Origin of the sequence: Pseudomonas sp. App30 (genome assembly GCF_047947025.1) — a bacterium.
GTDB lineage: Bacteria > Pseudomonadota > Gammaproteobacteria > Pseudomonadales > Pseudomonadaceae > Aquipseudomonas.
The window spans coordinates 2877778-2933820 of sequence record NZ_CP133165.1 but is presented as its reverse complement, the minus strand read 5'-3'; the positions used below and the strand labels follow the sequence as shown (position 1 = coordinate 2933820).

The window sequence follows — 56043 nt, the reverse complement described above, 5'->3', positions numbered from 1 at the left end:
GCGTTGGCCCGTCCAACGCCAAGAACATCACCGACCACCTGGCCGTGCTGCGCCCGCACTGCTGGCTGATGATCGGCCACTGCGGCGGCCTGCGGCAGTCGCAGACCATCGGCGACTACGTGCTGGCCCACGCCTACATGCGCCAGGACGGCATCCTCGACCGCGTGCTGCCGCCGAACATCCCGATCCCGGCCCTGGCCGAGGTGCAGATGGCCTTGCAGGAAGCGGCCGCGCAGATCACCGGCGAGCGTGGCGACGAGCTGAAAAAACGCCTGCGCACCGGCACCGTGCTGACCTACGACGACCGCAACTGGGAGCTGCGCTGGGCCCAGGAACGGCCGCTGATCAACCTGTCGCGCGCCGTGGCCGTGGACATGGAAAGCGGCACCATCGCTGCCCAGGGTTACCGCCTGCGCGTGCCGTACGGCACCTTGCTGTGCGTGTCCGACAAGCCGCTGCACAGTGAGATCAAGCTGCCGGGTTCGGCCAACGCGTTCTACAACCGCGCGGTCAGCCAGCACCTGAAGATCGGCATCGCCGCCCTGGACCTGCTGCGCACCGAGCTGACCTCGCTGCACTCGCGCAAACTGCGCAGCTTCGACGAGCCGCCGTTCCGCTGAGGTTTGCCCAAAGGCGCCGGGCCCACTAGCATAGTCGGCCCAGCTGCCTTGAAACCTTGCCCCCATGCCATTGCCACCCCGCACCAACGCCCGCCGCCCGGGCGCCAAACCCTTTGCCAAACCCGGGCAGCCACGGCGCGTGGCCAAGGCGCCGCCGGCCGAGCCGCGGTTGATCCTGTTCAACAAGCCGTTCGACGTGCTGACCCAGTTCAGCGACGGCGAAGGCCGCGCGACGCTCAAGGATTTCATCGACATCCCCGGTATCTACCCGGCCGGGCGCCTGGACCGTGACAGCGAAGGCTTGCTGCTGCTGACCAACGACGGCCAGTTGCAGGCGCGCATCGCCGACCCCAGGCACAAGCTGGCGAAAACTTATTGGGTTCAAGTGGAAGGCGAACCCACCGAAGAGCACTTGCAGCGCCTGCGCCAGGGCGTCGAACTCAACGATGGCATGACCCTGCCGGCCCAGGCCCGCCTGTTGGAAGAACCAGACCTGTGGCCACGCGACCCACCGGTGCGCTTTCGCAAGAGCGTGCCCACCCACTGGCTGGAACTGATCATCAAGGAAGGTCGCAACCGCCAGGTACGGCGCATGACCGCCGCCGTGGGCCTGCCCACCTTGCGCCTGGTGCGCGTGCGCATCGGCGACTGGGCACTGGATGGCCTGGAGCAAGGCAAATACCGCGAAGTCCCGGCTCCCCGCCCGTAATAGCGGCCACCGGCCGCGTCCCGGCGCGCCGCGATCAATGGGCCTCAATCACCGCAATCACCACGCTCTTGATCACGAACGCGAGGATCCCCAGGCCCAACACCGCAAACAGGATAAGGGTGCCAAACCGCCCGGCCTTGGACTTCTTCGCCAGGTCCCAGACGATAAACCCCATGAACCCGATCAGCACGGTCACCAGTATCGTCATCATCCATTCTTCGAATACCGCCGGGTCCATGGGCAGCCTCCGTCAGGTGCGCAGGTGGGTGAGGGGCAGCTCGGTGCTGGCCAGTACCTGGTTCAGCACAAAGCTGGAACGCACGCTGGTGACACCGTCGATACGGGTCAAGTGGCCCAGCAGCAGTTTCTGGTAGTGGTCCATGTCCGGCACCACCACCTTCAACTGGTAGTCGGCTTCCATCCCGGTCACCAGGCTGCATTCCAGCACCTGGGGCAGGGCGCGCACCGCGGCCTCGAAGTTCTCGAAACGCTCGGGGGTGTGGCGGTCCATGCCGATGTGCACGTAGGCGGTGAGGCTCAGGCCCAGCATCTTGCGGTCCAGCAGGGCGACCTGGCGGGTGATGTAGCCGTCGTCCTCCAACTGCTTGACCCGGCGCGAGCACGGCGAGGGCGACAGGCCGATACGCTCGGCCAGTTCCTGGTTGGAAATACGAGCATCGCGCTGCAATTCAGCCAGAATGCTCAGGTCATATCGGTCCAGCTTGCTCATGGATCTGCCCTTGATCTTTAATATTGCTGCAAATTATCCATCTGAAGGCAAAAATTGCGCAAGTGATGTTTTCGTCAGCAATCTTAGCAATCCTCTGCCGCCGCGTTCGCCGTATTCTTTTACCCAGAATCACTACCCGGACACGAGTCCACTGCAACCAGACCCAAGCAGGCAGGTTGCGGCCACCACCCCCACAGGGGCTGTGCTGGCCCCCGGGTTGCACACTGCCCAGAAGGCGGCGTGAGGTGAGCCGGCGCCACAAGCGTCGAGCAGGACAGAAGACACTCAAGGGAGGCCGACGGGCCTCCCTTCTTTATTTGTGCGCGAAAAACGCCGCGCATGAAAAACATGTCCCCGCCGATACCCTTCGCATACAGGCTGATAAACTTGAAGAACCGAAGGCGGTTTTTCCAGTCTTATCTATACGCCCCAACCATCCCCCCGTGAGGAAAAGCATGAAGTCGCGCATCTGGCACATGGCAGGTGTTGGTCTGCTCTGTGTGAGCGTCAGCGCTCCAACCCTGGCCGAAGGGCCTAACTCGCAGCAGGAGCAGCACGGCCCGCAAGGGCAGCAGCACGGGGGTGGCCAGCAACAGAACCATCCACAACAGCAGCCACAACAACCGCCGCAACAGCAACAGCGTGCCCCGCAACAAAGCGGCCAGTACCAGTTCCATCAGCAGAACTTCAACCGTGAGCAGCCCGGCAACGCCCGGCCGCAGAACGCGCAGCCGCAGTTCCATCAGCAGCAGGACACGCCCACGCAGTTCCACCAGGAACAGCAGCGTGCGCCGCAGCAGAGCGGCCAATACCAGTTCCACCAGGAGCCGCGCCAGCAGCAGGTCGAGCAGCCGCCGATTCGCCCGCACCCGGATGAAGTGCGCCAGACCCAGCCGCCTATCCGTGGCAACTACGCCGACATGCCCAACCGCGACCGCCACGACGACCACCGCTGGCCGGGCCGCCCGGGTGGCTACGGCAACGGCTGGGGCTCGGGCCCGCAGTTCCGGCCGGGGCAGTATGTCGATCGCTTCCCGGGGCAGTCCTACCGCGTGCCGTACCGCGGCGGTGACTACTTCTTCTCCAATGGCTACTGGTACCGCCCGGATGGCCCGCGCTACGTGGTCGTACGGCCGCCCTACGGCATCCGTACCCGCTACCTGCCCGACTACGCCAGCGAAGTCTGGATTGGTGGCGCGCTGTTCTTCATGGCTGCCGGCAGCTATTACCAGTGGGCGGACGACAGCCAGGACTACGTGGTGGTGAGCCCGCCGGTGGCCCAGGAACAGATCCAACCGCCGCCTGAGCCAGAGCCGCAGCCTCAGCCCGCCGCCGACCCTTATGACGTGGCGGTGTACCCGGCCTACGGCCAGAGCCCGGAACAGATCCAGCAGGACAAGTACGAGTGCTATCGCACCGCCGTGCAGCAGACCGGTTTCGACCCCGCCAACGCCACCTACCAGCCTGACCCGGCGGTGGTCTACAGCTACCGCAATGCCATGGCGTCCTGCCTGAGCACCCGGGGCTACAGGGTGAACTGAGGGGTGTGGGCCTTGCCGGCCTGCACCACTTCTTCCGGGTCGGCGTGCACCAACACTTCGGCCTTGGGGTACTGCGCCATGATCGCCGCTTCCGCCTGCTCGCACAGGGCGTGGGCGGCAGTCAGGCTCAAGGTGCCGGGCAGCTCAAGGTGCAATTGCACGAACCAGTGGTTGCCCGACACCCGCGTGCGCAGGTCGTGGGCACCCAGCACGCCGGGCACCGCGCAGGCCAGCGCCAGCATCTGCGCGCTGACGTCGGTGGGCAGTTCCTCGTCCATGAGGATGGCCACGCTTTCGCGGGCGATCTGGTAGGCGCTCCAGAGGATGTACAGGGAAATACCCAGGCCGAAGAAGGCGTCCATCTGCCCGAAGCCGAACTGCGCCAGCAGCAAGGCCACCAGGATGCTGCCGTTGAGCATCATGTCCGAGCGGTAGTGCAGCGAGTCTGCGCGAATGGCCGTGGAGCCGGTTTCGCGAATGACCTTGTACTGGATGGCCAGCAGCCCTGCGGTCAGTACCAACGACAGCACCATCACGGCGATGCCGATGCCGGCCTGCCCCAGCGGCTGTGGGTTCTGCAGCCGTTCCACCGCCTGGTAGGCGATGAGCACCGCACTGAAACCGATGAACAACGCCTGGGCCATGCCCGCCATGGCCTCGGCCTTGCCGTGGCCATAGCGGTGGTCTTCATCGGCCGGGCGCAGCGCATAGTGCACCGCCAGCAGGTTGAGGAACGAGGTGGCGCCGTCCAGCACCGAGTCGGTGAGGCCGGCCAGCAGGCTGACCGAACCGCTCAACCACCAGGCGATGGCCTTGGCGACGATCAGGATGGCCGCCGTGGCCAGGGAAGCACGTGTGGCCAGGCGCAGCAGCTTGATGTGGTGAGCGGATGTGGTCATGGTGGCCTGTGCTTAAGCGGCGGGCTTGAGGCCGTACATGGCCAGTTGTTCCGCGCTGCCACGGCTTTCGATCAGGCGCGGGTCGTTCAAGGGCAGGGTGCGGCCCAGTTCGTTCTGCAGGATAGCCTCCAGTTTCGCGCGGTCCACCTTGCCGTCGGCGCTTACCGCCTCGTGCAGTTTTTCCGGCGCTACCTGGGCGGTCTTGCCATGGGGGAAGTAGATGGCGCCGGTGGCGAAGTCGACACCGAACGCGATCAGGCCCGGGATAATGTAGAACAGCAGCCCGACGGCGTCGGCCACGGCAATGACCGGGTCGATGCGGCCTTCGATCTGGCCGCGACGCTCAGGGTAGAACAGGCTGCCGCAGGCCGTAACCTGGGTGAGCAGGGCGCCCACCAGCACACCGCCAATCAAACGCGAAGGAATACGCATGGGAATCTCCGAAATGGTGAATGCAACCCTACAGGGGTGCTGATACTAAGACCATGATTATAAGGCTCTAGTTCGCCGTTATACTTGCCGGCTTGCCTGGGAGCCACCATGATTTCATTGCCGATTGATGCCGTTCTGCCCGACCTGCGCCAGGCGCTTGCGGCGCGCCACGAAGCTGTCCTCGAAGCCCCGCCCGGCGCCGGTAAAACCACCCGCGTGCCGCTGGCGTTGCTGGGCGAGCCATGGCTGGCCGGGCAGACCATCCTCATGCTCGAACCCCGGCGCCTGGCCGCACGTGCTGCGGCCGAGCGGTTGGCCAGCGAGCTGGGCGAGAAGGTCGGGGAGACCGTGGGCTACCGCATTCGCCTGGACAGCCGGGTCGGGCCGAACACGCGCATCGAGGTGGTCACCGAGGGCATTCTCACCCGCCGCCTGCAGGAGGATCCAGCGCTGGAGGGCGTTGGCCTGGTGATCTTCGACGAATTTCATGAACGCAGCCTCGACGCCGACCTGGCCCTGGCCCTGAGCCTCAACGGCCGCGCGCTGCTGCGCGACGAGCCACCGCTGAAGATTTTGCTGATGTCGGCAACCCTGGAAGGCGAGCGCCTGGCGGCCATGCTCGACGATGCGCCGGTGGTGCGCAGCGAAGGGCGCATGTTCCCGGTGGCCATGCGCTGGGGGCGGCCGTTCCAGCCGGGCGAGTTCATCGAGCCGCGGGTGGTCAACACCGTGCTGGAAGCGCTCAACGACGAGAGCGGCAGCCTGCTGGTGTTCCTGCCCGGCCAGGCCGAGATCCGTCGCGTGCACCAGCAGCTGGCCGACGCCCTGGGTGAAGACGGCAACGTGTTGCTGTGCCCCTTGCACGGCGAGTTGGACCTCAACGCCCAGCGCGCGGCCATCGACCCGGCGCCGGCGGGCAAGCGCAAGGTGGTGCTGGCCACCAACATCGCCGAGACCAGCCTGACCATCAACGGCGTGCGCGTGGTGGTGGATGCCGGCCTGGCGCGGGTGCCGCGCTTCGATCCTGGCAGCGGCATGACCCGCCTGGACACCCAGCGCATCTCCCGCGCCAGCGCCACCCAGCGCGCCGGCCGGGCCGGGCGCCTGGAGCCGGGCGTGTGCTACCGGCTGTGGTCCGAGGCCCAGCATGAACAACTGGCTGCCTATGGCGCGGCCGAGATCCTCCAGGCCGACCTGGCCGGGCTGGCGCTGCAACTGAGCCGCTGGGGCGTGACCCCGGAGCAGCTGAGCTGGCTCGACCTGCCACCGGCGGCGGCCTACGGCCAGGCGCTGGACCTGCTGGTGCGCCTGGGGGCGCTGGCCGAACCGGGCGCCACGGCGCTGACCAGACACGGCGAGGCCATGGCGCAACTGCCGGCCCACCCGCGCATCGCCCATCTGCTGCTGCGTGGGCAGGCCTTGGGCTTGGCTGGCTTGGCGTGTGACGTGGCGGCGCTGCTGGGCGAGCGCGACATCCTGCGTGGCGCCGGCGCCGACCTGCACAGCCGCCTGGGCCTGGTGTCCGGCGAGCAGCGCGGCGCGCGCGGCAGCCAGGGCGGGGTGCAGCGAGTGCGCCAGCTGGCACGGCAATACCGTGGCTACCTGCGCGGCAACGCCAGCGCGCCTGTGGCCGATCCCGATCACCCGCGCTGGCTGGGCGCGCTGTTGGCGCTGGCCTATCCCGACCGCGTGGCGCAACAACGACGTGCCGGTGGTGGCGAATACCGCCTGGCCAACGGCCGCGCCGCGCAGTTCGGCGAGCCGGATGCGCTGATGAAGCACGAGTGGATTGTCATCGCCGACCTGGGCAGCCGCCAGGGCCAGCGCGAAGAGCGCATCTACCTGGCCACCGACTTCGACGCCGGGCTGCTCGACGGCGTGCTCGCCGAGCAGGTGCGCCAGGTCGACCAGCTGGAGTGGGACGAGCGCGAGGGTGTGCTGCGCGCCGAGCGCCAGCGCAAGGTCGGTGAGCTGGTGCTCAGCCGCGAGCCGTTGCCGGGCCTGGACGACGCCGCGCGGGCCAGGGCGCTGGTGGGCCTGGTGCGGCGCAAGGGCCTGGAGCTGTTGCCGTGGACCCCGGAGCTGCGCCAGTGGCAGGCGCGGGTGAACCTGCTGCGCCAGCTGGACCTGGCCGGCAGCGGCAGCAGCGAATGGCCGGACGTCAGCGACGTGGCATTGCTGGCCAACCTCGAAGCCTGGCTGGAACCCTACCTGGGCAAGGTCACGCGCCTGAGCCACTTCGGCAACCTGGACCTGTCCTCGATCCTGCGCAACGCCTTGCCGTGGCCGCTGCCCCAGCGCCTGGACGAGCTGGCGCCGCAGCATCTGACCGTGCCGTCGGGCAGCAACGTGCGCCTGGACTACAGCGAAGTGCCGCCGATCCTGGCGGTGCGCCTGCAGGAACTGTTCGGCCTGGCCGAAACCCCGCGCATCGCCAACGGCCGCCAGCAGGTGCTGCTGCACCTGTTGTCGCCGGCGCGGCGGCCGGTGCAGGTGACCCAGGACCTGGCCAACTTCTGGCGCAGCACCTACGCCGAGGTGAAGAAAGACCTCAAGGGCCGCTACCCCAAGCACTACTGGCCAGACGACCCGCTGATCGCCGAAGCCACCGCCCGCATCAAACCCCGCAAATAACCCCATGTGGGAGCTGGCTTGCCAGCGAGCTGTTGAGGCCCTAAAAGCTCGCTGGCAAGCCAGCTCCCACACGGGTATCGATCGTCAGGGGGCGGGGGGCGGCAATAAAAGCCGCGCCGTCAGCGGCAGGTGATCCGAGATCTCCTCGGTGTCATCCTGCCGCACCCGCGCCTCGATGCGCTTGAGCTTGGGGCTGTGGAACAGGTAGTCCAGGGTGCGGTCGGGCGCCGGTATCGCCGGGTCGATGGGGTAGTGGGTGAACCAGTCGCTGCGGTCCTCGCCGCTGGCTTCGGTGTTGGCCGGGATCATCGGATAGCGGTCCCACAGCAGATGCAGGGGGCTGTCTGCCGGATACGCATTGCGCTGCGCGAGCGGCAGGCGCAACGCCTGGCCCAGGGGCAGGGCGTTGAAGTCGCCGCCCAGCAGCCACGGCGTGCCGTGGCTTTCCATGCGGTCGATGCGCTTGAGAATGGCCTGCATCTGCCGGCCCTGGGTATCCTCGCCCGGTACAGGGCCATCCAGGTTGGTGTTGAGCACCGCCAGCTGGCCGCCGTCCTGGATCGGCAGGTAGCTGGTCAGCAGCGCGCGGCGCGGGGCAAAGGGTGCAGTCAGCCAATGGCCTTCGGCCTGGGGCAGTTGCTGGCGCTCGGCCTGCACGATCTGGAAGCGGCTCAGGGTCGCCAGCTTGCGCCCGACGCTGCCGAGGATATGCGGGTTGGGGATGAAGTCGGCCTTCCAGTCGAAGGCCTCGACGCTGCACGGGTACAGGTCGACGATGCGTGCGCGCAGCAGGGTCAGCTGGTCCTGGTAGTCGCTGGCCTTGGCGCCGTCGTCCAGCTCTTGCAGCAGCACCAGGTCGGGCTGTTCATCGCGAATCACCCGGGCCACCTCATCGAGGTTATAGGCCAGGTCCTCGGCGGTGGCGCGGTCGTCCGGGCCGCTGCCATCGGGCAGGTCGTTCCAGAACACGTACTGCTTGCCCGCCAGGTGCTGCACGTTCCAGGTCATCACCTTCACGGCCTGGCCCGGCACCAGTTGCGGCGCCGGCCCGCGGCACATGTTGGCGAGCTTCTCGCGCTGGGGCGGGTGCCAGGTCAGGGTGTAGGCCAGGATGCCCAGCAGCAGCGCCAGGGCCACCAGTACCAGCAGGGTGTTGCGCAGGAGTCGGGTCATGGGCTCGGCTTTGGCTTCGCGGTATCACCGGAGCATAACCGAGCCAGGCGCCGCGCCCAAGCCTCAGGGCTGGGTCGTGTCGCCCACGCGCAGCATGAACAGGCGGTACAGCACCACGCTGGTGAACAGCTGCAGGAAGCCGTTGACGCTGTCCAGCAGCAGCGCCTGCCAGTTGCTGGGCTCGGGCCACACCGAATTGCTGACCAGGTCGATGGCCCACAACGGTATCAGCGCGCCGAACACGCATAGCAGGATGCGCACGAAGTGCCCCTGGGTCAGTTGGAAGCTGTCGCGCATGGCCGCCATGGGCGTCAGGCCGCGCAACACCAGCAAGTATTCGGCGAACACCAGCCGGATCATGACGTAGACGCCCGGCAGCACGAACAGCGACAGGCCGAGCATGATCAGCACGGTGCTGCTCGCCGCCAGCACGGCGAAGAATGGCCACAGGCGCAGGGTCACGGCCAGCAGGTTGCGCTTGAGCGGCTGCAGGCCCTTGCTGCGGGCGTCGAGGAACAGAATCAGCGCGCCGGTGTACAGCGGGTAGAACAGCAGGCCCACGATGATGTCATACATGGGAGAGGCGTCTTCGCCCACCGTGTGCTGCACCATCTGGGTGGCCAGGGCCTCCAGCACCACCAGTGGCAGGCACAGCTGGGCAATGGCCAGCAGGTTGCGGCGGAAGAAATACAGGGAATCGCGCAGTACGCTCAAGGGGTTCATCAGTCGGTATCGCAGTAGTCAAAGCAGGCCGACACTTTAGCCCATGCGCCAGGTGGCTCCAACCGCGCTGGCGTGTCGCTGCCTGAAGGAAGTTTCATGGGGCGCTACCATTGAAACCGTCATGCACGTGCCCCATTTTGTACGCAGGCCGCCCATACCGGGCCGGGCCGAATTTTTACCGGCAATCTAACGAGGTCGCCATGAACAGCGAAGAGCAAACCCTGATCGATGGTCTGTTTACCCGGCTCAAGCAAGCCGAAACGGGAGCAGCCCCACGCGACGCCCAGGCGTTCGAGCGGATCAAGGAACATGTGGCCGCGCAACCGGCAGTACCTTATTACATGGCCCAGGCCATCCTGGTACAGGAAGCGGCCCTCAAGCGCATGGACGAGCAGGTGAAGAAACTGCAGGCCGACCTGGCGCAAGCCCAGGCCCAGGCCGCTGCCGCCCAGCAACAGCCGCAACAGAGCGGCGGTTTCCTGTCGAGCATTTTCGGTGGCGGTTCCCGTGAACCCGCCCCGGCCCCGCAGTCGTCCGGCGGCTGGCGCGAACCTGGCACCCAGCAGTACCAGCAACCGCCGCAACAGCCGCAGTACGCGCCACCACCGCCGCCACAACAGGCGGCTCCAGCCGCTGGCGGCTTCATGCGTGGCGCCCTGCAGACCGCAGCCGGCGTGGCCGGTGGCGTGATGCTGGCCGAAGGCATCAGCAGCCTGTTCCACCACAACAACCAGCCCCAGGAAATCGTCGAAGTGCTGCAAGAGCCAGTGCCGATGCAGGACCAGGGCGGCTGGGGCAACGAGTCCGAGCGCTTCGCCAACAACGATTCGTGGGGCGGCGACAACGGCGGCGGCTTCGCTGACTCCGACTTCAACGACGACAGCGGCGGCAGCTTCTTCGACGACGACGACACCTTCGTCTGACCCCCTCGGCCGACGGCCCGCCACCCCCTGGCGGGCCGTTTCGCCAGACAATTCCCAGCACCCGCGTTGCAACTGGCATACTGACGGCCTGATCAAGGTCGAGCGCTTTGGCGCCACGAGGATGTGCGGTGAAAAGAATCGCGGTGTTCGCCGATGTACAAAACCTCTACTACACCGTTCGTCAGGCGTATGGTTGCCACTTCAACTATGCCGCCCTGTGGGCTGACATCAGCAAGGGCGGGCAGATCGTCGAGGCCTACGCCTATGCCATCGACCGTGGTGACAGCAAACAGCAGCAGTTCCAGCAGATCCTGCGCAACCTGGGCTTCACGGTAAAACTCAAGCCGTACATCCAGCGCAGCGACGGTTCGGCCAAGGGCGACTGGGACGTGGGCATCACCATCGATATCATGGACGCCGCCGACCGCGTCGACGAAGTGGTGCTGGCCTCCGGCGACGGCGACTTTGACCTGCTGCTCGAACGCATCATCAGCAAGCACGGCGTCACCGCCGTGGCCTACGGCGTGCCGGGGCTCACCGCCAATTCACTGATCCGCGCCGCCAGCCGCTACGTGCCCATCGAAGGCGCGTTGCTGCTCAAGAACTGAACCCCTGGAGTTGTTTTTGGAACGTATTGCCGTCATCGACTTTGAAACCACCGGCATCTCGCCGAACGCCTACTGCCGCGCCACCGAAATCGCCGTGGTAATGCTCGAGGGCGGGCAGATCGTGGACCGTTACCAGAGCCTGATGAACGCCGGCGTCGCGGTGCCGGGCTTCGTCGCCAGCCTGACCGGCATCACCACCGCCATGGTGCGCAGCGCGCCGCCAGTGGCCCAGGTGATGAACGAGGTGGCGGATTTCGTCGGTGACACGCCGCTGTTGGCGCACAACGCCTCATTCGACCAACGGTTCTGGGACTTTGAACTGGGCCTGCTGCGCCGCGAGCGCCGCCAGCGCTTCGCCTGCTCGATGCTGCTGGCCCGCCGCCTGATGCCGGCGGCGCCGAACCACAAGCTCGGCACCCTGACCCAGTGGGCCGGCCTGCCGAACACCGGCACCGCCCACCGGGCCATGGCCGACGCCGAGATGGCCGCCAACCTGATCCAGCACCTGGCCGGCGAGCTTCGCAGCACCCACGGCCTGAGCAACGTCGGTCACGACCTGTTCTGCACCTTGCAGAAGATCCCCGCGGCGAAGATCGGCGAGGCCCTGCGCAAGCAGCGCGGTTGAACGCCGGCGAACCGCAACAGGCGCCGACAAGGTAAACTGCGCACCATTGCAGAACTTGACCTTACGGTACCCCTGATGACATTCGCCACCCTTGGCCTGATCGAACCCCTGCTGCGCGCCCTGGAAACCCTCGGCTACCAGACCCCGACGCCAGTACAGGCCCAGGCCATCCCGGCCGTGCTGGCCGGCCGCGACCTGATGGCCGCAGCCCAGACCGGCACCGGCAAGACCGCCGGCTTCGCCCTGCCGATGCTGCAGCGCCTGACCATGGAAGGCCCGAAAGTGGCCAGCAACTCGGTGCGCGCGCTGGTGCTGGTGCCGACCCGCGAGCTGGCCGAGCAGGTGCACGCCAACATCCAGGAATACGGCCAGCACCTGCCGCTGAGCACCTACGCGGTGTACGGCGGCGTCAGCATCAACCCGCAGATGATGAAGCTGCGCAAAGGCGTCGACCTGCTGGTGGCCACCCCGGGCCGCCTGCTCGACCTGTACCGCCAGAACGCGGTCAAGTTCAGCCAGCTGGAAACCCTGGTGCTGGACGAGGCCGACCGCATGCTCGACCTGGGCTTCGCCGAAGAGCTGCGTGACATCTACGCCGCCCTGCCGAAGAAGCGCCAGACCCTGCTGTTCTCCGCCACCTTCTCCGACGCCATCCGCCTGCTCGCCGGGCAGATGCTCAACAACCCGCTGAGCATCGAAGTCAGCCCGCGCAACGTCGCCGCCGCGTCCGTGAAGCAGTGGGTGGTGACCGTGGACAAGAAGCGCAAGCCCGAGCTGTTCATCCACCTGCTCAAGCGCCTGAAGTGGAAGCAGACCCTGGTGTTCGCCAAGACCCGCAACGGTGTCGACGCGTTGGTGGAGCGCCTGCAGGGCCTGGGCATCAACGCCGACGGCATCCACGGCGACAAGCCCCAGGCCACGCGCCAGCGCGCCCTGGACCGCTTCAAGGCCAATGAAGTGCAGATCCTGGTGGCCACCGACGTCGCTGCCCGCGGCCTGGACATCGATGACCTGCCTACCGTGGTCAACTTCGACCTGCCTATCGTGGCCGAAGACTACGTGCACCGCATCGGCCGCACCGGCCGTGCCGGCCTGACGGGCGAGGCGATCTCGCTGGTGTGCGCCGACGAAGTGCAGCTGCTGTCGGCCATCGAAGTGCTGACCCGCCAGACCCTCAAGCGCACCGAAGAGCAGGGTTTCGAGCCTGATCACCGGGTGCCGGAAACCAACGCCAGCGGCGAAGTGCTGAAGAAGCCGAAAAAGCCGAAGAAACCCAAGGTCACCGGCGGCAAGCGCACCCTGGGCAAATGGCTGGACAGCGGCGACACCCCCACCGAAAACGTCGCCCCGGCGGCCAAGCCGGTGCGCAAGGTGCCCGTGTTCAACACCGGCCCGCGCAAGCGCAAGCCCTGACCTATCGCAGCGCCTTCGGCCTCTCTGCGTAGCAGCTGCCGAAGGCTGCGTCCCGTTTGCTCCTGGACGCGGCCTGGCGGCCGCTGCTACGGGGTGTGTGGGGGCTTCAGCCAGGTAAGGGCGCCCTCGGCGGCGCGCCGGCCGCTGGCGAAGCACGCGGTCAGCAGGTAACCGCCGGTCGGCGCTTCCCAGTCGAGCATTTCCCCCGCGCAGAACACGCCAGGCAGCGCCTGCAGCATCAACCCCGCGTCCAGCGCTTCGAAACGCACGCCACCGGCGGTGCTGATGGCCTCATCCAGCGGCCGTGGCCGCACCAGCACGATCGGCAGCGCCTTGATCGCCTGGGCCAACGCCTGCGGGTCATCAAAGGTGGCCTTGTCGGTCAGCTCGCGCAGCAGGGCCGCCTTCACGCCATCCAGGCCAAGCACGCTGTGCAAATGCTTGGCCATGGAGCGTGAGCCGCGTGGCCGGGCCAGGGCGGCAGCCACTTTATCCACAGCCTTGTTCGGCAGCAGGTCGAGGTACAGCGTCGCCTGGCCATTGGCGTTGATCTGCTCGCGCACCTGCGCCGACAGCGCGTACACCAGGCTGCCCTCGATACCGCCGGCGGTAACGATGGCCTCGCCCAGGCGTGGCGTTGCCCCGGCCAGGAACATCGCGACGTTCTTCAGCGGCGCACCGGCGAATTTCTCGCGCAGCAGCTCACTCCAGCCCGCCACCTCAAAGCCGCAGTTCGCCGCCTGCAACGGCGCGGTCGCAACGCCCCGGGCCTGCAACCACGGCAGCCAGGCGCCATCCGACCCCAGCCGCGCCCAACTGGCGCCCCCCAGCGCCAGCAGCGTGGCGTCGGGGCGCAGGGTCAATTCACCCTCAGGATGGGTTATGCACAGGCTGCCGTCCGCGCGCCAGCCCTGCCAGCGGTGCCGGGTGTGGATAACCACGCCCTGCTCGCGCAGGCGCTTGAGCCAGGCGCGCAGCAACGGCGCGGCCTTCATGTCGGTGGGGAATACGCGGCCAGAGGTGCCGACGAAGGTCTCGATGCCCAGCCCGTGAATCCATTGGCACAGGTGCTCGGCGTTGAAACCTTCCAGCAGCGCGGCCACTTCGTCGCGGCGTTCGGCGTACCGGCCGACAAAGGCCGCATAGGGTTCGGAATGGGTGATGTTCATGCCACCCACGCCGGCCAGCAGGAACTTGCGCCCCACCGACGGCATGGCGTCGAACACCTCGACGCGCACGCCGGCCTGGCTCAGGACTTCCGCTGCCATCAACCCGGCAGGGCCGCCACCGATGATGGCGACGTGGTGGACAGGGGAGGGCAGGGAGTGAGACATGGGCGGCCATCGGGTGCGAAATAAGCCGACCATTGTAGCTCATCACCGGTGGATAAAAAACGTACAGCGGGCTGCAGGCCGCGTGGATACTGGCGTCGCAGAGCTTGCCCGCAGGTTATCCACAGGCGGCTCCACAGCGGATGTGGGTAAGTTACAGCCCCAGGTCCGTCCATACTCGCTGGGCGCTGTGGTGCAGCAGGCCGTGGCGGCGGGCCAGGGCCTGGCGGTCCTTGCTGTAGCCGCCGCCGATCACGCCCATGACTGGAATGTCGCGGCCCAGGCAGTGCCGCAGCACCGCCTCGTCGCGGGCCGACACCCCGGCGTCGGTCAGTTGCAGGTAGCCCAGGGCGTCGTCCTTGTGCACGTCCACGCCGGCGTCGTACAGCACCAGGTCGGGCTGGTACAGCGGCAGCAGGTAATTGAGCGTGTCGTGCACCACTGCCAGGTAATCGGCGTCGCCCATGCCCATGGGCAGCGGAATGTCCCAGTCGCTGTCAGCCTTGCGTGCGGGAAAGTTCTTCTCGCAGTGCAGGGAAACAGTGATGGCGTCCGGGGTGTCGGCGAGAATTCGCGCGGTGCCGTCGCCCTGGTGCACATCGCAGTCGAAGATCAGCACCCGGCTCACCCGGCCGCTGCCCAGCAGGGCATGGCTGATGATGGCCAGGTCGTTGAAAATGCAGAACCCGGCAGGGTGGTCATAATGAGCATGGTGGGTGCCGCCGGCCAGGTGGCAGGCCAGGCCGTGCTGCAACGCCTGCTCGGCGGCGAGCAGCGAGCCGCCCACGGCGCGCACGGTGCGCCGCGCAAGGGCCTCGCTCCAGGGCAGGCCCAGGCGGCGCTGGTCTTCGCGGGCCAGCTCGCCGCTCATGAAGCGCTCGATGTAGTCGCGGTCATGGGCCAGCGCCAGCACGTCGTTGGGGCACAATTCCGGGCGCAGCAAGTCCGCGTCCTGCACCAGGCCGCTGGTCACCAGGTGGTCACGCAGCAGGCGGAACTTGTCCATGGGGAACCGGTGTTCGGGCGGGAAGGGCGGGCTGTAGTCGTCGTGATAAATCAGTGGCAGCGGCATGAGCAATTCGCGGCAGGTGGATGTCCGATTCTTGCCACGCTCACGATAAACTTCAAGGACTGCACGGGGGAATGCACCGATGAAGCCGATTTTGCAGCTGGAAAGCGCGCGCCTGGTGCTGCGCCAGTGGCGCGACGAGGACCTGCCGGAGTTCGCCGCCATGTCGGCCGACCCGCAGGTGATGCGCTACTTCCCGGCCTTGCTCACACGCCTGGAAAGCGCCGCCCTGATTGGCCGCGTGCGCGGCCATTTCAATGAGTACGGCTTCGGCCTGTGGGCGCTGGAGCGCAAGGACACCGGGGCCTTCATCGGCTTCACCGGCCTCAGCCACGTCAACTTCGAGGCGCCGTTCACCCCGGCGGTGGAAATCGGCTGGCGCCTGGCACGCCGCCACTGGGGCCTGGGGTTCGCCAGCGAGGCGGCCTGGACCAGCCTGCGCGTGGCGTTCGGGCAGCTGGGCCTGGAGGAAGTGGTGTCGTTCACCGCCCAGTGCAACCTGCCCTCGGAGAAGGTGATGCAGGCCATCGGCATGCAGCGCGACCCCAGGGGCGATTTCGATCACCCGCGCCTGCCTGCCGGCCATGAGCTGCAGCGCCACGTGCTGTACCGCATCGACCGCGACGAGTGGCGCCACACCCTGCACGGCTAGACCAACGTCGCGACGGTGGGGTTTGCCCCTGTAAAGCCTGTATCATTTCCCCGGTTGGCTCGTTTCACGGGCACTGTCAGCGTTTTTTGGAGAGTTCGTATGAGCCATGTGTTGGACGACCTGGTCGACCTGTTGACCCTGGAACCCATCGAGGAAAACCTGTTTCGCGGGCGCAGCCAGGACCTGGGTTTCCGCCAGCTGTTCGGCGGCCAGGTACTGGGCCAGTCGCTGTCGGCGGCCAGCCAGACCGTGGAAGACGCCCGCCACGTGCACTCGCTGCATGGCTATTTCCTGCGCCCGGGCGACGCCCAGCTGCCGGTGGTGTACATGGTCGACAAGGTGCGCGACGGCGGCAGCTTCAGCACCCGCCGGGTGACCGCGGTGCAGAAGGGCCAGCAGATCTTCACCTGCAGCGCCTCCTTCCAGTACGACGAGGAAGGCTACGAGCACCAGGCCTCGATGCCCAACGTGGTGGGCCCGGAAAACCTGCCCACCGAGCTTGAGCTGACGCAGAAGAACGCGCACCTGCTGCCCGAGCACATCCGCGACAAGCTGCTGTGCCCCAAGCCCATCGAAGTGCGCCCGGTGACCGAGCGCGATCCCTACAACCCGGTGCCTGGCGACCCGGTGAAGTACGTGTGGTTCCGCGCCGATGGCACCCTGCCGGACATCCCGGCGCTGCACAAATACATCATGGCCTACGCCTCGGACTTCGGCCTGCTGACCACCTCGCTGCTGCCCCACGGCAAGTCGGTGTGGCACAAGGACATGCAACTGGCCAGCCTCGACCACGCCCTGTGGTTCCACGGCGACCTTCGCGCCGATGACTGGCTGCTGTACGCCATGGACAGCCCCTGGGCCGCCAACGCCCGCGGTTTCTGCCGTGGCAGCGTGTACAACCGCGCCGGCCAGCTGGTGGCGTCCGCGGCCCAGGAAGGCCTGATCCGCCAGCGCAAGGACTGGGCATGAGCCTGCGGGATATCCGCCACTGGGTGTTCGACATGGACGGCACCCTGACCGTGGCGGTGCATGACTTCGCGGCCATTCGCGTGGCCCTGGAGATTCCGCCCGAGGACGACATCCTCACCTACCTGGCCGCCTTGCCGGCCGAGGTGGCGGCGGCCAAGCACGCCTGGCTGCTGGAACACGAGCGCGAGCTGGCGGTGGCCTCCCGCGCCGCCGATGGCGCCGTGGCGCTGGTGCGCAGCCTGGCAGCACGCGGGCATACCCTGGGCATCCTGACGCGCAACGCGCGGGAGTTGGCGCACATCACCCTGGAAGCCATCGGCATCGCCGACTGTTTTGCCGTTGCAGACGTGCTGGGCCGTGACGACGCGCTGCCCAAGCCCAACCCCGACGGCCTGCTCAAGCTGGCCCGGGCCTGGGGCGTGGCGCCGGCGCAGATGGTGATGGTCGGCGATTACCGCTTCGACCTCGACTGTGGCCGCGCAGCGGGCACCCACACCGTATTGGTCAACCTGCCCGACAACCCCTGGCCCGAACTGGCCGACTGGCACGCCCCCACCTGCACCGACCTGCTCAACCTCGCCTGAACCCTCCCGGCCATTCGCGCACTTCTTTCTTGTGGGAGCTGGCTTGCCAGCGAGCTTTTAAGGCCCCAACAGCTCGCTGGCAAGCCAGCTCCCACAGGATGTAGCAGCAACTGGGGGTAGGGTTGCCCCCGGCGGACCTTCGCACACCAGCAGATGAAACTAAACTAACTATTCCGATCATTTTCTTAAATTTTGAAATAGTTTTTTGCTACCATTGGTCTTAATCCTTGCAGGGTGCGTCATTATGATGCACCCCTCGCACTAGGCTAGAACTGCATTGCCTGCCGATACACCCCAGAACCAATTCAAATCGTAGAGAATCATGCTGATCAAATCCTCGCGTTGCATTAAGACTTCGGGCCTGGTGGCCGGCCTGTCGCTGGGCTCCCTGGTGGTTGCGGCCCCGGGCATGGCCCTGGCTGACGACTCGACCATGACCGGTAACTGGGGTGGCGAGCGTACCCGCCTCGAGAACGAAGGCATCAAGATCACCAGCGACTACGTTTCCGAAACGTTCGGCACCGTGCACGGCGGCGAGAGCCACGGCGCTCGCTACGCCCAGCAGCTGCGTATCGGCGCGCGTTTCGACCTGAGCAAGATCCTGGGTATCGACAACGGCGGCGTCGTGCAGGTCATGGTCACCGACCGTCGCGGCAACAGCGCCTCGGCCGACCTGGTGGGCAACCGCCTGCCGGTGCAGGAAATCTACGGCGGCCAGTACACCCGCATCAGCGAGGTCAGCTACGAGCGCACCATCTTCACCCCGAACCTGGACATGAAAGTGGGCTTCATGCCCATGGGTAACGACTTCGGCGGCATGAGCATCCTCACCAACTTCGTCAACGCCGGCTTCTGCGCCCACCCGTTGTCGATGTCCGGTGGCAGCGGCTGGACCAACGCCCCGACCGGCCACTGGGGCGGCATGCTGAAGTACAAGATCAACGACGAGTGGGCTATCCAGACCGCCGCGTTCGAGGTCAACCCGATCACCAACAGCGAGTCCAAGTACGCGCTGCGCATGAGCCCGGACCACTACACCGGCACCATCATGCCGATCGAAGCCATCTACACCCGTGGCGGCACCTACGACGGCCAGTACAAGTTCGGCTGGTACTACGACACCTCCGACACCGCGCGCATCGCCGGCAACGGCACCGCTGCCGGGCGTTCGGGCTCCTACGTACTGGCTGACCAGGCCGTGTGGCGCTCCGCCACCGACCCCAAGCGCAACCTGCACGTGTTCGGCCAGGCCACCCAGACCGACGCCGCCACCTCGCCGTTCCGTCACTGGTACTCGGCTGGCGTAGTGCTGCACAAACCGTTCGACAGCCGTCCTGACGACGCCATCGGCCTGGCCTATGGCCGCGCCGTGCTGAACGAGCGCACCCGCGACAACCAGATCGCCGCTGCCACCACTGCTGCCGCAGCTGATGACATCGACAACCTGGACAGCGGCGAGCAGCTGATCGAGCTGAGCTACACCGCGCAAGTCACCAAGTGGCTGACCGTGCGTCCTGACGTGCAGTACATCAAGGAACCAGGCGCCTTCTACGGCGTGAACACCCAGAACGCGCTGATGGCTGGCGTACAGGTCAAGGCCGCGTTCTGATCACAGGTTCTTCGTCCCAAAGGTATCGCACTGGTTGATCTGACCCTGGGCGAAACCGGTCTTGAACCAGCGCACGCGCTGGGCTGAAGTACCATGGGTGAACGAGTCGGGGACCACGCGTCCCTGGCTCTGCTGCTGCAAGCGATCGTCGCCAATGGCATTGGCGGCGTTCAGCGCCGACTCGACGTCGCCGGGCTCCAACCAGTGCAGCCGCTGTTGCGCATGGAACGCCCATACCCCCGCCAGGCAATCGGCCTGCAATTCCTGCCTTACCGACAAGCCATTGGCGCCTTCCATCTGTTCGCCACGCTGGCGCGCGGCCTGCACCTTCGCCGGTATGCCCAGCAGGTTCTGCACGTGGTGGCCCACTTCATGGGCGATCACGTAGGCGTCGGCAAACTCGCCGGCGGCGTGGAAGCGCTGGTCCATTTCCTTGAAGAAATCCATGTCCAGGTACACCTGGCGGTCGCCCGGGCAATAGAACGGGCCGGTGGCCGAGGTGGCAAAGCCGCAGGCCGAATTGACCTGGCCGCGGAACAGAATCAGCTTGGGATCCTGGTACTGGCGGCCGGCCTTCTGGAAGATCTGCCCCCAGGTGTCCTCGGTGTCGCCCAGTATTGCCCGGACGAAATCGGCCTGCTGGTCGTTGGCAGGTGGGGCAGGGCGGCTGCGGGTGTCCACCGGGGCAGTCTGCGGCTGGCTCAGTTGCCCGGTCAGTTGTCCAAGAATCTGCATGGGGTCCTGGCCGGTCAGCAGGCCGAAGCCGACGATCAACACCACCGCGGTCAGGCTCAGTCCCTTGCCGCCAATGCGCAGCCCGCCGCCTCCGCCGCCTGCGCCAGGGTCGTCATCGCGGGCGTCCACCACGTTGTCACTGCGCCGGCCTTTTTTCCACAGCATGGTGAGTACCCTCCACGACCGCTATTCAGATAACCATTTGGATATGTATCCGACTGGTATATTCAATTTTCGTTGTGGGAATTTTCATTGAGACTAGTCCGAAGCCTGTCCGCAGGACCCAATAAATCAAATAATAGGAGAACGGCATGTCTTCCCAAGACACCAGTCGCTTCGTTATCCGTGATCGCAATTGGCACCCCAAGGCCCTGACCCCCGACTACAAGACCTCCGTGGCCCGTTCCCCGCGCCAGGCGCTGGTGAGCATCCCGCAGTCGGCCAGCGAGTCTACCGGCCCTGATTTTTCCCACCTGAAATTCGGCAAGTACGACAACGACCTGCTGCTGAACTTCAACAATGGTGGCCTGCCCATCGGCGAGCGCATCATCGTCGCCGGCCGTGTGTGCGACCAGTACGGCAAGCCGATCCCCCACACCCTGGTGGAAATCTGGCAAGCGAACGCCGGCGGCCGCTACCGTCACAAGAACGACCGCTACCTGGCGCCGCTGGACCCCAACTTCGGTGGTGTCGGCCGCATGGTCACCGACAGCGAAGGCTACTTCAACTTCCGCACCATCAAGCCGGGCCCGTACCCATGGCGCAACGGCCCGAACGACTGGCGCCCGGCGCACATCCACGTGTCGGTCAGCGGCCCGTCGATCTCCACGCGCCTGATCACCCAGCTGTACTTCGAAGGCGACCCGCTGATCCCGATGTGCCCGATCGTCAAGTCGATCGCCGACCCTGAAGCCGTGCAGAGCCTGATCGCCAAGCTCGACATGAACCACGCAAACCCGATGGATTGCCTGGCTTACCGCTTCGACATCGTGCTGCGCGGCCAGCGCAAGACCCACTTCGAGAACTGCTGAGGAGAGCGCCACCATGCCTATTACCTTGCTCAAGGAAACACCTTCGCAGACCGCTGGCCCGTACGTGCACATCGGCCTGGCCCTGTCCGCTGCCGGCAACCCGCCGCGCGACGAGGAAATCTGGAACCAGATGGCCAAGCCCGGTGCGCCCGGCGAGCACATCATCCTGCTGGGCGACGTCTACGACGGCAACGGCCACAAGGTGCGCGACTCGTTCCTGGAGTTCTGGCAGGCTGACGCCAACGGCCACTACGACACGGACTACAACCTGGAGAAGCCGTTCAACAGCTTCGGCCGCACCGCCACCACCTTCGACGGCGGCGAGTGGGACCTGCACACCATCAAGCCGGGCGTGGTCAACAACGCCGCCGGCGTGCCGATGGCGCCGCACATCAACGTCAGCCTGTTTGCCCGTGGCATCAACATCCACCTGCAAACCCGCCTGTACTTCAGCGACGAAGCCGAGGCCAACGCCAAGGACCCGGTGCTGAACCTGATCGAGCAGCCGGCCCGTCGCGAAACCCTGATCGCCACCCGTTGCGAAGTGAACGGCAAGACCGCCTACCGCTTCGACATCCGCATCCAGGGTGAGGGCGAGACGGTGTTCTTCGACTTCTAAGCCTGTTTGCAGCCAAAAAAAACCGCCCTTCAAGGCGGTTTTTTTATTTCATCCCCCGTAGCAGCGGCCGCAGGCCGCGTCAGGGCCTATGACGCGGCCTGCGGCCGCTGCTACGGGGGAACGGGGGCAGTTCAATCCCACTGCGGGGCGAACGGCGGGCTTACCAGGCGCTGGTCTTTCGGCAGCGCGGCAATGATCCGGCGGTCCTCGTCATCCAGCGGCACCTGCAGCGACGCCAGGTTGCTCAGCTGGTTGGCCTTGCTCGCGGCCTTCGGGATGGCGGCCACGCCGTCCTGGTCCAGCAGCCATTTCAGCGCCACCTGGGTCGGCAGCACGCCGTGTTTCTCGGCGATGGCCTGCAGCTGGGGAATGTCCGAGACGCGGTTGCGCACGATCGGGCTGTAGGCGGTCAGGGCCATGTCGTGCTTGCGCGCCAGTTGCAGCAGCGGCGTCTGGTCCAGGGTCACGTGGTATTCCACCTGCAGTACCGACAACGGTGCGCCCAGTTCTTCCAGCACCCGGGTCAGCAGCGGCAGCGGGAAGTTGGCCACGCCGATGTTGCGCGCGCGGCCGTCTTCCTTGAACGACACCAGGGTCTCGATGGTGCGTTCCAGGTCCCAGTCCTTGGTCGGCCAGTGAATCATGAACAGGTCGACGTAGTCGCTTTGCAGCGCCTTCAGGGTGTTGTCGAAGGATTGGCGCATGTCGGCCGGGGCCAGCTTGTCCCACCACACCTTGCTGGTGACGTGGATCTGCTCGCGGGGCACCGAAGACTGCACCAGGGCCTTGCCCACCGCGTCTTCGTTGTTGTAACCGGCGGCGGTGTCGATGTGCCGGTAGCCCACCTCCAGCGCCTGCACCACGGCGGCGGTACATTCCTCGCCGACCATGGGCCAGGTGCCCAGGCCCAGCTTGGGCATGTTCAGCCCGTGACGGTTGGTGATGCTCTGCATGCGCAATCTCCCTGCATTCGTTTTTGCTGACGGGTTATGTAATATTCTGGAATCAAGTTCCACATTCTATGGCCGGGTTTCCCGCCAGGCCAAGGGGTGCGGCGCCGAAGTTGGGCGAAGATCGGACAATGGTTGCGCTTCGTCCGCCCGTGGCTAGAATCGCCACACTTTCACCAGGACCCACGACCATGGCCGGCAGTCAGATCGAACGCGCTTTCAGCCTTCTCGAAAGCCTCACCAGCGACCCTCGCGGCTTGCCCATGCAAACCCTGGCCGAGCAACTGGACATCCCCAAGAGCGCCACCCACCGCATGCTCGGCGAGCTGATCCGCCTGGGCTACGTGCGCCAGAACCCGGACAACAGCCGCTATCACCTGTCCACCAAGCTGGTGGCCATGGGCTTCCGCTACCTGGCCAGCAGCGGCGCCGACATCGTCCAGCCCATTCTCGACCGGCTGGCGCAGCACACCGGCGAGCTGGTGCGCCTGGGGGTGATCGACGGTGACCGCCAGACCTGGATCGCCAAGTCCCAGGGCGCGCGGTCCGGCCTGCGCTACGACCCGGAAATGGGCCGCGACGCGCCGCTGTTTTACACCGCCTCCGGCCATGCCTGGCTGGCCAGCATGAGCGACGCCCAGGCGTTGGCGCTGGTGGAGCAGCAGGGCATCGCCGACCCGGCGGACTTCGGGCCGAACGCGCCGAAATCCAACACTGAGTTGCTGCAACATTTGGAGCAGGCGCGTTCGCGGGGGTATGCGCTGGTGATGGAGAGCTCGGCGGTGGGCACCTCGGCCATTGCCGCCGTGGTGCGCCGGCCGGTGGATGGCCAGGTGGTGGGGGTGTTGAGCGTGGCCGGGCCGACGGCGCGGTTGAGCGAGGGGCGCTTGCAGGAGCTGTCGGTTGCCTTGTTGGCGGCGGCTGAAGAGCTGTCTGGCGCCAGCCCTGCTTCGGAGTTGTTCAGTTAATCAGCGAGGGCCTTGTGGGAGCTGGCTTGCCAGCGAGTTTTTGGGCCTCAACAGCTCGCTGGCAAGCCAGCTCCCACGGGGCGCAACAACGCTGCGTCTTAATCGACCACCGGCACCTTGCGCGGGGCCATCAGGTACAGCCAGGCCAAGGCGATGAAATACATGCCCGGGATGATCATGAACAACACGTGGTAGTTGTTGTTGGTCACGGTCAGGATGTAGCCCACGATCTGGGTCATGAACATGCCGCCCACCGCGGCGCACATGCCACCGAAGCCGAACACCGTGCTCATCATGTGCTTGGGCGTGTAGTCCATCACCACCGCCCAGATGTTCGCGGTCCAGGCCTGGTGCGCGGCGATCGCCAGGGAAATTGCCAGCACCGCCACCCACAGGTTGCTGGTGCCTGCGGCCCCCACCACGGCGATGATGCACAGGGCGAACATCAGCATCGAGGTCAGCCGCGCCTTCACCGGCGACACGCCACGGCCGATCAGGAACGACGACAGGATGCCGCCGCCGACGCTGCCGAAGTCAGCGCTCAGGTAGATGATGATCAGCGGGATGCCCATCTGGGTCACGTTGATGCCCAGCTGGTATTGCTGGTTCAGGAACGGTGGCAGCCAGTACAGGTAGAACCAGAACACCGGCGCGGTGATCGAGTAGGCCAGGGCGAAGGCCCAGGTGCCGCGCATGCGCAGGATGCGGTGGAACGGCACGCCCTGCTGCGCAGGCTCCGGCTCGCCCTGCACGTACTCAAGCTCGCTCTGCTTCACCCGCGGGTGGTCTTCGGGGTTGTAGTATTTCAGGCCCCAGAACACCACCCAGGTCAGGCCCAGGCAGGCCATGCAGATGAACGCCGCCTGCCAGCCCCACACGGTGAGGATCAACGGCAGCATCACCGGGGTGATCATCGCGCCGACGTTGGTGCCGGCGTTGAAGATGCCGGTGGCCACGGCGCGCTCGCCGGCCGGGAACCACAGGCGCGTGGTCTTCACGCAGGCCGGGTAGTTGGCGGCCTCGGTCAGGCCGAGGATGAAGCGGCACACCATGAAGCCGGCGGCGGAGGTCGCCAGGCCGTGCAGGCCGGTTGCCAGGCTCCACAGCAGCACCGCGCAGAAGAACACGCGCTTGACCCCGACCTTGTCGATCAGCCGGCCCTGCAGCACGAAGCCGATGGCGTAGCCCACCTGGAACCAGAAGTTGATGTTGGCGTAGTCCATCGCCGTCCAGCTCATTTCCTTGGCCAGGATAGGCTGCATCACGCCCAGGGCGGCGCGGTCGATGTAGTTCAGGGTGGTGGCGAAGAACACCAGGGCGAGCATGCCCCAGCGGGTCTTGCCCACGGCAAGGGCACCGCGGATTTTCTCGCCCATGCTGGCATGGCGAGGCACGAGAGCATTTACAGCGTGCATGTGAGTTACCCGATTCTTGAAATTTTTATGGAGTAGCGCTGCGCTGAAGGTCTGTGGGTATAAGACATTCAGTTTCACTTGTCGGTTGGCTTTTGGCCGCGTGACGGACTTCAATGGGGGTTGGGATGTTGGCGATCAGCCGAAAAATCGTCAATTGAAGAGGCCGCTTTCCGGTCGATAATCGCACACAAAACTAACTGGTTCGTACGCGTCAAATTTGCGGTATAAATTAGCTTCCAAGAATTCTTTCAACCCGTTGCAGGCGCGCCTGACGCTCGCGACGGACACCGGTCAGCTGCCCAGATGCGCACCCGTGAAGTGCCCTGTCGGCGGCCCCATGGAGCTGAACCATGCATCGTTCGATTGCCACCGTCTCCCTGAGCGGTACCCTGCCGGAAAAACTCGAAGCCATCGCCGCGGCGGGTTTCGACGGCGTCGAGATCTTCGAAAACGACCTCCTGTACTACGACGGCAGCCCCCGTGAGATCCGCCAGATGTGCGCCGATCTGGGCATCGCCATCACCCTGTTCCAACCCTTCCGTGATTTCGAAGGCTGCCGCCGCGACCGCCTGGCCCGCAACCTCGACCGCGCCGAGCGCAAGTTCGACCTGATGCAGGAACTGGGCACCGACCTGGTGCTGGTGTGCAGCAACGCCTCGGCCGACTCGGTGGGCGACCGCCAGATCCTGATTGACGACCTGCACCTGCTGGCCGAGCACGCCGGCAAGCGCGACCTGCGCATCGGCTACGAAGCCCTGGCCTGGGGCAAGCACGTCAACACCTACCAGCAGGTGTGGGACATCGTCAAAACCGCCGACCACCCCAACCTGGGCGTGCTGCTGGACAGCTTCCACACCCTGTCGCTGAAGGGCGACCCGGCGGCCATCGCCGACATCCCGGGCGACAAGATCTTCTTCGTGCAGATGGCCGACGCGCCGATCCTGAACATGGACGTGCTGGAGTGGAGCCGCCACTTCCGCTGCTTCCCGGGCCAGGGCGAGTTCGACCTGCCGGGCTTCCTGGCACCCATCATCAAGTCGGGCTACACCGGCCCGCTGTCGCTGGAAATCTTCAACGACGGGTTCCGCGCCGCGCCGCCGCGTGCCAACGCCGCCGACGGCCTGCGGTCGCTGCTGTACCTTGAAGAGAAGACCCGCAAGCTGCTGGAAAAGGAAAGCACCCCGGTGCCGAACCTGGACATCCTGTTCTCGCCGCCCGAGGCCGATCAGTACGATGGCGTCGAGTTCCTGGAGTTCGCGGTGGACGAAGCCCAGGGCGCCAAGCTGGGCACCTGGCTGGAGCAACTGGGCTTCGCCAAGGCCGGCCAGCACAAGTCCAAGGCCGTGAGCCTGATGCGCCAGGGCGACATCAACCTGATCCTCAACTCCGAGCCGTACTCGTTCGCCCACAACTTCTTCGAGTCCCACGGCCCGTCGCTGTGCGCCACCGCCATCCGCGTGAAGGACAGCGCCAAGGCGCTGGAGCGCGCCGTGGCCTACAAGGGCCAGCCGTTCCGTGGCCTGGTAGGCCCCAACGAGCGTGAACTGGCCGCCGTGCGTGCCCCCGATGGCAGCCTGATCTACCTGGTGGACCAGGACGACCAGGGCCGCACCATCTACGACACCGACTTCAGCATCCAGGAAGTCAAGCCAAGCCCGCTGGGCCTCAAGCGCATCGACCACATGGCCATGGCGCTGCCGCCGGACAACCTCGACAACTGGACGCTGTTCTACAAGAGCCTGCTGGACTTCACCGCCGACGACGAAGTGGTGCTGCCCGACCCTTACGGCCTGGTGAAAAGCCGCGCCATCCGCAGCCGCGACAGCTCCATCCGCCTGCCGCTGAACATCTCGGAAAACCGCAACACGGCCATTTCCCACGCGCTGTCCACCTACCGTGGCTCGGGCGTGCACCACATCGCCTTCGACTGCGACGACATTTTCGCCGCCGTCACCAAGGCCAAGGAAGCCGGGCTGGCGCTGCTGGACATCCCGCTGAACTACTACGACGACCTGGCCGCGCGCTTCGACTTCGATGACGAATTCCTCAGCGAGCTGGCCTACTACAACGTGCTCTACGACCGTGACGCCAACGGCGGCGAGCTGTTCCACGTGTACACCGAACCCTTCGAAGACCGCTTCTTCTTCGAAATCATCCAGCGTCGCAATGGTTATGCCGGCTATGGCGCGGCTAACGTAGCGGTGCGCCTGGCGGCCATGGCCAAGGCGCGCAACAAGGGTGTCCGCCACGCCAAACTGTAACCATTTGTAGATAACTGCAAGCCTTTGGTTGTATACCAAGGCTTGCAGGCTTCCTTCGCCGCGCTGGCCGCTCCATAATTGCCGCTGTTTAACGATGGCCGTGAGCCCAGAATGACAACAATGACAGAACGCTCCGTGGACACCGCCGAAGCGCAACCACGCAAGAGCCGCAAGAACAACCCTGAGAAAACCCGCGAGAACATTCTCCAGGCGGCAATCGCCGAGTTCGTCCAGCAGGGCCTGGCGGGTGCACGGGTAGACGCCATTGCCGAGCGCACGCAAACCTCCAAGCGCATGATCTACTACTACTTCGGCAGCAAGGAGCAGTTGTACGTCGAGGTGCTGGAAAAACTCTACGGCGACATCCGCAGCACCGAGGTGGACCTGCACCTGGGTGAGTTGGAGCCAAAGGAAGGTATCCGCCGCCTGGTGGAATTCACCTTCGACCACCACGACCGCAACGTCGATTTCGTCCGCATCGTTTGTAACGAAAACATGCACAAAGGCGAGTACATCAAGCAATCCTCGGCGATTCGCGCGATGAACAAGACCGTGCTGCATGCCCTCGACGAAGTGCTGGAACGCGGTGCCAAGGCCGGGCTGTTCCGCCAGGGGCTGGCCGCGCTGGACGTGCACCTGCTGATCAGCTCGTTCTGCTTCTACCGCGTGTCCAACAAGCACACCTTCGGCGAGATCTTCCAGATCGACTTCAGCGAGGAAGCGCACAAGGTGCGTCATCGCGAGATGATCGTGGAGACGGTGCTGCGTTACCTGCAACCCTGACCTCCGGCCGGGCCAGGTCCAGGCCGGCGATGTGGCCGAAGGTCAGCGCCGGCCCCAGGGTGATGCCGCCACTGGGGTAATGGCCGCCCATGATGCTGGACATGTCGTTGCCCACCGCATAGAGCCCTTCGATGACCTGCCCTTGTGCACCCAGCACGCGGGCACGGGCGTCGGTGGCCAGGCCCGTGAACGTGCCCAGGCTGCCGGGTTCCAGCTTTACCGCATAAAACGGCCCACGGGCCAGCTCGCCCAGCGACGGGTTGGGGCCGTGCAGCGCTTCGCCCTGGGCGCGGTTGTAGGCCGACGCGCCGCGCCCGAAGGCAGGGTCGCGGCCGTCCCGGGCGCCGGCGTTGAAGTTATCCACAGTGCGCTGCAGTTGCTGCGCGTCGATGCCACAGCGCCCGGCCAGTTCGGCCAGGGTGCGGCCCTTGAGCAGGTACCCTTCGCGTCGTAGCCGAAGATTGAGGAACGGGAACGGCCGCGCCGCGCCCAGGCCGTAGCGGCGCTGGGCCTTGTGGTCGCAGATCAGCCAGCAGTGTGGCGCGCGCGGGTGGGGCGCGTGAGCGAACAGCGCCTGCATGAAGTCGTGGTAGGAATCGGCCTCGTTGGTGAAGCGCTGGCCGTTGTCGAGCACTGCGATGAAGCCGGGCTTGGCGCGGTCCAGTAGGTGTGGAAAGGCGCCGTTGGCGGTTTTCGACACCGGTGCCCAGGCCGCCGCGTGGGCCAGCGGCGGGGCTGCGCCGCCCGCCTGTTCGCCCAGGCGCAGACCGTCGCCGGTGTTTGCCACAGGCGCGGCCGACAGGTGGTTGGCGTGCCCGAACGTCGCCGCGATGCGCCCGGCGTCATGGGCGAAGCCGCCCGCCGCCAGCACCACGCCACGCCGCGCGCGCAACTGGCCGTTGGGCAACTGCGCACCCACTACCCGCGCACCGTCGTATAGCAGGCTGAGCGCGGGCGCTTCGGTGCGCAGCTCCACCCCCAGGTCCAGGGCACTGCGCAGCAGCCGCGCCACCAGCGCGTTGCCGTTTACCAGGTGCAGGCCGCGGCCATGCAGCAGGCGGTCGCGCCAATGCCGCAGCAAGCGGCCCGCTACGTAGACGGCCGAGCGCAGCGAGCGCGTGGCGTTGAAGAAATGCGCCAGGTCAGCGCCACCGGCGATGCCCATGCCGCCCAGGCTGATCAGCCCCAGCGGCGGCCGCAGCCTGGGCAAGCAATCGCCCAGCAGCCGGCCATCGAAGGGCTGCGCGCACAGCGAGCGCCCGCCACTGGCAGCGCCGGGGCCGGCGTGCATGTCGGGCATGCGGCTGCCGGAATAGAACTGCACCTGGGTGTGGCGCTGAAAGAAGTCGACCATCGCCGGCCCATGGCGCAGGTAGGCTTGAAGACGCTCGTCCAGCACCTCGGTATGCAATTGCTGGCGCAGGTAGGTTTCCACCGCGCCGGGCGCTTCCACCTGGCCGTCGGCCACGGCCAGCGGGTTGCCCGGTATCCACAACCAGCCGCCGGACCAGGCGCTGGTACCGCCCAGTTGATGGTGCTTCTCGGCGACGATCACCTTGAGCCCGGCATGGGCGGCGGTCACGGCAGCGGCAAGGCCCGCGGCCCCCGAGCCGATGACCAGTACGTCGCAGTCAAAATTGTCGGAGGCGTTCATGGCAGGCCCTTTATTTAAGCGGCGAGAACGCGGTCGGCCGCATCATCCGCGACTCCAGCTTCACCACCGCGTCCAGCTCCTTGTTCTTGCGGCTGAACTCCATCCAGCGGCTGTCGGCGGCCATGGCGGTGCGGCGGGCCATGCGGTCGTCCAGGCTTTCCCAGGCCCAGATGTGCACCACCTGGTTTACGTCGCCGATTTCGGTGGTGAAGAACCCCACCAATTGGCCCAGGTGCTCGGTCTGCACCGCCAGCGCATCGCTCTGGTACAGCGCCAGCCAGTCGGTCAGCTTGGTGGGTTTGAGGGTGTAGGTGCGCAGTTCGTAGAACATGATCAAGCCTCGAGTGGGGTAGTGTGGCCGGCGCGCAGGCGCGCGGCGGCGTGGGTAGCGGCGATGTAGCCGAAGGTCAGGCCCGGGCCGATGGTGATGCCGGGGCCGGGGTAGGTGCCGTCCATGATCGAGTTCATGTCATTGCCGGCGGCGTACAGCCCGGCGATGGGCTGGCCCTGGCGGTCGAGGACGTTGGCGTTGGCGTCAGTGACCAGCCCGCGCGCCGAGCCCAGGTCGCCGGTCTCCACGCGGATGGCGTACCAGGGCGCGCGGGTCAGCGGTGCCAGGCACGGGTTGGGCCCGTGGTGCGGGTCGCCCAGGGAACGGTTGTAACTGTTGCCGCCCTTGGCGAACGCAGTGTCTGTGCCGGTCACGGCGTCGGCGTTGTGCTGGCGCAGGGTGGCGGCGAGCCCGGCGGGGTCGATGCCGATCTGCCGTGCCAGCTGTTCGGCACTGTCGGCGCGGTGCAGGTAGCCGGCGTCGATCAAGGCGCTGTTATCCACAGGCCGCGGCCGTGCCAGGCCCATGCCGTAGGCGTTCAGGGCCTGGGCATCGGCGATCAGCCAGCACGGCGCGTTGCCGTCCTGCTGCATGGCCTGGACGAAGCTGTGGTACGAATTCGCCTCGTTGACGAAGCGCAGCCCGTGGCGGTTCACGGCGATGATGCCGGGCTTGGCACGGTCGGTGACCAGGTGCGGGAAGCGCTCGGTCTCGCCATTGGCGCGGCGCAGCTGCGACACCGGCGCCCAGAAGAAGTCCGCCGCCAGGCCTTCGCCCAGGCGGGCGCCCACGGCAGTGGCCAGGGCCTGGCTGTCGCCGCTGTTGCCAGCGGGCGACATGGTCAGGTGCCCGGGGCCGGTGGCAGGGCGGCGCTGGCCGGCGTCGGCGGCCGCGGCAAAGCCACCCGCCGCGCACACCACGCCGGCACGGGCCTGCACCCGCAGGTCCTGGCCGTTGTGGCGAATCACCAGGCCAGTCACCGCGCCATCGTTGGTCACCAGCTGGGTGGCCTGGGCCTTGAGCCACAGTTGCACGCCCTTGTCGAAGGCCGTGGTGGCCAGCCGCGCGATCAGCGCGTTGCCCACGGTAAGCCGGGTGCCACGGTCATGGCTGAGGCGGTCGCGGCCGTAGCGCGCCATCAGTTTCAAGCAATGCCACAGCGAGCGCGGCGAGCGGCGGAAACTCAGGAAGTGCTGGATGTCCACGCGGTTGACCATCATGCCGCCGAACAGCAGCATGCCTGGCGTGGGCTTGCGCAGGTGCTTGAACGCCGGGCCTAGGCGGCGGCCATCGTATTCCACCATCTCCAGGGCCCGGCCGGTGTCGGTGGCGCCCGGCTCGTCGGGGTAGTAATCGGGCGAGAACGGTCGCAGGGCGTATTGCAGTTCGCTGTGCTGTTCCAGATAGCGCAGGGCTTCGGCGCCGCGTTCGATGTAGGCCTCGATCAGTTCGGCGCGGTAGCCGGGGCCGATGGTGCGTTTGAGGTAGGTGCGCACTGCCTCGGCGTTGTCCTGCACGCCGGCGGCGCGGGCCTGGTCGGTGCCGTGCACCCACACCGCGCCGCCGGAGATCGCCGAGGTGCCGCCGAAGGTCTCGGCCTTTTCCACCAGCAGCACGCTCAGGCCACGGCAGGCGGCAGTGGTGGCGGCGGCGAAACCGGCGGCACCACTGCCCAGCACCACCAGGTCGAAGGCGTGGGTCCAGGGTTGTACAGCTGCGTTCATGGCGGGTTCCTCAGGCGTCTTCGGGCGTCACGCCCATGAAGGCGCCGAGGTTGCCCATCTGCGCGCGGGCCATTTCCGGGCCGGTCTGGATGCGGCAGCCCTGGGCGCGGGCCTGGGCCAGCAGCGGGGTGATCTGCGGCGATGTCACCACGTCGGCCACCAGCGCGGCGCTGGGCAAGGTGGCCAGCTGTTCGGCGGGGAGCGCCATCTGCCCGGTGTCGCCCATGCCGACCGGGGTGGCGTTGACCACCAGGTCGAAGGCGCTCAGGTCAGTGTAGGTGGCTTGCACGTCCAGGCGCGGAAAGGCCTTGAGCAGGATCCCGCGCAGTACGTCAACTTGGGCGGCACGCACGTCGGCGATCACCAGCTGCGCCAGGCCGGCTTCGGCCAGTGCATAGGCAATGGCCGCACCGACGCCACCGGCGCCCACCACCAGCGCGCGCTTGCCGGCGGCCTGGAAGCCGTGGGCGGCGGCGGCCTTGAGGAAACCGGTGCCGTCCAGGTGGTCGCCCACCAGCCGGCCATCGGCTTCACGGCGGATCACATTGGCCATGCCCAGCGCGGCGGCGCGTTCGGTCAGGGCGTCCAGCAGCGGTGCCACGGCCTGCTTGTACGGCACCGTCACCACGCAACCGCGCAGGTTGTGCCAGCCGCGCAGGGTGTGGATGAACGCTGGCAGCGCGTCGGCGCCCATGTCCACCGGCAGCATGGCGATGTCGCGGTCGTTGTCGGCGAACCAGCGGTTGAAGTTTTCCGGGGATTTAACCTGGGCGATGGGCGTGCCGAGAATGGCCACCAGCTGCGTCGAGCCGCGAATCATGTCGATCTCCTGGACCGTTGCCTGTTGTTGTCAGGCCATGGTGCGGCGGGCGGCAGAGGGCGACAACGCGGCAGAACGCGGTTTCAGTTGTTAATCGCGGGGGTACTGCGATAATCGCACTATCGATCGATAATTCCTGCCGGGGCCGTGATGAAGCAACCGACCATTCATGACCGTGACCTGATCGCCGGGCTGCAGAAGGGCCTGGCCTTGATGCAGCTGTTCAGCGAAGACCATCCGCGCCTGACCGTGCCGCTGGCGGCCAGCCTGTCGGGGCTGACCCAGAGTGCAACGCGGCGCTTCCTGCTGACGTTGGTGCACGAGCGCTTCGTCGAAACCGATGGCCGTCACTACTGGCTGACTGCCAAGGCCTTGCGCATCGGCCAGGCCTACGTCGATTCGGCGCAGCTGCCACGCATGCTGCGGCCCATCGTCGAGCAGGTCGCGCGTACTACCCAGGAACACGTGTCGGTGGGCGTGCGCGACGGTGATGACATCATCCACGTGGTGCGCAGCCGCTACAGCCATGTGTCGTCGCTGTCGATCCGGCCGGGCTCGCGCCTGCCGCTGTATTGCACGGCCAGTGGCCGGGTGTGGCTGGCGACACTGGAGCCCGACGAGCTGCAAGCCTACCTGGACAGCGTGGAATTGCGCGCGCTGACGCCCTACACCCGGACCAGTGTCGCGGCCTTGCAGGAAGAGTTGGCGCGGGTGCGCGAGCAGGGTTTCTGCTGCGTGGACCAGGAGTACGAGGTGGGGATGGCGGTGCTGAGCGTGCCGCTGCGCGACCGCAAGGGGGAGCTGAAGGCGAGCCTGTCGATCACTACCCAGGTGGCCCGGCTGAGCACCCAGGCCATGCAGCAGCGCTACCTGCCGGCGCTGTACGAGGCCCAGGCGCTGCTGCGGCCGGTGTTGTGAGGCTGGACGCGGCCTACGGCCGCTGCTACGGGATTTCGTAGCAGCGGCCGCAGGCCGCGTCAGGGGCTTACATGCTGTTGAAATGCGCCGTCATGCGATCGGCATCCGGCACGATGCCGCTGAACAGCTCGAACGCCTTCACCGCCTGGAACACCGCCATGGTGCCGCCGTCCAGGGTGCGCGCGCCCAGGGCACGGGCGGTGCGCAGCAGCTCGGTTTCCAGCGGGAAGTAGACGATCTCGGCTACCCACAGGTCCTTGCGCAGCAGCTCGGCCGGCACCGGCATGCCCGGCAGCTTGGCCATGCCCATGGGCGTGGTGTTGACCATGCCGTCGGCCTCGTTCATGGCGGCGGCCAGGTCGCTGCCGGCACGGGCGCGGTTGCCCGGGAAGTGCTGGTTGAGGTTGTCGGCCAGGTCCTGGGCGCGGCTGGCGTCCACGTCGAAGATGGTCAGCTGCTGCACGCCCTCGATCAGCAGCGCGTGGGCCACGGCCGCACCGGCGCCACCGGCACCCATCTGCACCACGCGTTCGCGTGCGGCGCCGTCCATGCCACGGCGGAAGCCTTCGGCGAAGCCCAGGCAGTCGGTGTTGTGGCCGACGCGCTTGCCGTCCTTGAGCACCACGGTGTTCACCGCGCCGATGCCACGGGCCTCGGGCGACAGGTCATCGAGCAGCGGAATGATCGCCTGCTTGCACGGGAAGGTGATGTTCAGGCCGGTGTAGGCCATGCGCTGGGCGGCGGTCAGCAGTTCTTCCAGGTGGCTGGTGTCGAGCTTCAGTTGGTCCAGGTCGATCAGGCGGTACAGGTAGCCGATGTCCTGGGCGGCGCCTTCGCGCTCGTGCAGGGCAGGGGTGCGCGAGGCCTGGATGCCAGCGCCAATCAGGCCGGCCAGTACGCTGGTTTTCTTGTTCTGGGACATGCGAGTTAACCCTTGTTGTTCAACAGGTGGCCGACGTGTTCAAGCGCCAACCGATAGCCATGGGTGCCAAAGCCACACAGCACCGCCACGGCCATGCCGGAGATGTAGCTGTGGTGGCGGAACGATTCGCGTGCGTGCACGTTGCTGATGTGCACTTCGATCACCGGCAGCTCGCTGGCGGTCAGGGCATCGCGAATGGCAATGGAGGTGTGGGTCCAGGCACCCGGGTTGATCACGATCGCTGCGCAGCGGCCGCGGGCCTGGTGAATCCAGTCGATGGCTTCGCCTTCATGGTTGCTCTGGCGGAATTCGACCACAAGGTCGCGCTCCTGGGCAGTGCGGGCACACAGGGCAGAGACGTCGGCCAGGGTTTCGCGGCCATAGGTGGCGGGCTCGCGGGTGCCGAGCATATTGAGGTTAGGGCCGTTGAGCACCAGTACGGTACGGCTCATGGGGGACTCTCCCTTGTTATTTTTGGTGTGAGACGGTGAAGCAGGGTGCCTATAAATTGTACTAACCAGTTAATTTGGTCAAATTAATTTGTGCCCGAGAATGTCTCGTCAGACAAACCGACACAATTCAACATGGCGTTACGTTTGATCCTCATTTGCGATACGCCCTAAGATGCCGCCCTCATGCGTCACTTTCCAGGGAATCGGTTGTTGTCGGATACGGAACTCTCGGGCCTCTATCTCGGCCATGCCCGGGCCCTGCGCGGCTACCTCACCCAGCGCCTGGGCGACCCGCAATTGGCGGCCGACCTGGTGCAGGACGCCTACCTGCGCCTGGTGGAGCAACACTGCCAGGGCAAGCCGTGCCCAGCGCCGGCCTACCTGTACCGCACCGCCCGCAACCTGCTGGTGGACCACCTGCGCCAGCAGCAACGGCGCAACACCCAGCCGCTGACGCCCGAGCTGATCGCCACCCTGGAGGCGCCCGACGCCTGCGTGGAAATCCGCGCCATGTTCGAGCAGCAGCGCCAGGCCCTGCGCGACGCCATTGAAGCCCTGCCGCCGCGCACCCGCGAGGTGCTGCAACTGAACCGCCTGGAAGGCCTGACCCACACCGAGGTTGCCTGCAGGATGGAAATTTCCGACAGCTGCGTGCAGAAGCATCTGGCAAAAGGACTCGCCATGATCATGCAGCGTTTGCAGTAGGACTGTGGGAAATGCCCTACGACAAATGTAGGGCGACAGTGGCATAGTCAGGGCTTCGCCTACCACCGAGCCTTGCCGTGAACCCAGCGCCTCTGCCCCCGCACCTGATTGAAACCGCCGCCCGCTGGCTGGTCCGCCAGCAGGCCGGTGAACTCAGCCCGGTCGAGCAGGCCGAACTCGCCCAATGGCTGGCCCAGGACCTGCGGCACGCCCAAGCCTTGGCGTTCGCGCGGCAGACCTGGGCGGCATTAGGTGCGTTGGATTAACGCCCGCCAGGGCTGATACAAATTAATTTACTGAGTTTTCCCCGCTGCAGCGTCTTGCTACCGAGATTCATTCTCATCACAAGCAACTGCCAACAAGGGAAACTCAATGTCTGTCACCCACCGCAAGGCAACCCCGGCGACCTGCCGGCTCGCACTTGCCATCCACATGGGCTTGTTCACGCTGCTGGCCGGGGAAGGGCTGGCGTACGCGGACGAGCGCCGAGGCACCAGCGCCCAGTCGCGTACCCAGGCCTTCGACATCCCCGAACAGCCGCTGAAGCAGGCAGTCGAGCAATTCGTCCAGCTTACTGGCGTCACGCTGCTGTATGACAACCGCCTGCTGGCCGGCCTGCGCAGCACCGCACTCAAGGGCAGCTACACCGCGCAAGCGGCGCTGGGGCAGATCATCAGCGGCCACCCGCTGATACTGCGCCACGGCGAAAACGGCCACCTCAGCCTGGTGCCGCGCCCCGGCGCCGTCGACGGTGGCGCGCTGGAACTGGACATGATCGACATCAGCGCCGACGCCGACACCCCCGCCAAGGCTGGCGACTGGGTGTACCACGAGCCGCGCGGCGTCTCGCACATCAGCCGCCGCATGATCGACAACCGCCCGCCGCGCCACAGCGCCGACATGCTCGAGGAAAGCACCGGCGTCTACACCGCCGTCAACCAGCGCGACCCCGGCTTGTCGGTGAACATCCGCGGCGTCCAGGACTACGGCCGCGTGAACATGAACATCGATGGCATGCGCCAGAATTTCAACGTCAGCGGCCACCAGCAGCGCAACGGCGTGATCCTGGTGGACCCGGAGATGGTGGCCGGCGTCGATATCGAAAAAGGCACCCAGGCCGGCCAGGGCGGCGCGGGCGTGCTGGGCGGCATCGCGACGTTTCGCACGTTCCAGGCCAGCGATTTCCTGCAGGACGGCAAGGACGTCGGCGGCCGCGTGCGGGTGGGGCACGGGATTGGCAAGTTGGGCAACGGCACGCACTTCAATGGCAGCGGGGTGTTGGCGATTGGTGATGAGCGTGGGGATATCTTGCTGGGGGTGAGTGAGCGGCGGTTCGGGGATTATCGGGCGGGGAATAATAATGATCGGCGGTTGGGGGAGCAGTTGGGTAGTCGAAACTTATCCGAAGAGACATTTCGCAAGTGGTTGGCGTCGGACGTGGATTTTATGGATGGGGCCAATCGTTCGCAGATGCTCAAGTTTGGTTTGAATCTACCTAATGATCAGCGGATTCAAGCGAGTTACCTGCGTATCAGTGCGGATGGTGCAACTGCCGGGCCGTTGTTGGGGCAGCCATTCGCAGGATATATCCGTATTAACCGCGATAGGATGAATGTCCAGAACTATGCACTGGACTACAGCTACCAACCAGAAAACCCGCTGGTGGACGTTCAGGCCAAGGCCTACTTCGTTGACACTCGGCTTGCGCGTTGGAACAAGGGGCATGAAGCATCGAAAGATTCGGGTAACGCCATTGCGCCGTTTGATTCGCTATACCGTACATCGACGTGGGGCATGCAGCTGCAGAACGTGGCGCGATTCGATCATGGCAACCACGGGCAATCGCGATGGACGGTGGGTGGAGAGGTTTTTCATGACAACTTCAGTCCCCAAAGCGACTTCAAGCCCGCAAAGAATCAGGACACTACGCCATTGATTATTGGCGCCACTCCCGAGGGGAATCGCGCCATGGCCAGCGTTTTCAACCGCTGGCAGTACGAATACGGTGGTTGGCTGACCGCTGATGCAGGATTTCGCTACGACCAATTTCGGGCTTACGGCGAGTCGCATTCCACACGATATGAGTATCCACCGGTTGGATTTCATTACTACCGAAAACGTCCGGTCGAGCATCGTGACAATGTCGATGTAAGCGGCGGGCGTTGGTCGCCGAATTTTGGGCTGGGCATCAAGCCTGGTGTCGAATGGGCGCAGCTTTATGCCAGTTGGGGGCGGGGGTGGCGGCCACCTAGCGTAACCGAAATGTTCATGTCCGGAAGCCCTCACTCGCGTGGTGGGAGCGCCCTGTTATTCCCAAATCCTACGCTTGAGCCGGAGTCTTCGACGAATTGGGAGCTGGGTTTAAATATATTCAAGCGATCAATGTTGGTAGCAGGTGATCGCTTTGCAATGAAGGTGAATTATTTTGATACTCGCATTGATAATATGATGTTTTTGATGCTTGAGGTGATTCCTCCAAGAACTGATCCGTATGGTCGATTTGCAAATCTCGCTAACGTAAACAATCAGAAACAAGTGCGCTATCGTGGGGTTGAGTATCAGCTTGATTACGATCTTGAACGGGTTTATGCTAATTTTACTTACACAAGATTGATTGGGCAAAACACTTTCTGTGGTCCCTCGCATTTCATGGGCGGTGCGACGAAGGCGATCAGTGCGCCTCATAGTGAAAAATACCTATTCTTAAATGACGCTGAAGCAAATAAGGAAGTTAGGTGTAACTTTATCGTTGGTAATGCAACGTATACACCGGCAGATAAGGGCTCAGTGACGCTGGGTGCCCGGTTCTTTGAAAAAAAGCTTGATGTCGGGCTCCGTGCAAGATACAGCGCAGGTTACGGCAAAGACCTGGATAAAGGCGCGAATCGCCAGCGTTGGGATTTGGCAGCTTGGCCTTCCTACATTGCCTATGATCTATACGGAAGTTACGCCGTGACAAAAAAGCTCAGCGCTTTTCTTGCGTTGGAAAATGCAACGGATGAGGCTTACTTTGTGCCAAAAGCTGATTTCGAGAATCTTGCAATCGCGCGTGGGCGAACCCTGACTGGAACTTTACAGTACAGCTTCTAAAGAATTTGATGAGGTAAAAGGTTTGCCCGCTTCAGGGCAGAAAGTGGCGGCTGTATCCGTCGATATTGAGAGGTGTGTTTATGAGCGTTTCTGTTAGCTATAAGGCTGAGTTGGGTGCTACCAAAATCAGCGATTACCTGCAAACCTGGGAAACTGGGTTTGTGACAGCAGGGCACGGTGCTGGGGCTACCGGTGGCTTCAACACCGCAGGTATGCTCCCTTCGTTCACCGGGGAGCAATATGCGACGCCAAGTAAAGTCTCTGACTATGCAGTTATTGCCGAAAGTGATACCGCCAGCGGGTTGAACTATGTGTTCAAGTTGTTCGGCGTATCTGATCCCAACCTGAATCACTACCTGTGGGGCAAGTTGGACAACGTCGAACTGGGTCGGGATCTCACCGGTGGCAAAGGTACCGATTTTTCCCTCGCTAAAAACAACGTCTCCTTCAACGGCCTCGACCTCTCCGCCCCGGAAGGCGCAGGTCGCGCCGGCAACCCCGTCCACGAAGTCGTCTACGGCCTCATGAACGGCAACGCCGACCCGCTGGAGGCAACCCTCAACAAACTGCTCTCGGAGTACAACCTGTCCACCGCCGCCACCTTTGACCAGGTAGCTGCCGCGGCACCGGTAGCTGCACCTGTCGCCCTGCCGAACCTGGTCGTGGCGAACGCCGAGCAATCCTGGTGGGACTGGGCCTTCGCCGCCTAAACCGCAGGCGTAAAAAAGCGAGTGGAAGATTGCTCTCCCACCCGCTCCGCTGACACAGCGCTGTGACCCGAGTTCTCTAGGCCAGGGTCATGGCGCTCTTGAATTGTGGGGAACGCCGGGCGTGCCGTCAACGCCGCTCGGCGGGCTTCTGTGGATATCTTGCAAGGAACCCTCTGAATGCACCGCTCTGGCAATGAATTGCGCAGTGCGCTGGCGGCTGCCCGGCGTTCGCTGGTGGACATTGGCGTGTTTTCCGCGGCGATCAACCTGCTGATGCTGGCCCCGGCCTTGTACATGCTGCAGGTGTATGACCGGGTGCTGGCCTCGGGCAACGAAATGACCCTGCTGATGCTGACCCTGATGGTGCTGGGGCTGCTGGCGCTGATGTGCACGCTGGACTGGCTGCGCGGGGTGCTGGTGATTCGCCTGGGCGCGCAGCTGGAGCAGGGCTTGCAGGCGCGGGTGCACGATGCCGCCCACGCCGCGCAGTTGCGCAGCGGCCATGGCGCGGCGGGGCAGGCGTTGGCGGATTTGGCGTGCCTGCGGCAGTTCGCCAGCGGTACGGCGCTGTTCGCGCTGTTCGATGCGCCGTGGTTTCCGCTGTTCCTGTGGGTGCTGTTCGTGTTTCACCCGGCGTTGGGTGGGCTGGCGCTGGGCGGCGCGGTGGTGCTGGTGCTGCTGGCGTGGCTTAACGAGCGCCTGTGCGGTGGCCTCCAGGCGCGTGCAGGGCTGTTGGCCCAGGCGGCTACGCAGCAGGCCACGGCGCACCTGGTTAATGCCGAGGCGGTGCAGGCCATGGGCATGCTTGATGCCCTGCGTGGCCGTTGGCAGGTGCAGCAACAGGGTTTCCTGACCTTGTATGGGCTGGCCAGCGAGCGCTCGGCGGCGGTGGGCGCCTGGGCCAAGGGCATCCGCCTGGCGCTGCAATCGCTGGTGCTGGGGCTGGGGGCGTGGCTGGCGGTGCAGCAGCAGATCAGCCCGGGGATGATGATTGCCGGGTCGATCCTGATGGGGCGGGTGCTGGGCCCCATCGACCAGTTGATCGGCGCCTGGAAGCAATGGGGGCCGGCCCGGGATGCCTGCCAGCGCCTGGTGCAGTTGCTCCGGGAGCACCCGCCGGCAGCCGACCCGCAGCGCTTGCCGGCGCCCAAGGGCGCGCTGGCGTTGCAAGGCGTTGACGCCGGCCCACCCGGTTGCAGCGCGCCGACGTTGCACGGGCTGGCGCTTAGCCTGCCGGCGGGTAGCGTGCTGGGGGTGATCGGGCCGTCGGGCAGCGGCAAGTCGACCCTGGCGCGGGTGTTGGTGGGGGTATGGCAGCCCATGGCCGGCCAGGTGCGGCTGGACAGCGCCGAGCTGGGCCACTGGCCGCTGCGGCAACTGGGGCCGCAGATTGGCTACCTGCCGCAGGACATCCAGCTGTTTGCCGGCACCGTGGCGCAAAACATCGCCCGCTTCGGCCCGGCCAACGCCGACAAGGTGCTGGCCGCCGCCGCCCTGGCCGGCGTGCACGAGCTGGTGTTGCAATGGCCCCAAGGCTACGACACCCGCCTGGGCGAGGGCGGCGCCGGCTTGTCCGGTGGGCAGAAGCAACGCATCGCCCTGGCGCGGGCGCTGTACGGGCTGCCGGCGCTGATCGTGCTGGACGAGCCCAACGCCAACCTCGACGAGGCGGGCGAGCGGGCATTGCTGGCGGCCATCGACCGCCTGAAGGCGCTGCAGCGCACGGTGATCCTGATGACTCATCGTGCCAACGTGCTCAGGCGCGTCGACCACCTGCTGATCCTGCGCGAGGGCCACCTGCACCGCTTCGGCCCTGCCGCCACGGTGCTGGCCGAGCAGGGAGTGGCGGCATGAGCAGCCTCAAGGATGATCGCGCAGCGGCGCGCCTGGGCTGGACGGTGTTGCTGCTGGGCGTGGGCGGCTTTTTCGCCTGGGCCATGTGGGCGCCGCTGGACCAGGGCGTGGCAGTGGCCGGGCACCTCACCGTGGTGGGCCAGCGCCAGACCGTGCAACATGCCAGCGGCGGGGTGCTGGAAAGTATCCTGGTCAGCGACGGCGAGTCTGTGGCCGCGGGGCAGCCGTTGCTGCGCCTGCGCCAGCCGCTGCTGCACAGCCAGGTGCGCAGCCTGCGCAGTCAATGGCAGGCCGCCGAGGCGCAAGCCGCGCGCCTGGTGGCCGAACAGCAGGAAACAATGCCAGTGTTCCCACAGGCTTCAGGCCCGGACGCCATAGCGCTACAGGGCCAGATTCACGCCAGCCGCGCCGCCAGCCTGAACAGCGAGCGCGCGGCCATGCAGGCCGCCATCCAGGGCAGTGAGGCACAGTTGCACGGCCTCAAGGCGTCCTTGCACAGCCTGCGTGCCCAGCAAGCCAGCCTGCAAACCCAACTCGCCAGCCTGCGCCGCCTGGGCGCCGAAGGGCTCGTCAGCCGCCACCGGGTGCTGGCCGACGAGCGCCAGTTGGCGCAGCTGACCGCTGTCATCAGCGTCGACGAGGGCCGGGCGGGGCTGTTGCAGCGGCAGGTCGACGAGCAGCGCCTGCGCCTGCAGCACCTGACCCAGGCGTTTCGCCGTGATGCCGGCAGCCAGCTGGCCGACACCCGCCAACAGGCTGAAGAGCTGCGCCATCGCCTGGCCGTGGCCGAGCAGGAACTGGCCGCCAGCACTTTGAAAGCGCCGGTGGCCGGGCGCGTCAGCGGTTTGCAGGTGAGCACCCTGGGCGAAGTGGTGGCGCCCGGGCAGGTGCTGCTGGAGATCGTACCGGCCGGCAAGCCGTTGCAGGTGGAGGCGCGGCTGCCGGTGGACATGGTCGACAAGGTACGCCCGGGCCTGCCGGTGGAGCTGCTGTTCCCGGCGTTCAACCAAAGCACTACGCCGCGGGTGGCCGGGCGGGTGACCCTGGTGGGCGCCGACCGCCAGCAGGATGAGCGCAACGGCGAGCCTTACTACCTGCTGCGCGCCGAAGTCACCGGCGCCCAGCAGTTGGCCGGGCTGACCCTGCAACCGGGCATGCCGGTGCAGGCCTTCGTCCGCACCGGCGAGCGCTCGCTGCTCAATTACCTGCTCAAGCCGCTGCGCGACCGCAGCCACCTCGCGTTGGTGGAGGAGTGATGAAACCTGTACTGCTGCTTCTCGCTTCGCTGACCTTCGCCGGCAACGCCCAGGCCCTGGGCCTGCTGGACGCCTACGAACTGGCCCGGCGCAACGACCCGGCCTGGCAGGCGGCAGGCGCGGCGCGGGAGGCCGGGCTCGAACAGCGGGCCATCGGCCGCGCCGCGCTGTTGCCGACGTTGAGCTGGGGCTACAGCCACTCGCGCAACCAGTCGCAGGTCAGCCAGGGCAGCCAACGCCAGGACCGTGACTACCGCAGCCACGCCGCCACCCTCAGCCTGCAACAGCCACTGCTGGATTTCGACGCCCTTGCGCGCTGGCGCCAAGGCGATGCCCAGGCGCATCAGGCCCAGGCCCAGTGGCAGGGCCAGCAGCAGGCGCTGCGGGTGCGGGTGGTGCGCCTGTACAGCAACGCGCTGCTGGCGGCGCGGCGCACGCAGCTGAGCCGCGAGCGCAAGCACGCCCTGGGTGAGCGGCTGGCGCTGAACCGCAGCCTGTTCGAGGACGGCGCGGGCACCCGCACCGACGTGCTGGAGACCGAGGCGCGGTTGAACCTGGCCGTGGCCGAGGAGCTTGAGGCGCTGGATGCCCAGGACGTTGCCGCGCGCGAATTGCAGGCGCTGCTGGGGCAGGCGCCGACGCAGTTGCAGCCGTTGGCGGAGCACATCCAGCTGCCCGCGTTGCAGCCAGCGGCGTTCGAGGCCTGGCGGCAGCTGGCGAGCAGCCGCAACCCCGAACTGCTGGCGCGCCGGCGCGGCCTGGACGTTGCCGAGCAGGAGGTGCAACGCCAGCGCGCCGGCCACCTGCCCAAGCTGAGCCTGTTTGCCAGCAACCGCCAGTCGCAGTCGGATTCGGAAAGCAGTTATCAACAGGCGTTCGACACCAACACCGTTGGCCTGCAACTGAACGTGCCGCTGTTCGCCGGCGGCGGGGTGAGCGCCGCCACGCGCCAGGCCGCCAGCCGCCTGGCCCAGGCCCAGCACGAACTGGACGGCCAGGCCCTGGCCACCTTCAACAACCTGCGCCGCCACTACAACGCCACCCGCAGCGGCGCCGCGCGGGTGCGTGCCTACCGCCTGGCCGCCGCCAGCGCCGAGGCCCAGTTGCATGCCACGTGGCGCAGCCAGCAGGGCGGCGAGCGCATCAACCTCGACGTGCTGGACGCCGAGCAGCAGCTGTACCGCGCCCGCCTGGAACTGCACGAGGCGCAGCACGGCTGGTTGCTGGCATCGGTAGAGCTGAAGGCTGCCGCCGGGGTGCTGGGCGAAGACGACATGCGCCAGGTGGCCAGCCATTTTCGCGAGTAAGCCCGGGTTCTTGTGGGAGCTGGCTTGCCAGCGAGCTGTTGGGGCCATAAAAGCTCGCTGGCAAGCCAGCTCCCACAAGACAGTTGCTGCTACGGGGTTGTGGGGGCCAGGTGCGCCACCATGAACTCGATGAATGCGCGGGTCTTCTGCGGCACGCGCCGCGCCGTGGGGTACACGGCGTTGATGCTGATGGCTGGCGCCTGCCACTCGCACATCACGGCCACCAGGCGGCCTGCCGCCAGCGCTTCCTCGACGATGAACGAAGGCAGCAGGGCAATGCCCATACCGCCCTCGGCAGCGGTGGCCAGCAGGTCGCCGTTGTTGGCGTGCAGCGGGCCGGTGACGTGCACGCGCTGGGTCTCGCGGCCGTTGCTCAACTGCAGGCTGACGCCGCTTTGCAGGTAGCCATAGTTCAGGCACTGGTGGTTGGTGAGGTCGCGTGGTTCCTGCGGCGTGCCGTGGCGCTCCAGGTAGGCGGGTGAGGCCACCAGCACCCGCGGCGCCGGCGCCAGTTGCTTGGCCACCATGCTCGAATCGCCCAGGCTGGCGATACGGATGGTCACGTCGAAGCCACCGCGCACCGGGTCCACCTGCTGGTCGCTGAGCACCAACTGCAGCTCGATCTGCGGGTGCTGCTCATGGAACAGCGGAATCAGCGGCCCCAGCTTGCGCAGGCCGAACGACATGGGCGCGTTCACCCGCAGCACCCCGCGGGCCTCGCCCAGGCCGCTGCGCGCGCGCTGCTCGGCTTCATCCACCGATGCCAGCACCTCGCGCACCGCCTCGTAGTACTCGGCGCCGGCCTCGGTCATGTGCAGGCTGCGGGTGGTGCGCTGCAGCAATTGCACGCCCAGGTCTTCCTCCAGGGCTTGGATCTGCTTGCTGATTTTCGAGCGCGGCACGTCCATCGCGCGGGCGGCTGCAGCGAAGCCGTTCTCGTTGACGGTGGTGACAAACGCGCGCATGGCGTCGATACGGTCCATCGGTGTCCCCAAAATGGAATCAATGATTCTCGATTTTAGGGAATTGTCTCGGATATTGCACGCGCCTACATTAGCACCAAGCCAGACGCACACAGCGCCCAACGAAGGGAACAGCGTCAGCCAACTCAAACCCGATTATCGACATCAGAAAAGGAATACACCATGTCCATCCGCGAACTGCTGAACCCAACCAACGCCGCCCTGATCCTGATCGACCACCAGCCGCAAATGGCCTTCGGCGTGCAGTCCATCGACCGCCAGACCCTGAAGAACAACACCGTGGGCCTGGCCAAGGCGGCCAAGATCTTCAACGTGCCGACCATCTACACCTCGGTTGAAACTGAAAGCTTCAGCGGCTTCATCTGGCCGGAACTGCTGGGTGTGAACCCTGGCCAGAAGCCAATCGAGCGCACGTCGATGAACAGCTGGGAAGACGCCAAGTTCGTGGAAGCGGTCAAGGCCACAGGCCGCAAGAAGCTGATCATTGCCGCGCTGTGGACCGAAGTGTGCCTGACCTTCCCGGCGCTGGAAGCCATGGCCGAAGGCTATGAGGTGTACATCGTCACCGACGCCAGCGGCGGCACCACCCAGGAAGCCCACGACATGTCGGTGCAGCGCATGATCCAGGCTGGCGCGGTACCGGTGACCTGGCAGCAAGTGCTGCTCGAGTTCCAGCGCGACTGGGCGCACAAGGACACCTACGACGCGGTCATGGGCCTGGTGCGCGAGCACAGCGGCGCCTACGGCATGGGCGTGGATTACGCCTACACCATGGTGCACAAGGCCCCACAACGCCAGGTCAACTAAGCTCAGCGCCCGGGGCCGCAAGGTCCCGGTTCGCTTTCCCGCATTTGTGTGAAAGGAGTCAGGCATGAACATCGAAATGGCCGATGGCGTCGTCACCCTGCTGGTTCGCCACCGCATCAGCAAAGGCCAGGAATCGCGTTACGAAGAATGGCTGCGCCGCATCATCGGCATCGCCCGCAGCTACCCCGGCCACCTGGGCATCGATGTCATGCGCGGCCACAGCAACGGCCTGCAACTGTTCACCAGCGTGCTGCGCTTCGCCAGCACCGAGCAACTGCAGAGTTGGCTGGACTCCGCCGACCGCCAGCGCCTGGTGGCAGAAGCCAAGCCCATGCTGGCCGACGGCGACCAACTGGAGATCAACAACGACCGCGAATTCTGGTTCACCCCGGTGGACGCCGGCGCGCCCCAGCCGCCGCGCTGGAAGCAGGCCTGCGTGACCTTCATGGTCATCCTGCCGCTGAGCTTCATCGTGCCGCTGTTGTGGGCACCGGTTTTCAAACTGTTTCCCTGGCTGGGCGGCTATGCCCCGGCCAACACCGTCATCACCCTGAGCGTCGTGCTGCTGGTGGTCTACGTGTTCATGCCGCGGGCCACCCGCTGGCTGAGCAACTGGTTGCAAGCCCGCTAAGCCCCACGCCCGTTGACCCCAGACAACAAGGAACCCTGTCATGAACACCACCGTCATCGCTGATCTGATCCTGCACAACGGCCGCCTGCACACCGTCGACCGCGCCAAGCCCACTGCCAGCGCCGTGGCCATCAAGGACGGCAAGTTCGTCGCCGTGGGCACCGACGCCGAGGCCATGGCCCTGCGCGGCAGCGCCACCCAGGTCATCGACTTGCGCGGCCGCACGGTCATCCCCGGGCTCAATGACTCGCACCTGCACCTGATCCGCGGTGGCCTCAACTACAACCTGGAACTGCGCTGGGAAGGCGTGCCGTCGCTGGTCGATGCCCTGGCCATGCTCAAGGAGCAGGCCCTGCGCACCCCGGCGCCGCAGTGGGTGCGGGTGGTGGGCGGCTGGAACGAATTCCAGTTCGCCGAAAAGCGCATGCCCACCCTGGACGAGTTGAACAAGGCCGCACCCGACACCCCGGTGTTCGTGCTGCACCTGTACGACCGCGCGCTGCTCAACCGCGCCGCCTTGCGCGTGGTGGGCTATGACCGCAACACCCCGAACCCACCCGGCGGCGAGATCCAGCGCGACGCCCAGGGCAACCCCACCGGCATGCTGGTGGCCCGCCCCAACGCCATGATCCTGTATTCCACCCTGAGCAAAGGGCCGAAGCTGCCGCTGGCGTACCAGGTGAACTCCACCCGCCAGTTCATGCGCGAGCTCAACCGCCTGGGCGTCACCAGTGCCATCGATGCCGGCGGCGGCTTCCAGAACTTCCCCGATGACTACGAGGTGATCAACGAACTGGCGGCCAAGGACCAACTGACCGTGCGCATCGCCTACAACCTGTTCACCCAGAAACCCAAGGAAGAGCTGGCCGACTTCCAGCACTGGACCGCCAGCACCCGCTACGGCCAGGGCAACGACTTTTTGCGCAACAACGGCGCCGGCGAGATGCTGGTGTTCTCCGCCGCCGACTTCGAGGACTTCCTGGAGCCGCGCCCGGACCTGCCCGCCACCATGGAGCAGGACCTGGAACCGGTGGTGCGCCACCTGGTGGAGCAGCGCTGGCCGTTCCGCCTGCACGCCACCTATGACGAGTCGATTTCGCGGATGCTGGACGTGTTCGAGAAGGTCAACCGCGACATTCCCTTCAACGGCCTGCCGTGGTTCTTCGACCACGCCGAGACCATCACGCCGAAAAACATCGAGCGGGTGAAGGCGCTGGGCGGCGGCATCGCCATCCAGGACCGCATGGCCTTCCAGGGCGAATACTTCGTCGACCGCTACGGCAAGAAGGCCGGCGAACAGACTCCGCCGATCCAGCGCATGCTCGCCGAGGGCGTGCCGGTAGGCGCGGGCACCGACGCCACGCGGGTGTCGAGCTACAACCCGTGGACCTCGCTGTACTGGATGGTCAGCGGCAAGACCGTGGGCGGCCTGGAGCTTTATCCACAAGGCCTGGAGCGCGACACCGCGCTGGAGCTGTACACCCATGGCAGCGCCTGGTTCTCATCGGAGCAGGGCAAGAAAGGCCAGATCAAGGTCGGGCAATTGGCGGACCTGGTGGCCTTGTCGGCGGATTATTTCAGCGTTGAGGAAGAGGCGATCAAGTGGATCGAGTCGCTGCTGACCGTGGTGGACGGCAAGGTGGTGCACGCGGCGGGCGAATTCGACAAGCTGGCGCCGCCAACCCTGCCGGTGACGCCGGACTGGTCGCCAGTGGCCATCGTCCCGGGCCATTGGCGGCCGCAGTCGCCGGTGCTGCAGCAGGTGCACCAGTGCAGCGGGCCATGCGGGGTGCATGCGCACAGCCACGACAGGGCGCGGCAGTCGAGCGTGCCGGTCAGTGATTTCCAGGGGTTCTGGGGGGCGTTTGGCTGTTCGTGTTTCGCGTTCTGAGTGCGCGGCGCTTTCATCGCGACCAAGGTCGGCTCCTACACCCGTAGGAGCCGACCTTGGTCGCGATGGGGGCGATGCGATCAACGACGAACCAGCAACACACCCGATTCCATGTGGTGGGTATACGGGAACTGGTCGAACAGCGCGCAACGCTCGATACGGTGGGTATCGTGCAACTGGGCGATGTTGGCGGCCAGGGTCTCCGGGTTGCAGGAGATGTACAGGATGTTGTCGAAACGACGGGTCAGCTCGCAGGTGTCCGGGTCCATGCCGGCACGCGGCGGGTCGACGAACACACTGCCGAACTGGTAGCTCTTCAGGTCCACGCCCTGCAGGCGACGGAACGGCCGCACCTCGTTCAGCGCCTCGGTCAGCTCCTCGGCGCTCAGGCGCACCAGGGTGACGTTGTCCACGGCGTTGTCGGCCAGGTTGTTCAGCGCGGCGTTCACCGAGGTCTTGCTGATCTCGGTGGCCAGCACCTTGCGCACCCGCGTGGCCAGGGGCAGGGTGAAGTTGCCGTTGCCGCAGTACAGCTCCAGCAGGTCGTCGTCGCGCTGGCCCAGGGCCTCATAGGCCCAGGTCAGCATCTTCTGGTTCACCGTGCCGTTGGGCTGGGTGAACGCGCCTTCAGGCTGCTGGTAGCTGAACACGCGGCCAGCCACGTCCAGTTTTTCCACGGCGAAGTCGCGGCCAATGACCACGCGCTTGCCCTTGGAACGGCCGATCAGGCTGATGCCCAGGTCGGCGGCCAGTTGCTCGGCGGCCACCTGCCAGTGCTCGTCCAGCGGGCGGTGGTAGCACAGGGTAACCATGGCGTCGCCGGCCAGGGTGGTGAGGAACTCCACCTGGAACAGCTTGTTGCTCAGGGCGTCGTTGGCCTGCCAGGCAGCTTTGAGCTTGGGCATCAGTTCGTTGATGCGCAGGCTGGCGATCGGGAATTCCTCGATGAGGATGGCCGTGTGCTTCTCACCCGGGGCGAACATGGCGTAGTGGCGCTGGCCGTCCTGGCGCCACAGGCGGAACTCGGCGCGCAGGCGGTAATGCTCGCGCGGCGAGTCGAATACCGCAGGTTCCGGGGCATCGAACGGCGCCAGCAGCTCGCGCAGGCGCGCGGTTTTCTCGTCCAGTTGGCGGCTGTAGTCCGCCGGGTTCACTACCGTGCTCATGCGTTGAACCAGCCCAGCTTGATGACGAACAGGATCGACAGAATGATCAGCGCCGGGTTCAGGTCACGGGTGCGGCCCGACAGCAGCTTGATCAGTGTCCACGAAATGAAGCCGAAGGCAATGCCGTTGGCGATCGAGTAGGTGAACGGCATGGCCAGGGCGGTGACTACCACCGGGGCGGCTTCGGTGATGTCGTCCCAGTTGATTTCCGCCAGGCCCGACATCATCAGCACGGCCACGAACAGCAGGGCAGGGGCGGTGGCGAAGGCGGGCACGCTGCCGGCTAGCGGCGCGAAGAACAGCGCCAGGATGAACAGCAGGGCCACGACGATGGCGGTCAGGCCAGTACGGCCGCCGGCGCTCACGCCGGCCGCCGACTCGATGTAGCTGGTGGTGGTGGAGGTGCCCAGCAGGGAACCGGCCATGGCTGCGGTGCTGTCGGCGATCAGCGCACGGCCCATTTTCGGCATGTGGCCGTCCTTGCCCATCAGGCCGGCGCGCTTGGCCACGCCGATCAGGGTGCCGGAGTTGTCGAACAGGTCAACGAACAGGAAGGCGAAGATCACGCTCACCAGGCCCACGTTCAGCGCGCCCTTGATGTCCAGCTGCAGGAAGGTCGGGGCCAGCGATGGCGGCATGGAGGTGACGCCGCCGAACGGGCTGAAGCCCATCAGGATCGAGACGATGGTCACTGCCAGGATGCCGATCAGCACGGCGCCGCGCACTTTCAGGGCTTCCAGGGCCACGATCAGCACGAAGCCCAGGGTGGCCAGGATCGGTGCAGGCTGCTTCAGGTCGCCCAGGCCCACCAGGGTGGCCGGGTTGCCGACCACGATGCCGGCGTTGTGCAGGGCGATCAGCGCCAGGAACAGGCCGATACCCGCGGCAATGGCCGAGCGCAGCGGCAGCGGGATGCTGTTGACGATCCATTCGCGGATGCGAAAGATCGACAGCAGGAAGAACAGCACGGCCGAGATGAACACCGAGCCCAGCGCGGTCTGCCAGGTGTAACCCATGTGCAGCACCACGGTGTAGGTGAAGAAGGCGTTCAGGCCCATGCCCGGTGCCAGGGCGATCGGGTAGTTGGCGATCAGGCCCATCACGGTCGAGCCGATGGCGGCGGCCAGGCAGGTGGCGACGAACACCGCGCCCTTGTCCATGCCCGTCTCGCCGAGGATGCTCGGGTTGACGAACAGGATGTAGGCCATGGCCAGGAACGTGGTGATGCCCGCCAGTATCTCGGTACGCACGTTGGTGTTGTGTGCTTTTAGTTGAAACAGCCTTTCCAGCATGCCTGATCCCCGTGGCGCGCCCCGGCGCCGTGAATGAATTGACCCCTCAAGCAAAGCACAAGCTCGCCGAGGGGCCGAAAAAAGCCGCGCATCATACCAGCATGGCTGGCTGGCGGTGAATGCGTGTGTCGCTTTAACCCCGCGTGATGTGGGAGCTGGCTTGCCAGCGAGCTTTTCGGGCCTCCACAGCTCGCTGGCAAGCCAGCTCCCACAGTAAGCGAGATGGTTACAGGGGTTTCTCGCGGTTCAGCATGTGATCGCGCTTGGCCAGGGTCGGGAACAGCTTGATCCAGGTGCCGGTCACCACCAGCGTGCTCACGCCGCCCAGCACTACCGCCGGCACCGTGCCGAACCAGTGCGCCGTCAGGCCCGATTCAAACTCGCCCAGCTGGTTCGAGGCGCCGATGAACAGGCCGTTCACGGCGCTGACCCGGCCGCGCATCTCGTCCGGCGTCTCCAATTGCACGAATGCGCCGCGGATCACCATGCTGATCATGTCTGCCGCGCCCAGCACTGCCAGGGTCGCCAGGCTGAACCAGAACGAGGTGGACAAGCCGAAGGCGATGGTTGCCACGCCAAATACCCCGACGCCGGCGAACATGGTGCGGCCCACCTTGCGCTCGATGGGGAAGCGCGACAGCCAGAACGACATCAGCAGCGCCCCCACCGCTGGCGCCGAGCGCAGCAGGCCCAGGCCCCAGGGGCCGGTCAGCAGGATGTCGCGGGCGAACACCGGCAGCAGCGCGGTGGCGCCGCCCAGCAGCACGGCGAACAGGTCCAGGGAAATGGCGCCGAGAATGTCCGGGCGGCTGCGAATGAAGTTGATCCCGGCCAGCAGCGACTGCAGCGTGGCCTTGCCCTTGTTCAGCGGGGTCTGGCGCGCCGGCAGGCTGAGCATCAGCGACAGCGCCAGCACATAGAGCACCACGGTGGGGCCGTACACCCACACGCTGCCGAACGCATATAGAAAGCCGCCCAGCGCCGGCGCGACGATGGTGGCGGTCTGCATGGCCGAGGCCGAGGCCGCTACCGCGCGGGGGAACAACTCGGTGGGCACGATATTGGGCAGCAGCGCCTGGGTGGTGGGCATCTCGAACGCCCGGGCGCTGCCCAGCAGGAAGGCCAGCACGAAGATCATGTCGCGGCTGACGCTGTCGGTGCTGCTGCCGATCACCAGGGCCAGGGCCACCAGCGCCTGCCCCGTCTGGCAGATGGCAGCTACCTTGCGTCGGTCATAGCGGTCGGCCACATGCCCGGTGTGCAGCATGAACAGCACCCGCGGGGTGAATTCCACCAGCCCCACCAGGCCCAGGTCGAGCACGCTGCCGGTCAGCTGGTAGAGGTGCCAGCCAATGGCCACTGTGAGCATCTGGAAGCCACTGGCGGTGCACACCCGCGCCAGCCAGAAAGCCATGAAAGGACGGTGATGACGCAGCAGCAGTACAGCGGAACTGGACATGGGGCAGGGCAACCTCGCGGGCGGGAGGCGCGAGATTATCACTAGTTTGTAACTGCAGGTTACGTAAATGGCATTCGTTGCCATTCGCCGCAATCCTCTCGCGCGATCCCCGAAATTGGCCGAACCCCCTGCTTTAGAAGGGTGAGGCAACGTGCCGCGTGACAATAGACCACGCAGTTAACTGCGCGGATTGGGTCTACTCTTTTAGGGATCATTGATCCTGGTCAATACACGTTGCAGCCGCGTTGTGTTGAGGCCATTGGTCACTGCCACACTTGAATACTCAGAACACATTTCGCGCGCCGCACTCATTAACCGTGAGGGCTGTCGGTGCGAGTTGACGGGGGCGTCCCCCGACGCACGCAGATGATTCATCTGATAGAGGAAACCATATGTTCGGCTTAGAGGCTCTAGATCTCGCCCGAATGCAGTTCGCGTTTACGGTCTCGTTCCACATCCTGTTCCCCGCCATCACCATCGGCCTGGCCAGTTTCCTGGCCGTGCTCGAAGGCCTGTGGCTCAAGACCAAGGATGACACCTACCGCGATCTGTACCATTTCTGGTCGAAAATTTTCGCCGTCAACTTCGGCATGGGCGTGGTCTCGGGCCTGGTCATGGCCTACGAGTTCGGCACCAACTGGAGTCGCTTCTCGGACTTCGCCGGCGCCGTCAACGGGCCGCTGCTGACCTATGAAGTGCTGACCGCGTTCTTCCTGGAAGCCGGTTTCCTCGGCGTCATGCTGTTCGGCTGGAACCGTGTGGGCCGTGGCCTGCACTACTTCTCCACCGTCATGGTGGCCGTGGGCACGCTGATCTCCACCTTCTGGATCCTGGCTTCCAACAGCTGGATGCAGACCCCGCAGGGCTACGAGATCGTCGACGGTCGCGTGATTCCGGTGGACTGGCTGGCGGTGATCTTCAACCCCTCGTTCCCGTTCCGCCTGGCGCACATGGCTATCGCCGCGTTCGTCGCCACAGCGTTCTTCGTCGGCGCCTCGGCGGCCTGGCACCTGCTGCGTGGCCGCGACAACCCGGCCATCCGCAAGATGTTCTCCATGGCCATGTGGATGGCGCTGATCGTCGCGCCTATCCAGGCCTTCGTCGGTGACGCCCACGGCCTGAACACCCTGGAGCACCAGCCGGCCAAGATCGCCGCCATCGAGGGCCACTGGGAAAACGTCGGCAACGAGCCGACCCCGCTGATCCTGTTCGGCATCCCGGACATGAAGGAAGAGAAGACCAAGTACGCCATCGAAGTGCCGTACCTGGGCAGCCTGATCCTGACCCACAGCCTGGACAAGCAGATCCCGGCGCTGAAGTCGTTCCCGCCTGAAGACCGCCCGAACTCGCTGATCGTGTTCTGGTCGTTCCGCATCATGGCCGGCCTGGGGATGCTGATGATCGCCGTGGGCCTGTGGAGTGCCTGGCTGCGCTGGCGCGGTGGCCTGTACACCAACCGCCTGTTCCTGACCCTGGCCATGTGCATGGGCCCATCGGGCCTGATCGCCCTGCTGGCGGGCTGGTTCACCACTGAAATCGGCCGTCAGCCGTGGGTCGTGTATGGCCTGCTGCGCACCGCCGATGCAGTGTCCAACCACAGCGTGACGCAGATGAGCATCACCCTGGTGCTGTTCGTGGTGGTGTACTTCTCGCTGTTCGGCACCGGCTTCGGCTACATGATGCGCCTGGTGCGCAAGGGGCCGAAAACCCACGAAGGCGCAGAAGCTACCCATGGTGGCCCTGGTCAAACGCGTACGCCTGCACGTCCTCTCTCCGCCGCCCACGAAGGCAGCGAAGAAGGCCACGCCGACAGCCTGAACAAGGGGAACTGAGTCATGGGTATCGATCTTCCACTGATCTGGGCCGTGATCATTATCTTCGGCGTCATGATGTACGTGATCATGGACGGTTTCGACCTGGGTATCGGGATTCTCTTCCCGTTCCTCAAGGGCGAGTCCGACCGTGACGTAATGATGAACACCGTCGCCCCCGTGTGGGACGGCAACGAAACCTGGCTGGTATTGGGCGGCGCGGCACTGTTCGGCGCCTTCCCGCTGGCCTACTCGGTGGTGCTGGAAGCGCTGTACATGCCGCTGATCCTGATGCTCATCGGCCTGATCTTCCGTGGCGTGGCGTTCGAGTTCCGCTTCAAGGCCCGCGCCAACAAGCGTCACATCTGGGACAAGGCGTTCATCGGCGGTTCGCTGCTGGCCACCTTTGCCCAGGGCGTGGCCCTGGGTGCCTACATCGATGGCATCCCGGTGGTCAACCGTGCCTACGCCGGCGGCGGCCTGGACTGGCTGACGCCGTTCACCGTGTTCTGCGGCCTGGCGCTGATCGTGGCCTACGCCCTGCTGGGTTGCACCTGGCTGATCATGAAGACCGAAGGCAGCCTGCAGGAGGCCATGCACAAGCTGGCCAAGCCGCTGACCCTGGGCTTGCTGGTGGTGACTGGTATCGTCAGCATCTGGACGCCGCTGACCCATGCCGACATCGCCACCCGCTGGTTCAGCATGCCTAACCTGCTGTGGTTCATGCCGGTGCCGCTGCTGGTGCTGCTGTCGGTGTACGCGCTGCTGAAGTCGGTGTCGCAACGCGCCCACTACATGCCGTTCATCATGACCCTGATCCTGATCTTCCTCGGCTACAGCGGCCTGGGTATCAGCCTGTGGCCGAACATCATCCCGCCGGCCGTGTCGATCTGGGACGCAGCGTCGCCGCCGCAAAGCCAGGGCTTCATCCTGGTGGGCACGCTGTTCATCATCCCGTTCATCCTGGTTTACACCTTCTGGAGCTACTACGTGTTCCGCGGCAAGGTGAAACCTGAAGATGGCTACCACTGACAGAACCCTGTAGCAGCGGCCCCAGGCCGCGTCCAACGCCCCCAACGCGGGGAACCGGACGCAGCCTGCGGCAGCTGCTACGGACGTACACAGGAGAGCATGCGATGAACAGCAAGGAACATGAACCCGACCCGGCTGCCAACAGCCCCTGGTGGAAACGCGTGGGCTGGCTGCTGGTGATCTGGGCGGGAAGTATCGTGGCCCTGGGCATCGTCGCTGAACTGCTGCGCATGTTCATGACTGCGGCGGGCATGAAGTCCCACTGAAATACCGTCTCATCCCACCGCTGTTTTGCACAGGCAGCGGTTTTCAAACCCTCTTCGGAGGGTTTTTTTTGTGTACGTGGAAGCTGGCAAGCCAGCTCCCACACCTTTACTTGCGGGCTTTCAGAATCACGAACTTGGGCGTGGCTGTCACCTGCTCGACACCGCGGAACAGCCGCGCCAGCTTGCTGTGGTAGCCCAGGTGGCGGTTGCCGACGATGTACAGCGCGCCGCCCACCACCAACGCCTCGCGCGCCTGCTGGAACATGCGCCAGGCCAGGAAATCGCCCACCACCTGGGCCTGGTGGAACGGCGGGTTGCACAGCACCACGTCCAGGGACTGCGGCGCCTGGCCGGCCAGGCCGTCGCCGGCGCGCACGGTCACTTCGCGCTCACCCAGGGCGGCCTGCCAGTTCTCGGCGGCCGACTGCACGGCCATGTACGACTCATCCACCAGGGTGTAGTGCGCCTGCGGGTTCTGCAGGGCGCTGACGATGCCCAGCACGCCATTGCCGCAGCCCAGGTCGGCGACCTGGGCGCTGCCCAGCCCGGTAGGCAGGTGGGGCAGGAAGGCGCGGGTGCCGATGTCCAGGCCCTCGCGGCAGAACACGTTGGCGTGGTTCAGCAGCTCCAGCGCCGGCTGGTCCAGGCGGTAGCGGCTCGGGTAGGGCGAGGTGAACGGGCCGCGTGCCTCGGCGGTGGCGATCAGCAGTCGCGCCTTTTTCACTGCCAGCGATGCGCTGACCGGACCGATGTACTGGTCCAGCAGGTCGCCGGCCGCCCGCGGCAGGTGCTTGACCATGGCGGCGGCCACCACCTGGGCGCCGGGCGCCAGGTGGCCCTGCAGGCGAATCAACTGCTCTTCCAGCAGCGCCAGGGTCTTGGGCACGCGAATCAGCACGCGGTCGAACAGGCCGTCCCAGCGCTGGCTGGCCGGCAGCACGCCGATGGCGTCGAAG

At 65.7% G+C, this 56043-nt stretch carries 53 protein-coding genes (2 of these 53 cut by a window edge); 31 read left to right on the top strand and 22 right to left on the bottom strand.

Annotation, left to right across the window (positions count from 1 at the left end; all coding sequences use genetic code 11):
* Positions 1–620, top strand: the 3' end of a protein-coding gene (gene amn / locus RAM80_RS13575; protein ID WP_416427043.1) for an AMP nucleosidase. It extends 853 nt beyond the left edge of the window; the window shows 620 of its 1473 coding nt (coding positions 854–1473); its start codon lies beyond the left edge, outside the window; it ends in the stop codon at positions 618–620.
* Positions 621–759: 139 nt separating this feature from the next.
* The gene (locus RAM80_RS13570; RefSeq protein WP_416427473.1) at positions 760–1329 is read left to right on the top strand and encodes a pseudouridine synthase; all 570 of its coding nucleotides are present in this window, start codon (positions 760–762) and stop codon (positions 1327–1329) included.
* Positions 1330–1363: 34 nt separating this feature from the next.
* On the opposite strand, the gene RAM80_RS13565 is transcribed toward RAM80_RS13570, so the two are convergent.
* Together RAM80_RS13565 and RAM80_RS13560 are read right to left on the bottom strand one after the other, a co-directional pair.
* Positions 1364–1567, bottom strand: coding sequence for a DUF2788 domain-containing protein (locus RAM80_RS13565; RefSeq protein WP_416427042.1), 204 nt, complete (start codon positions 1565–1567; stop codon positions 1364–1366).
* Between the two features lie 12 nt (positions 1568–1579).
* Complete coding sequence (locus RAM80_RS13560; protein ID WP_416427041.1) at positions 1580–2059, bottom strand: Lrp/AsnC family transcriptional regulator; 480 nt, start codon at positions 2057–2059, stop codon at positions 1580–1582.
* A gap of 455 nt (positions 2060–2514) precedes the next feature.
* Here RAM80_RS13560 and RAM80_RS13555 point away from each other — a divergent pair, with 455 nt between their 5' ends.
* Entirely contained in the window at positions 2515–3600 is a 1086-nt protein-coding gene (locus RAM80_RS13555) for a DUF6515 family protein (protein ID WP_416427040.1), read from the top strand.
* Here RAM80_RS13555 and RAM80_RS13550 read toward each other — a convergent pair.
* Positions 3585–4499 (bottom strand): cation diffusion facilitator family transporter, encoded by a 915-nt coding sequence (locus RAM80_RS13550; RefSeq protein ID WP_416427039.1) that lies wholly within the window; start codon positions 4497–4499, stop codon positions 3585–3587. The genes RAM80_RS13555 and RAM80_RS13550 overlap by 16 nt on opposite strands.
* Before the next feature lie 12 nt (positions 4500–4511).
* Positions 4512–4931 carry a polyribonucleotide nucleotidyltransferase gene (locus RAM80_RS13545; protein WP_416427038.1) on the bottom strand — a complete coding sequence of 140 codons (420 nt, stop codon included), beginning with the start codon at positions 4929–4931 and terminating at the stop codon, positions 4512–4514.
* A gap of 108 nt (positions 4932–5039) precedes the next feature.
* Here RAM80_RS13545 and hrpB point away from each other — a divergent pair, with 108 nt between their 5' ends.
* Positions 5040–7565, top strand: coding sequence for an ATP-dependent helicase HrpB (hrpB, locus tag RAM80_RS13540; RefSeq protein WP_416427037.1), 2526 nt, complete (start codon positions 5040–5042; stop codon positions 7563–7565).
* Positions 7566–7649: 84 nt separating this feature from the next.
* Here hrpB and RAM80_RS13535 read toward each other — a convergent pair whose 3' ends face one another.
* Entirely contained in the window at positions 7650–8738 is a 1089-nt protein-coding gene (locus tag RAM80_RS13535) for an endonuclease/exonuclease/phosphatase family protein (RefSeq protein WP_416427036.1), read from the bottom strand.
* Positions 8739–8801: 63 nt separating this feature from the next.
* Positions 8802–9461: a hypothetical protein gene (locus tag RAM80_RS13530; RefSeq protein ID WP_416427035.1), complete on the bottom strand. Its 660-nt coding sequence runs from the start codon at positions 9459–9461 to the stop codon at positions 8802–8804.
* A gap of 200 nt (positions 9462–9661) precedes the next feature.
* Here RAM80_RS13530 and RAM80_RS13525 point away from each other — a divergent pair, with 200 nt between their 5' ends.
* From RAM80_RS13525 to RAM80_RS13510, 4 genes are all read left to right on the top strand, one after another.
* Positions 9662–10384, top strand: coding sequence for a DUF2076 domain-containing protein (locus RAM80_RS13525; protein ID WP_416427034.1), 723 nt, complete (start codon positions 9662–9664; stop codon positions 10382–10384).
* A gap of 128 nt (positions 10385–10512) precedes the next feature.
* The gene (locus RAM80_RS13520; protein WP_416427033.1) at positions 10513–10992 is read left to right on the top strand and encodes an NYN domain-containing protein; all 480 of its coding nucleotides are present in this window, start codon (positions 10513–10515) and stop codon (positions 10990–10992) included.
* 16 nt (positions 10993–11008) lie between these two features.
* Positions 11009–11617 carry a PolC-type DNA polymerase III gene (locus tag RAM80_RS13515; RefSeq protein WP_416427032.1) on the top strand — a complete coding sequence of 203 codons (609 nt, stop codon included), beginning with the start codon at positions 11009–11011 and terminating at the stop codon, positions 11615–11617.
* Positions 11618–11692: 75 nt separating this feature from the next.
* On the top strand, positions 11693–13030 hold the full coding sequence (locus RAM80_RS13510) for a DEAD/DEAH box helicase (RefSeq protein ID WP_416427031.1): 1338 nt from the start codon (positions 11693–11695) through the stop codon (positions 13028–13030).
* Between the two features lie 86 nt (positions 13031–13116).
* On the opposite strand, the gene RAM80_RS13505 is transcribed toward RAM80_RS13510, so the two are convergent.
* The gene (locus RAM80_RS13505; protein ID WP_416427030.1) at positions 13117–14364 is read right to left on the bottom strand and encodes a TIGR03862 family flavoprotein; all 1248 of its coding nucleotides are present in this window, start codon (positions 14362–14364) and stop codon (positions 13117–13119) included.
* A gap of 151 nt (positions 14365–14515) precedes the next feature.
* Positions 14516–15433, bottom strand: coding sequence for a histone deacetylase (locus tag RAM80_RS13500; RefSeq protein WP_416427029.1), 918 nt, complete (start codon positions 15431–15433; stop codon positions 14516–14518).
* A 79-nt stretch (positions 15434–15512) separates the two neighbouring features.
* On the opposite strand from RAM80_RS13500, the gene RAM80_RS13495 reads away from it, so the two are divergent.
* The 4 genes from RAM80_RS13495 (at position 15513) to RAM80_RS13480 (ending at position 19244) form a co-directional block, all read left to right on the top strand.
* Entirely contained in the window at positions 15513–16082 is a 570-nt protein-coding gene (locus RAM80_RS13495) for a GNAT family N-acetyltransferase (RefSeq protein WP_416427028.1), read from the top strand.
* Positions 16083–16181: 99 nt separating this feature from the next.
* Positions 16182–17051: an acyl-CoA thioesterase II gene (gene tesB, locus RAM80_RS13490; RefSeq protein ID WP_416427027.1), complete on the top strand. Its 870-nt coding sequence runs from the start codon at positions 16182–16184 to the stop codon at positions 17049–17051.
* The gene (locus tag RAM80_RS13485) at positions 17048–17635 is read left to right on the top strand and encodes an HAD family hydrolase (protein ID WP_416427026.1); all 588 of its coding nucleotides are present in this window, start codon (positions 17048–17050) and stop codon (positions 17633–17635) included. Before tesB ends, RAM80_RS13485 begins: the two co-directional genes overlap by 4 nt.
* Before the next feature lie 322 nt (positions 17636–17957).
* Entirely contained in the window at positions 17958–19244 is a 1287-nt protein-coding gene (locus RAM80_RS13480; RefSeq protein ID WP_416427025.1) for a carbohydrate porin, read from the top strand.
* Here RAM80_RS13480 and RAM80_RS13475 read toward each other — a convergent pair whose 3' ends face one another.
* A complete protein-coding gene (locus tag RAM80_RS13475; protein ID WP_416427024.1) occupies positions 19245–20144 on the bottom strand; it encodes a neutral zinc metallopeptidase in 900 nt (299 codons plus the stop codon).
* 146 nt (positions 20145–20290) lie between these two features.
* On the opposite strand from RAM80_RS13475, the gene pcaH reads away from it, so the two are divergent.
* Positions 20291–21010, top strand: a complete 720-nt coding sequence (gene pcaH, locus RAM80_RS13470; RefSeq protein ID WP_027981145.1) for a protocatechuate 3,4-dioxygenase subunit beta — start codon at positions 20291–20293, stop codon at positions 21008–21010.
* A gap of 13 nt (positions 21011–21023) precedes the next feature.
* Positions 21024–21629: a protocatechuate 3,4-dioxygenase subunit alpha gene (gene pcaG, locus RAM80_RS13465; protein ID WP_416427023.1), complete on the top strand. Its 606-nt coding sequence runs from the start codon at positions 21024–21026 to the stop codon at positions 21627–21629.
* 131 nt (positions 21630–21760) lie between these two features.
* On the opposite strand, the gene RAM80_RS13460 is transcribed toward pcaG, so the two are convergent.
* Positions 21761–22582: an aldo/keto reductase gene (locus RAM80_RS13460; RefSeq protein ID WP_416427022.1), complete on the bottom strand. Its 822-nt coding sequence runs from the start codon at positions 22580–22582 to the stop codon at positions 21761–21763.
* Positions 22583–22770: 188 nt separating this feature from the next.
* Between RAM80_RS13460 and RAM80_RS13455 the strand changes: the two genes are divergently transcribed.
* The gene (locus RAM80_RS13455; RefSeq protein WP_416427021.1) at positions 22771–23547 is read left to right on the top strand and encodes an IclR family transcriptional regulator; all 777 of its coding nucleotides are present in this window, start codon (positions 22771–22773) and stop codon (positions 23545–23547) included.
* A gap of 98 nt (positions 23548–23645) precedes the next feature.
* On the opposite strand, the gene RAM80_RS13450 is transcribed toward RAM80_RS13455, so the two are convergent.
* A complete protein-coding gene (locus tag RAM80_RS13450) occupies positions 23646–24962 on the bottom strand; it encodes an MFS transporter (RefSeq protein WP_416427020.1) in 1317 nt (438 codons plus the stop codon).
* A gap of 350 nt (positions 24963–25312) precedes the next feature.
* On the opposite strand from RAM80_RS13450, the gene quiC reads away from it, so the two are divergent.
* The gene (gene quiC / locus RAM80_RS13445) at positions 25313–27223 is read left to right on the top strand and encodes a 3-dehydroshikimate dehydratase QuiC (RefSeq protein WP_416427019.1); all 1911 of its coding nucleotides are present in this window, start codon (positions 25313–25315) and stop codon (positions 27221–27223) included.
* A gap of 111 nt (positions 27224–27334) precedes the next feature.
* The gene (locus RAM80_RS13440) at positions 27335–28006 is read left to right on the top strand and encodes a TetR/AcrR family transcriptional regulator (protein WP_416427018.1); all 672 of its coding nucleotides are present in this window, start codon (positions 27335–27337) and stop codon (positions 28004–28006) included.
* Here the strand turns inward: RAM80_RS13440 and RAM80_RS13435 are convergent.
* The 4 genes from RAM80_RS13435 to RAM80_RS13420 are packed head-to-tail and all read right to left on the bottom strand — an operon-like array spanning position 27933 to position 32535.
* Positions 27933–29660 carry an FAD-dependent oxidoreductase gene (locus RAM80_RS13435; protein ID WP_416427017.1) on the bottom strand — a complete coding sequence of 576 codons (1728 nt, stop codon included), beginning with the start codon at positions 29658–29660 and terminating at the stop codon, positions 27933–27935. The two genes, RAM80_RS13440 and RAM80_RS13435, sit on opposite strands and share 74 nt — an antisense overlap.
* A gap of 10 nt (positions 29661–29670) precedes the next feature.
* Entirely contained in the window at positions 29671–29991 is a 321-nt protein-coding gene (locus RAM80_RS13430; RefSeq protein ID WP_416427016.1) for an NIPSNAP family protein, read from the bottom strand.
* Positions 29992–29993: 2 nt separating this feature from the next.
* On the bottom strand, positions 29994–31715 hold the full coding sequence (locus RAM80_RS13425; RefSeq protein WP_416427015.1) for an FAD-dependent oxidoreductase: 1722 nt from the start codon (positions 31713–31715) through the stop codon (positions 29994–29996).
* A 10-nt stretch (positions 31716–31725) separates the two neighbouring features.
* On the bottom strand, positions 31726–32535 hold the full coding sequence (locus RAM80_RS13420) for a shikimate dehydrogenase family protein (protein WP_416427014.1): 810 nt from the start codon (positions 32533–32535) through the stop codon (positions 31726–31728).
* 150 nt (positions 32536–32685) lie between these two features.
* On the opposite strand from RAM80_RS13420, the gene RAM80_RS13415 reads away from it, so the two are divergent.
* Positions 32686–33453: an IclR family transcriptional regulator domain-containing protein gene (locus tag RAM80_RS13415; RefSeq protein WP_416427013.1), complete on the top strand. Its 768-nt coding sequence runs from the start codon at positions 32686–32688 to the stop codon at positions 33451–33453.
* Between the two features lie 67 nt (positions 33454–33520).
* On the opposite strand, the gene RAM80_RS13410 is transcribed toward RAM80_RS13415, so the two are convergent.
* On the bottom strand, positions 33521–34375 hold the full coding sequence (locus tag RAM80_RS13410) for a shikimate dehydrogenase (protein ID WP_416427012.1): 855 nt from the start codon (positions 34373–34375) through the stop codon (positions 33521–33523).
* Between the two features lie 5 nt (positions 34376–34380).
* Positions 34381–34827: a type II 3-dehydroquinate dehydratase gene (gene aroQ, locus RAM80_RS13405; RefSeq protein WP_416427011.1), complete on the bottom strand. Its 447-nt coding sequence runs from the start codon at positions 34825–34827 to the stop codon at positions 34381–34383.
* 210 nt (positions 34828–35037) lie between these two features.
* Between aroQ and RAM80_RS13400 the strand changes: the two genes are divergently transcribed.
* From RAM80_RS13400 to RAM80_RS13370, 7 genes are all read left to right on the top strand, one after another.
* Positions 35038–35532, top strand: a complete 495-nt coding sequence (locus RAM80_RS13400; RefSeq protein WP_416427010.1) for an RNA polymerase sigma factor — start codon at positions 35038–35040, stop codon at positions 35530–35532.
* A 77-nt stretch (positions 35533–35609) separates the two neighbouring features.
* Positions 35610–35798: a FecR/PupR family sigma factor regulator gene (locus RAM80_RS13395; protein ID WP_416427009.1), complete on the top strand. Its 189-nt coding sequence runs from the start codon at positions 35610–35612 to the stop codon at positions 35796–35798.
* 106 nt (positions 35799–35904) lie between these two features.
* Positions 35905–38622: a TonB-dependent hemoglobin/transferrin/lactoferrin family receptor gene (locus RAM80_RS13390; protein ID WP_416427008.1), complete on the top strand. Its 2718-nt coding sequence runs from the start codon at positions 35905–35907 to the stop codon at positions 38620–38622.
* Between the two features lie 80 nt (positions 38623–38702).
* Entirely contained in the window at positions 38703–39332 is a 630-nt protein-coding gene (locus RAM80_RS13385; RefSeq protein WP_416427007.1) for a heme acquisition protein HasA, read from the top strand.
* 177 nt (positions 39333–39509) lie between these two features.
* Positions 39510–41186: a type I secretion system permease/ATPase gene (locus tag RAM80_RS13380; RefSeq protein ID WP_416427006.1), complete on the top strand. Its 1677-nt coding sequence runs from the start codon at positions 39510–39512 to the stop codon at positions 41184–41186.
* Entirely contained in the window at positions 41183–42442 is a 1260-nt protein-coding gene (locus tag RAM80_RS13375; protein ID WP_416427005.1) for an HlyD family type I secretion periplasmic adaptor subunit, read from the top strand. The genes RAM80_RS13380 and RAM80_RS13375 overlap by 4 nt, the downstream gene beginning before the upstream one ends.
* Positions 42442–43749 carry a TolC family outer membrane protein gene (locus RAM80_RS13370; RefSeq protein WP_416427004.1) on the top strand — a complete coding sequence of 436 codons (1308 nt, stop codon included), beginning with the start codon at positions 42442–42444 and terminating at the stop codon, positions 43747–43749. The genes RAM80_RS13375 and RAM80_RS13370 overlap by 1 nt, the downstream gene beginning before the upstream one ends.
* Before the next feature lie 89 nt (positions 43750–43838).
* Here the strand turns inward: RAM80_RS13370 and RAM80_RS13365 are convergent, their stop codons facing one another.
* On the bottom strand, positions 43839–44732 hold the full coding sequence (locus RAM80_RS13365) for a LysR family transcriptional regulator (RefSeq protein WP_416427003.1): 894 nt from the start codon (positions 44730–44732) through the stop codon (positions 43839–43841).
* Positions 44733–44894: 162 nt separating this feature from the next.
* Here RAM80_RS13365 and RAM80_RS13360 point away from each other — a divergent pair, with 162 nt between their 5' ends.
* The 3 genes from RAM80_RS13360 (at position 44895) to RAM80_RS13350 (ending at position 48061) form a co-directional block, all read left to right on the top strand.
* A complete protein-coding gene (locus RAM80_RS13360) occupies positions 44895–45539 on the top strand; it encodes a hydrolase (protein WP_416427002.1) in 645 nt (214 codons plus the stop codon).
* A 64-nt stretch (positions 45540–45603) separates the two neighbouring features.
* Positions 45604–46170, top strand: a complete 567-nt coding sequence (locus RAM80_RS13355; protein WP_416427001.1) for an antibiotic biosynthesis monooxygenase — start codon at positions 45604–45606, stop codon at positions 46168–46170.
* A gap of 40 nt (positions 46171–46210) precedes the next feature.
* Entirely contained in the window at positions 46211–48061 is a 1851-nt protein-coding gene (locus RAM80_RS13350) for an amidohydrolase (protein ID WP_416427000.1), read from the top strand.
* A gap of 80 nt (positions 48062–48141) precedes the next feature.
* On the opposite strand, the gene trmA is transcribed toward RAM80_RS13350, so the two are convergent.
* The 3 genes from trmA to RAM80_RS13335 form a co-directional block, all read right to left on the bottom strand.
* Positions 48142–49227 carry a tRNA (uridine(54)-C5)-methyltransferase TrmA gene (trmA, locus tag RAM80_RS13345; protein ID WP_416426999.1) on the bottom strand — a complete coding sequence of 362 codons (1086 nt, stop codon included), beginning with the start codon at positions 49225–49227 and terminating at the stop codon, positions 48142–48144.
* The gene (locus RAM80_RS13340; protein WP_416426998.1) at positions 49224–50519 is read right to left on the bottom strand and encodes an NCS2 family permease; all 1296 of its coding nucleotides are present in this window, start codon (positions 50517–50519) and stop codon (positions 49224–49226) included. Before RAM80_RS13340 ends, trmA begins: the two co-directional genes overlap by 4 nt.
* 226 nt (positions 50520–50745) lie before the next feature.
* Entirely contained in the window at positions 50746–51978 is a 1233-nt protein-coding gene (locus tag RAM80_RS13335; protein ID WP_416426997.1) for an MFS transporter, read from the bottom strand.
* Positions 51979–52370: 392 nt separating this feature from the next.
* On the opposite strand from RAM80_RS13335, the gene RAM80_RS13330 reads away from it, so the two are divergent.
* The 3 genes from RAM80_RS13330 to RAM80_RS13320 all read left to right on the top strand — a co-directional run bounded on the left by RAM80_RS13330 (position 52371) and on the right by RAM80_RS13320 (position 55087).
* A complete protein-coding gene (locus RAM80_RS13330; RefSeq protein ID WP_416426996.1) occupies positions 52371–53810 on the top strand; it encodes a cytochrome ubiquinol oxidase subunit I in 1440 nt (479 codons plus the stop codon).
* Between the two features lie 3 nt (positions 53811–53813).
* Positions 53814–54821: a cytochrome d ubiquinol oxidase subunit II gene (gene cydB / locus RAM80_RS13325; protein ID WP_416426995.1), complete on the top strand. Its 1008-nt coding sequence runs from the start codon at positions 53814–53816 to the stop codon at positions 54819–54821.
* A 104-nt stretch (positions 54822–54925) separates the two neighbouring features.
* Positions 54926–55087, top strand: a complete 162-nt coding sequence (locus RAM80_RS13320) for a DUF2474 domain-containing protein (RefSeq protein WP_416426994.1) — start codon at positions 54926–54928, stop codon at positions 55085–55087.
* 106 nt (positions 55088–55193) lie between these two features.
* On the opposite strand, the gene RAM80_RS13315 is transcribed toward RAM80_RS13320, so the two are convergent.
* Positions 55194–56043 carry the 3' portion of a methyltransferase gene (locus RAM80_RS13315; protein WP_416426993.1) on the bottom strand. Its footprint extends 275 nt past the window's final position, so only the last 850 of its 1125 coding nucleotides appear in the window; its start codon lies beyond the right edge, outside the window; it ends in the stop codon at positions 55194–55196.

Bases quoted from the DNA above. Each gene is read 5' to 3' on its own strand.
- RAM80_RS13555 (WP_416427040.1), top strand. From the start codon at position 2,515: ATGAAGTCGCGCATCTGGCACATGGCAGGTGTTGGTCTGCTCTGTGTG.
- RAM80_RS13425 (WP_416427015.1), bottom strand. From the start codon at position 31,715: ATGAACGCAGCTGTACAACCCTGGACCCACGCCTTCGACCTGGTGGTG.
- RAM80_RS13420 (WP_416427014.1), bottom strand. From the start codon at position 32,535: ATGATTCGCGGCTCGACGCAGCTGGTGGCCATTCTCGGCACGCCCATC.
- RAM80_RS13430 (WP_416427016.1), bottom strand. From the start codon at position 29,991: ATGTTCTACGAACTGCGCACCTACACCCTCAAACCCACCAAGCTGACC.
- RAM80_RS13510 (WP_416427031.1), top strand. From the start codon at position 11,693: ATGACATTCGCCACCCTTGGCCTGATCGAACCCCTGCTGCGCGCCCTG.
- RAM80_RS13375 (WP_416427005.1), top strand. From the start codon at position 41,183: ATGAGCAGCCTCAAGGATGATCGCGCAGCGGCGCGCCTGGGCTGGACG.
- pcaG (WP_416427023.1), top strand. From the start codon at position 21,024: ATGCCTATTACCTTGCTCAAGGAAACACCTTCGCAGACCGCTGGCCCG.
- RAM80_RS13460 (WP_416427022.1), bottom strand. From the start codon at position 22,582: ATGCAGAGCATCACCAACCGTCACGGGCTGAACATGCCCAAGCTGGGC.
- RAM80_RS13390 (WP_416427008.1), top strand. From the start codon at position 35,905: ATGTCTGTCACCCACCGCAAGGCAACCCCGGCGACCTGCCGGCTCGCA.
- RAM80_RS13410 (WP_416427012.1), bottom strand. From the start codon at position 34,375: ATGTCCCAGAACAAGAAAACCAGCGTACTGGCCGGCCTGATTGGCGCT.
- RAM80_RS13560 (WP_416427041.1), bottom strand. From the start codon at position 2,059: ATGAGCAAGCTGGACCGATATGACCTGAGCATTCTGGCTGAATTGCAG.
- RAM80_RS13350 (WP_416427000.1), top strand. From the start codon at position 46,211: ATGAACACCACCGTCATCGCTGATCTGATCCTGCACAACGGCCGCCTG.
- RAM80_RS13530 (WP_416427035.1), bottom strand. From the start codon at position 9,461: ATGAACCCCTTGAGCGTACTGCGCGATTCCCTGTATTTCTTCCGCCGC.
- quiC (WP_416427019.1), top strand. From the start codon at position 25,313: ATGCATCGTTCGATTGCCACCGTCTCCCTGAGCGGTACCCTGCCGGAA.
- RAM80_RS13380 (WP_416427006.1), top strand. From the start codon at position 39,510: ATGCACCGCTCTGGCAATGAATTGCGCAGTGCGCTGGCGGCTGCCCGG.
- RAM80_RS13415 (WP_416427013.1), top strand. From the start codon at position 32,686: ATGAAGCAACCGACCATTCATGACCGTGACCTGATCGCCGGGCTGCAG.
- RAM80_RS13355 (WP_416427001.1), top strand. From the start codon at position 45,604: ATGAACATCGAAATGGCCGATGGCGTCGTCACCCTGCTGGTTCGCCAC.
- RAM80_RS13385 (WP_416427007.1), top strand. From the start codon at position 38,703: ATGAGCGTTTCTGTTAGCTATAAGGCTGAGTTGGGTGCTACCAAAATC.
- RAM80_RS13340 (WP_416426998.1), bottom strand. From the start codon at position 50,519: ATGCTGGAAAGGCTGTTTCAACTAAAAGCACACAACACCAACGTGCGT.
- RAM80_RS13360 (WP_416427002.1), top strand. From the start codon at position 44,895: ATGTCCATCCGCGAACTGCTGAACCCAACCAACGCCGCCCTGATCCTG.
- RAM80_RS13330 (WP_416426996.1), top strand. From the start codon at position 52,371: ATGTTCGGCTTAGAGGCTCTAGATCTCGCCCGAATGCAGTTCGCGTTT.
- RAM80_RS13545 (WP_416427038.1), bottom strand. From the start codon at position 4,931: ATGCGTATTCCTTCGCGTTTGATTGGCGGTGTGCTGGTGGGCGCCCTG.
- RAM80_RS13480 (WP_416427025.1), top strand. From the start codon at position 17,958: ATGCTGATCAAATCCTCGCGTTGCATTAAGACTTCGGGCCTGGTGGCC.
- pcaH (WP_027981145.1), top strand. From the start codon at position 20,291: ATGTCTTCCCAAGACACCAGTCGCTTCGTTATCCGTGATCGCAATTGG.
- hrpB (WP_416427037.1), top strand. From the start codon at position 5,040: ATGATTTCATTGCCGATTGATGCCGTTCTGCCCGACCTGCGCCAGGCG.
- RAM80_RS13435 (WP_416427017.1), bottom strand. From the start codon at position 29,660: ATGAACGCCTCCGACAATTTTGACTGCGACGTACTGGTCATCGGCTCG.
- RAM80_RS13440 (WP_416427018.1), top strand. From the start codon at position 27,335: ATGACAACAATGACAGAACGCTCCGTGGACACCGCCGAAGCGCAACCA.
- tesB (WP_416427027.1), top strand. From the start codon at position 16,182: ATGAGCCATGTGTTGGACGACCTGGTCGACCTGTTGACCCTGGAACCC.
- RAM80_RS13475 (WP_416427024.1), bottom strand. From the start codon at position 20,144: ATGCTGTGGAAAAAAGGCCGGCGCAGTGACAACGTGGTGGACGCCCGC.
- trmA (WP_416426999.1), bottom strand. From the start codon at position 49,227: ATGAGCACGGTAGTGAACCCGGCGGACTACAGCCGCCAACTGGACGAG.
- RAM80_RS13320 (WP_416426994.1), top strand. From the start codon at position 54,926: ATGAACAGCAAGGAACATGAACCCGACCCGGCTGCCAACAGCCCCTGG.
- cydB (WP_416426995.1), top strand. From the start codon at position 53,814: ATGGGTATCGATCTTCCACTGATCTGGGCCGTGATCATTATCTTCGGC.
- RAM80_RS13365 (WP_416427003.1), bottom strand. From the start codon at position 44,732: ATGGACCGTATCGACGCCATGCGCGCGTTTGTCACCACCGTCAACGAG.
- RAM80_RS13335 (WP_416426997.1), bottom strand. From the start codon at position 51,978: ATGTCCAGTTCCGCTGTACTGCTGCTGCGTCATCACCGTCCTTTCATG.
- RAM80_RS13455 (WP_416427021.1), top strand. From the start codon at position 22,771: ATGGCCGGCAGTCAGATCGAACGCGCTTTCAGCCTTCTCGAAAGCCTC.
- RAM80_RS13495 (WP_416427028.1), top strand. From the start codon at position 15,513: ATGAAGCCGATTTTGCAGCTGGAAAGCGCGCGCCTGGTGCTGCGCCAG.
- aroQ (WP_416427011.1), bottom strand. From the start codon at position 34,827: ATGAGCCGTACCGTACTGGTGCTCAACGGCCCTAACCTCAATATGCTC.
- RAM80_RS13370 (WP_416427004.1), top strand. From the start codon at position 42,442: ATGAAACCTGTACTGCTGCTTCTCGCTTCGCTGACCTTCGCCGGCAAC.
- RAM80_RS13500 (WP_416427029.1), bottom strand. From the start codon at position 15,433: ATGCCGCTGCCACTGATTTATCACGACGACTACAGCCCGCCCTTCCCG.
- RAM80_RS13565 (WP_416427042.1), bottom strand. From the start codon at position 1,567: ATGGACCCGGCGGTATTCGAAGAATGGATGATGACGATACTGGTGACC.
- RAM80_RS13450 (WP_416427020.1), bottom strand. From the start codon at position 24,962: ATGCACGCTGTAAATGCTCTCGTGCCTCGCCATGCCAGCATGGGCGAG.
- RAM80_RS13535 (WP_416427036.1), bottom strand. From the start codon at position 8,738: ATGACCCGACTCCTGCGCAACACCCTGCTGGTACTGGTGGCCCTGGCG.
- RAM80_RS13505 (WP_416427030.1), bottom strand. From the start codon at position 14,364: ATGTCTCACTCCCTGCCCTCCCCTGTCCACCACGTCGCCATCATCGGT.
- RAM80_RS13485 (WP_416427026.1), top strand. From the start codon at position 17,048: ATGAGCCTGCGGGATATCCGCCACTGGGTGTTCGACATGGACGGCACC.
- RAM80_RS13550 (WP_416427039.1), bottom strand. From the start codon at position 4,499: ATGACCACATCCGCTCACCACATCAAGCTGCTGCGCCTGGCCACACGT.
- RAM80_RS13525 (WP_416427034.1), top strand. From the start codon at position 9,662: ATGAACAGCGAAGAGCAAACCCTGATCGATGGTCTGTTTACCCGGCTC.